The following is a 57671-nucleotide window of genomic DNA, read 5'->3' as shown; positions in this document are numbered from 1 at the left end:
CGCGACGAGAACGGGCGCCGCCAGGTGGTTCCGGTCTCCGACGAGGTCGAGGAGTTGCCCTGCGACCTCGCCCTGCTGGCGATCGGTTTCGAGGGCGTCGAGCGCATGCCGCTGCTCGACGGGCTGGGGATCGAGCTCACCAAGCGCGGCACGATCGGCTCCGGGTCCAACTGGGAGACCACCACTCCGGGCGTGTTCGTCTGCGGTGACGCCCATCGCGGCGCGTCGCTGGTCGTCTGGGCCATCGCGGAGGGCCGCTCGGTCGCGCACGCGGTGGACAGCCACCTGATGGGGGCCTCGGAGCTCCCGTCCCCGGTCCACCCCACAGCCCTGCCGCTGGCGGTGTGACTTCGCCGAGGTGAGGGGCGCTTTCGCGCGGTGTGACCGTTCCGGAGCGCTCCTCGCCTCATTCCCGCGATCTTTTTCCGCCGAACCGGCCTCGCGGCGATCCGCCGGTCCCTAAAATTCCCTCCCGGGCGTCAACGCCCCATGTCGGTCCGCAGTGGACGGGGGGAAAGTGGATTTCCACAAGAGTTCGGGCAACACGATCTTCGCCTTGGTCGTGATCGTGCTCGCGAGCATCGGGACCGTGATGCTGATCGGCGGGTTGACCGGGGATTCGGACGTCCGGATCCACTTCATCTTCTTCGCCGCGCCGATCGGGGTCGTGGCCGGGTTGGTCATGCTGATCAAGAGCCTGCGGCCGATGACGGTGCGCATCGACGAGCGCGGCATCCTGATCGAGCACAAGGTCAAGAAGGTGCGGGTCGCACTGGGCTGGCAGCACGTCGCCGCCGTCTCGGTGACCCGACTGCGCAAGCCCAAGGACGACCGGAGCACCGCCACCTACCTGACGGTGTGGCCCCAGGGCGGCTACAACCCGGGCGTCCCGCAGGAGTGGATGGTCCAGCAGGACGGCTGGACCGGCTACCGCCTGCTCGACGTCGACGACATCCGCGAGAGCGAGGACGTGCTCGCTCAGGTCCTAACCCGCTACGGCGCCCCCGTTCTCCGCTGAACGAGCCAGAACGGCCGGCAGGTCGCCGGAGTGAACGATGCCGAGGCGCTGGGTCGCCCGGGTCAGCGCCACGTAGAGGTCGTTGATCCCGCGCTCGGACGCCTCGGCCATCGCCTCCGGTTCGACCACCAGGACCGAGTCGAACTCCAGGCCCTTGGCCTGGTCGACGGTGAGCAGCACCGTCGGGGATTCCAGGTCGTCGGGCCGGGTGCCGATCACCGCGTCCGGCAGCGCCTCGGCCAGCTGCTGTCCGGACTCGGAGAGCAGCGCCGGCGGTAGCAGCACCGCCACCCGGCCGTCACCGACCTCGCGCAGCTCGTCGCCGATCAGCCCGGGCAGCGTCGTGGTCAGCTCGTCGGCCGGAACCCGCCGGGTCCACGGCTGGTGGCCGCTGGTGCGCACCGAGCGCGGCGGTTGCAGATCGGTGTCCATGGCGGCCAGCACGTCGGTCGCGATGTCCATGATCTCGGCCGGAGTGCGGTAGTTGATCGTCAGCTCGACCTGCTTCCACCGGTCCTGCACGTACGGCGAGAGGACCTGGTCCCAGGACTGGGTCCCGCCCAGCGCACCGGTCTGCGCCACGTCGCCGACCAGCGTCATCGACCGGCTCGGGCAGCGGCGCATCAACACGCGCCAGGCCATCTCCGAGAGCTCTTGCGCCTCGTCGACGATGACGTGCCCGAAGGTCCAGGTCCGGTCCTCGGCGGCGCGCTCGGCGGCGGTCAGGTCGCTGCGGGTGCGGAACCGCTCGGCCAGCAGCTCCGCGTCGAGCACGTCGGAAACCCGCAGGCGCTCCTCGTCGGCGATCTCCTCGTCCTGCTCCATGATGTGCAGAACGCCTTGCGCGTAGGCGAGTTCCTCGCGCTCCGCACGTTCGCGGTCGGCGCGCTCCTGCGCGTCGTCCTCGCCGAGCAGTTCCGCGATCTCGTCGAGCAGCGGGACGTCGGCCGGTGTCCACGGCGTGCCCGCCGGTCGCGACAGGGCGTCGCGCTCGGCGTCGCCGAGGACCTTCGCGGTGGCGGTGGCCAGGCGTTCCGGGGAGCTCAGCAGCTCGTCGAGCAGCAGCTTGGGCGTCAGCTCCGGCCACAGCTCGTCGAGCGCGCGGGCCACCTCGGGGTCGGCGCGCAGCTCCACGTTGATCTCGTCGAGGTCGCGCCGGTCCAGCAGCTCCCGGCCGAGCCGGTCGGCGACCTGCATCGTCAGCGCGCGGAACATCTCTTCGCGGAACACCCTGCGCGCCAGGTTGTGCGGACGGCGGGTGCGACGGGCGCGGGTGCGCGCAGCGGTGGCGTCCTTGCGGTGCAGGTGCAGCGGTTCGCGGTCGAAGGTGACCTCGACGTGGTCGCGCGGCACCTGCTGCCGGTCGCGGACGGCCGCGTTGAGCACGTCGGTCATGCTCAGCCGCCCCTTGATCTCGGCGACCTGCGCGGATTCGGTTCCGGTGGCGGTGATCCCGGGGTACAGGCCGCCCACAGTGGACAGCAGCACGCCGGTCTCGCCCAGCGAGGGCAGCACCTGGCCGATGTAGCGCAGGAACGTCGGGTTCGGCCCGACGACCAGCACGCCGCGCTTGGACAGCTGTTCGCGGAAGGTGTACAGCAGGTAGGCCGCGCGGTGCAGTGCGACGGCGGTCTTGCCGGTGCCCGGCCCGCCCTGCACGACCAGCACGCCGTTCATGCCCGCGCGGATCACGCGGTCCTGCTCGGCCTGGATGGTGGAGACGATGTCCTGCATCTGGCCGGTGCGCCGGGCGTCCAGCCGCGCCAGCAGGGTCGCCTCGCCGGCCAGGCCCAGATCGCTGCCCTGCTCGGCGGCGTCGAGGTCGAGGATCTCGTCCTCGTAGTCGAGCACCTTGCGCCAGCTGGTCTTGAGGTGCCTGCGGCGCTGCACGCCGTCCCGCGCCGCTGCCGTGGCCAGGTAGAACGGACGGGCGGCCGGTGCGCGCCAGTCCAGCAGCAGCGGCTCGTACTCGTCGTCCTCGTCGAACAGGCCGATCCTGCCGACGTGGAAGGTCTCGCCGCCGTCGAGATCCAACCGCCCGAAGCACATGCCGTGCTCCACCGCGCTGAGCTGGGTGAGCTTGTCGGTGTACATCCGGGTGGAGATGTCGCGTTCCGTGCGGGCCTGCGGCGGACCGCCGCTGTCGCGCAGCGTGTCCTTGAGCCGCTGGATCGTCTCCGCTCTGAGGTCGTCGAGCTTGCCGTACAGCACGTTCAGGTAGCGCTGTTCGGCTGCGATCTCTTCGGTGCGAACGGTTTCCCGATCAACTCCGGCGTCGGACAATTCGCCACCTCATGCCAGGCGCGGACAAGACAACTGGACCTCAAGGCCCGACCTGCCAATATACCGCGCCCCCATGGCGAGCATCGCGCAGCGAACCCACCTGAGAACCACGAGGACCCCAACGACCGAAGACCCGACCGCCAGGTCCTCCCACCGCAACCCACGCCCACCCCACCGATCCGGCACAACCGCCCTGCCAACCCGACCACAACGCCGACGCCCGGCCTCGGAAACCGGCCCACACCCCGACCCCAGGACACGGAAAACCGCCGCAATCCGTGACCGGACTACGGCGGTTTTCCGTGCGGGGCCGGAGCGCGGCCGTTCTCGGAACCCCGATTGCGGCGGTTCTCCGCGTTGTGAACGGGTATCCGGGGATCTGGTCACCGAGTTGTTCGGGTCCCTAGACGACGGCGGAGATGGCGAGGATGACGACGAAGGAGACGACCGACAGGAGGGTTTCCATGGCCGACCAGGTCTTGAGGGTCTGGCCGACGGTCATCCCGAAGTACTCCTTGACCAGCCAGAACCCGGCGTCGTTGACGTGCGAGAGGAACAGCGAGCCGGAGCCGATCGCCAGCGCGACCAGCGCGCCCTGCGCGGGCGGCAGGCCGATGACCAGCGGTGCGACCATGCCCGCGGCCGAGATCGTGGCGACCGTTGCCGAACCAGTCGCGACGCGGATGCCGACCGCGATCAGCCAGCCCAGCACGAGCGGCGACAGGTGCGCCCCGGTGGCCAGGTCGGTGATCGTGTTGTTCACGCCGGAGTCGACCAGCGTCTGCTTGAAACCACCACCGGCACCGACGATCAGGATGATCCCGGCGATGGCGGGCAGCGAACCGCCGACGACGTCGGACAGCTGGGAGCGGGAGAACCGGGCGCCGCGGCCGAGCACCACGATCGCGATCAGGACGGTCAGCATCATCGCCACGACCGGCGTGCCGATGGTGTCGAGGATCGTGTAGCCGAGCGTGTCCTCGGCCAGCGTCAGGTCGGCGACCGACTTGCACAGCATCAGCACGACCGGCAGCAGCAGCATCGCCACGGCGGCGAAGAAGCTCGGCCGGTGCGGGTGCTCCTCTTGCTCGGGTGCCTTGCCCAGCAGCTGGGTGGCCGGCGGCAGGTCGACGCGCTTGGCGATGTAGGAGCCGAACAGCGGACCGGCGACGATCGCTGTCGGGATGGCCACCACGATGCCCAAGGCCAGCGTCAGACCGAGGTCGACGTGCAGCGCGTCGACGGCGGCGAGCGGACCGGGGTGCGGCGGGACGAGACCGTGCAGGATCGACAGACCGGCAAGCGCCGGGATGCCGATCCGCAGCATCGGCTGCTCGGTCCGGGCGGCGACCATGACCACGACCGGGACCAGCAGCACGACGCCGACCTCGAAGAACATCGGCAGGCCGAGCAGCGCGGCGATGAACACCATCGCCCACGGCAGCGTCTTGCTGGTGGTGCGGCGCATGACCGTCTCGACGACCTGATCGGCGCCACCGCTGTCGGTGAGCAGCTTGCCGAGCATGGCGCCGAGCGCGACGAGCAGGCCGACGTCGCCGACGGTCTTGCCGAGGCCCTCGGTGAAGGTGTCCACGAGGTCCCCGAAGGGCATGCCGGCCACCACGCCGAGCGTGGTCGCGCCGAGCGCCAGGGAGAGGAAGGGGTGGAGCTTGGCCCAGCTGATCAGCAGCACGATCACCGCGATGCCGGCGACCGCGGCGCTCAGCAGACGGGTGTCGTGCGCCGTCCAGGACGCTGCCTGGGCGAGCGGGGCGGAAAGGCTGGAAAGCATGGAGGGCTCCTCGTTGAGCAGCTGGTGCGCGCCACAGCCTAAGCATTAAGTATGACTTTTAGTTCTTCATTACCGATTAAGTATTACTGTTATGCCGGTCACTCGGCGTTCGCCGCCTACGCTCGGGCACTGGTCGAACGCGTTTTTCACCGGCGAAGGGGCGTGGCGGATGAGCGGCGGGCTGCACGGCAAGGTGCTGGAAGTCCTCGGTGGGGAGATCGCCGCGGGCACCCACCCTCCCGGCAGCGTGCTGCGCATCGAGCAGCTGGAGGAGCGGTTCGGCATCTCTCGCAGCGTCGCTCGCGAGGTCGTGCGCACCCTCGCCTCCATCCGGCTGGTCCTGGGCCGCAAGCGGGTGGGAATCGTGGTGCGCCCGCGCGAGGAGTGGAACAGCTTCGACCCGATGCTCATCCGCTGGCGGCTGGCCGCCGACCGCTCGGCGGAGCTCAAGACCCTCGCCGAGCTGCGCACCGCCGTCGAACCCGTCGCCGCCGCGGCGGCCGCCGACCGCGCGAAGGACGACCACACGGCCCGGCTGGTCGCGCTCTCAGAGCGGATGGTGGCCACCTCGCGCGCCGGTGATCTGGAGGCGTTCATGGACGCCGACGTCGAGTTCCACCGGCTGATCCTCACCGCCTCCGGCAACGAGATGTTCGCCCAGCTCCACGAGGTCGTCGAGGAGCTGCTGCGGTGGCGCGCGGGCCACGGCCTGATGCCGGTGCGCCCGCGTCCGGTCGCGGTCCGCTTGCACTGCGAGATCGCCGAGTGCATCCGGGCGGGCGACCGGGTCCGAGCCGAGTGGGCCATGCGGGAGCTGGTGGCCGAAGCCCTCGAAGGAACCCTCGAAGGCTTGGAGTCCTGAGCGCGGCAGCGGCGGTCCAGGTCCGAGCCGACCCGCGATCGAATCCGTCCTGCCCAGCAGCTCGGACCGGAACCGCCCCCGGACGCACGAATCCCCCGCGACCTCGGGGTGGTGGTCGCGGGGGGTTCGGCAGGGATCAGTAACCCTGGTAGCTGCCGCCGGAACGCAGGCCCGACACGCCCGGAACGTCGGCGACGGAGCCGTAGCGCTCGATCGAGTAGCGGGTGGCGGCGATGATGTTGTCGACGGGGTCGTAGACGTTCTCGTGGCCGGGCAGCGCGAACGACTCGAAGGTCGGCGCGATGGTCTGCATCAGACCGATCGACGGGGTGCCGGCCGCGGCGTTGGAGTCCCAGTTGTTCGTGGCGCTCGGGTCACCGTTGGACTCGTGCATGATGATCGTCCGGATGGCCTCGGCATCGATCTGGTCGCGCGGGATGCCGTTCTTCTCCATGATCTGGATGGCCTCGTGGATCCAGGCGTCGACCTGGTCCTTCGGCTTCGGCGCTTCCTTGTTAGCCGGTGCCGCCTCGGGTGCGTCTTGGGCTGCCGGAGCGGGCTGCGCGACGGGGGCGGGCGCGGCCTGGGGCTCGACGACCGGCTGAACCGGGGCGGGAACCGGCGCGGGGACGGCGAGCGGGGCGGCCTCGGCCGCCTGGTGCACCGGAGCGGACTCGGTGCGGGTTTCGGCGTTGTCGCCACCTGCGGCGGCGGTGAAGACGCCGAGCACGCCGAACGCCGCGACCGCGGCGCCGACCTGCAGCGACCGCACCCTGGGGGCGACGCGGTGGGCGCGGTCGGCGGCATCGCCGAGGAAGCTCGCGGGCAGTCGGCTCCCGTAGGGCGCCGTCCTCTCCCAACGGCGCCGGCCGGTCGTGCGATCCTGCGGGGTGCCGGGGGTGATCTGGTCGGGGGTATTCGTCTCGTCGGGGGTCACGAGGACCCAGAATCCGCAACGGAGAGTCACCCTGCATGGTGGTTTCTACGGGGTCGACTACCTATTTTGAGCCATTCGGGCCGTTCGGTGAACGTTTCTGGCTACCCGTTGTGGTAGTGAGCAAGAACGTTTACCGGGCTTCGGTGTCGGCTGTGCCACCCGTTCGCTGCCCCGCGACCCATCCCGCGATCTGCGCGCGGGAGGTGAAGTCGAGCTTGGTCAAGATGTTCTGCACGTGCCCCTCGACCGTGCGCTGGGCGATCACCAAGCTCTCCGCGATGTCCTTGTTGGTGCGTCCCTGAGCGACCAGATCGGCGATCTGCCGCTCGCGGCGGGTCAGCGGCATCGGGTGCACGTTGTCCTCGGACTCCGAGCCGGACGACGACCGCCTGGTGGTGCGCTTGAGCTCCAGCGCGTAGTCCAGGGCGTGCGGCAGCGACATCGCCCGCCCGCGCTCGTACTGCTCGTCGAACACTTCCGGCCCCAGCGCCGTCCGGATCTGCATCAGGTGCTGGTCGTGGTCGCCTGCGAACCGCGCCCAGAACCCCGGGGCCGAGCGGACCGCGTCCCACAGCGCCGAGGAGGCGCCCAGCAGCCGGGCCGCGCGCTCGAAGCGCTGCTGCCGGTGCGCGATCCAAGCGAGCGTGTCCATGCTGAAGGCGATGCCCAGACGGTTGTCGAGCTCGCGCTGCAACCGAAGCGCCTCCTTCACCGAGTTCTCCGCCCGGTCAGGTCGGTCCCGGCGCATCTGGACCTGGGCGGTCGCCCACTGCGCGTAGGAGCGCCAGTACAGCTCGCTGTGCTCGGTGGACAGCTGGATGCACTCGGCGAGCATCCGCAGCCCGGCGTCGGGGTCGTCGCCCATGCCCTTGATCAGGCCCAGCGCGTGCAGCGACCACAGCTCACCGGCGAGCTCCCGGTGCTTGCGGAACTGCTCCAGCGCCCCGTCCGCCAGTTCGGTCCCGCGCTGCTGCTCGTCTTTGAAGAACGCGATCAGCCCGTGCAGGAGCGCCAGGTAGGCGCGCTCGATCTCGTCGCCGCGCTGGGTGGCCAGCACGGTGGCGCGTTCGAGGAGCGGCTGCACCCGGTCCAGGTCGCCCTGCAACAGCGCGAACCAGGCGCTGACCCGCAGTGCTTTGGAGCGTTCGGGCAGGTCGCGCGGGGTGTTGTCGAGGACCTCGTCCAGCCAGTGGCGCGCTTCGGCGTTCAGACCGCGGATTCCCCAGTACGGCCACAGGTCGGTGACCAGCCGCAACGCGGTCCCGCCGGTCTCGGAGCCCTCGGCGGCGTGCCGCAGCGCCATGCGCAGGTTGTCCTGCTCGTTCCGCAGGCGCTGCACCCACGTGGCCTGGCCGGGACCGATCCACTCCGCGGCGAACCGCGCGCTGAGCTCGGCGAAGAAGGTGCAGTGCCGGTCGCGCACCAGGTTCGTCTCGCCGTACTCACCGAGCTTGTCCAGGCCGTACTCGCGCAGCGTGTGCGGCAGCCGGTAGCGGAGCTCGCCGCCGTCCTCCTCGCGCATCAGCACGGACTTGTCGACCAGCGAGTGCACCGCGGTGAGGATGTCCACGCCCTTGCCGTCGCCGGCGACGTGCTCGGCGGCGGAGAGGTCGAAACTCCCGGAGAAGGCCGACATCCGCGCCCACGCCCGCCGGTCGCGCTCGTCGAGGAGTTCGTAGCTCCAGTCGATCAGCGCGCGCAGCGTCTGCTGGCGGGGTGGTGCGCCGCGGCGGCCCTCGGTGAGCAGGTCGTAGCGCTCGGCGAGGCGCTCTTCGAGCTGTTGCAGGGACAGCGACCGGAGCCGGACAGCCGCGAGCTCTATGGCCAGCGGGTTCCCGTCGAGGTGGTGGCACAGGCGCATCAGCGCCTCAGCGTTGTCGGTGGTGACCTCGAACTCCGGGACCGCGGCCTTGGCGCGATCGACGAACAGCCGGACCGAGGGGAACTGCTCGTAGGCCTCGGCGGGCGGCAGGTGTCCGGGATCGGGCACCTGCATCGGCGGCACGACGACGGTGGATTCGCCGGCCACGCCGAGCGACTGCCTGCTGGTGGCCAGCACGCGCACGCCCGGGCACCAGCGCATGAGCGCGTCGACGAGCATGGCGACGTCTTCGATCACGTGCTCGCAGTTGTCCAGGACCAGCAGCATCTCGTGGTTCTTGAGCTGGTCGACGATCGTCTCCAGGCCCGCGGCCGAGGACGGTCCGCCGAGGCCGAGCTGCTCGATGACGGCGTCGAGCACCAGCGCGCCGTCGTCGAGGTTCTCCAGTTCGACGAACCAGGCCTTGTCGCGGAAGGAGCGGCGCATGTTGGAGGCCACGCGCACGGCCAGCCGCGTCTTGCCGACGCCGCCCGGGCCGGTGAGGGTGACCACGCGAGCCTCGGAGAAGAGGCGTTTGGTCAGGGTGATCTCACGACGACGGCCGACGAAGCTCGTCACGTCGGCCGGTAGGTTGCCCGCTGATTCGCGCATGCGGGCGTTAGCAGTGGAGACCACCATTCGAGCTTAGCTCGCGAAACGGCCGCTGACCTGGGATCTTGATCCGCGCAGCCGCTGTGATCCCTCAGGGGGAACTCGTGAGATCAGCCGACCCGCAGTAGTCGCGGGATCCACCCGGCCGGGGGTCTCGCGGCTCCTCCGCCACCTCTTCCACCAGGGCGTCAGCCGCCGGGTCCGCCTCACCCGCTCGCCCCTCCTAGAGTCGAGGTGTGAGGTTCGAAGGTTTCGGTGACGGGGTCGTGGAGTTCTACGAAGGGCTCCTGGCGGACAACTCGAAGGCCTACTGGGCGGACAACCAGCGGCTCTACGCCGAGCACGTCCGGGCGCCGATGGAGGCGTTGCTGGCCGAGCTGGAACCCGAGTTCGCGTCCGGGTTCGGCAGGGGCAAGGTGTTCAGGCCCTACCGCGACGTGCGGTTCAGCCGCGACAAGTCGCCGTACAAGACGCACTGCGGAGCCGTCATCGAGCTGGGGCGTGGCAGCGGCGCCTACTACGTCGAGGTCGGCCCCGAGGGGATGGTGGTGGCGGGCGGCTGCTACCACACCGAATCCGACCAGCTGGCCCGATACCGCACGGCCGTGGACACCGAGGTCCACGGCGAGGAGCTGCGGAGACTGCTCGACGTGCTCGCCGAGCAGGGCTGGGAGATCGCTGGGACCACGCTGCAGACGCGTCCGCGCGGTTTCGCCCCCGACCACCCGAGGCTGGATCTCCTGCGGCACAAGACGCTCTACGCGGCGCGCAGCTGGGAACCCGACGACGTGCTGCACGAGCGCGGATGCCTCCAGAGGGTGCGCGAGTCGTGGGAGGCCGTGCGCGAGCTCAACCAGTGGTGCGCCGACCACATCGGCGTCACCGAGAAGAAGCGGCGCTAGACCGCGACCGCAGGGCGAACACCGCCCAGCCGATCAGCGCGCCCGCGACGTCCACGACGCCGTCGAGGAGGTCGCAGCTGCGCCCCAGCGGCAGCACGCCCTGCAGCACTTCCGAGAGCGCGGCGTAGGCGACGAGCGCGGGCAGCAGTGACGAGGGTCGCCATCCGGAGATGCGACCGGTGATCGCCAGCGCGGCGAAAAGGGTGAAGTGCACCACCTTGTCGGTCCCCGGCGGTGCGGTGGGCACGCCCGATTCCGGGGTGAACAGCACGATCACGCTGACCAGGAACGCGATCAGGAGCGGGAGCCGCGCGAGCTGGTTCCTGTAATGATCCAGCAAGGAAATCACCGATCAGCTCCTTGGGGCGTGGCTGAGTGCTGCACCCGGGCGGCGAGAGACTACGCTGACGTGATGTGAGTCGACGAGCCAAGATCGTTTGTACCATGGGCCCCGCCACCGCCAACCCGGAGAAGGTGGCCGAGCTCGTCAGCAGCGGAATGGACGTCGCCCGGCTGAACTTCAGCCACGGCAGCCACGCCGACCACCAGCAGGTCTACGACATGGTCCGGGCCGCGGCGAAGGAATCCGGCCGCGCCGTGGGCATCCTAGGAGACCTGCAGGGACCGAAGATCCGGCTCGGGAAGTTCGCAGCCGGACCGGTCGAGTGGCGAACCGGCGACGTCGTGCGCATCACGGTCGATGACGTGCAGGGCACGCACGACCGGGTGTCCACCACCTACAAAGGCCTGGCCGAGGACGCCAAGAAGGGCGACCGGCTCCTGGTCGACGACGGCAAGGTCGCGATGGTCGTGACCTCCGTCGAGGACAACGATGTCGTGTGCGAGGTGACCGAGGGCGGCCTCGTCTCCGACAACAAGGGGATTTCCCTGCCGGGCATGGACGTCTCCGTGCCCGCCCTGTCCGAGAAGGACATCGAGGACCTGGAATTCGCCCTCGAACTGGGCGTGGACTTCATCGCGCTGTCGTTCGTGCGCAGCCCCGCCGACATCGACCTGGTCCACCAGGTCATGGACCGCGTCGGCCGCCGCGCACCGGTCATCGCGAAGCTGGAGAAGCCGGAGGCGGTGGACAACCTCGAAGCCATCGTGCTGGCCTTCGACGGTGTCATGGTCGCCCGCGGTGACCTCGGCGTGGAGCTCCCGCTCGAACACGTCCCGCTGGTCCAGAAGAAGGCGATCCGCATCGCGCGGGAGAACGCCAAGCCGGTCATCGTGGCCACCCAGATGCTGGACTCGATGATCCAGAACTCGCGCCCGACCCGGGCCGAGACCTCCGATGTCGCCAACGCGGTCCTCGACGGCGCCGACGCGGTGATGCTGTCCGGCGAGACCAGCGTCGGCCGCTACCCGATCGAGACCGTGCAGACCATGGCCCGCATCGTCGAGGCCGTGGAATCCGGTTCGCCCACGCCGCCGCCGCTGAGCCACGTCCCGCGCACCAAGCGCGGCGTGATCTCCTACGCGGCGCGCGACATCGGCGAGCGCCTCAACGCCAAGGCTCTGGTGGCCTTCACCCAGTCCGGCGACACCGTGCGCCGGCTGGCGCGGCTGCACACCCGCCTGCCGCTGCTGGCGTTCACCCCCGAGGAGTCCGTGCGGAGTCAGCTCGCTCTCACTTGGGGGACGGAAACGTTCTTGGTGCCTAAGGTGGACACAACGGACCAGATGGTGCGGCAGGTCGACCAGGCGATGTTGTCCCTGGGCCGGTCGCAGCGCGGCGACATGGTCGTGGTCGTCGCCGGTTCACCGCCGGGCACGGTCGGTTCGACCAACCTCATCCGCGTGCACCGGCTGGGCGAAGAAGACCACGTCTGATCGGCCTTCGGACGGGAGCACCTGCTCCCGTCCGGCCGGTCGGGCGCACTAACGAGGAGCACTGCAGTGACCGAAGCGGCCAGGGCCGCAGCAGCCGACCCGACCGGGACCCACCTGCAGGGCGAGGTTCCGGTGGACGTCAACGGCGTGCCGCACGGCCAACCCGTGCTGGACAGCCTGGTGGCGCTGCTGGACCTGGAGCGCATCGAGGAGAACATCTTCCGCGGTGTGAGCCCCGCTTCCTCGACCATTCGCGTCTTCGGCGGCCAGGTCGCCGGGCAGGCGCTGGTCGCCGCCGGTCGCACGGTGCCGGAGGAGCGACGGGTGCACTCGTTGCACGCGTACTTCATCCGGCCCGGCGACCCGAGCATCCCGATCGTCTACGAGGTCGATCGCACCCGTGATGGTCGTTCGTTCACCACCCGCCGCGTGGTCGCGGTCCAGCGCGGCAAGACGATCTTCTCGCTGTCGGCGTCGTTCCAGATCGACGAGGACGGCATCGATCACGCCGAGCCGATGCCCGAGGTCCCCGCGCCGGAGTCGCTGCCGACGTTCGGCGAGAGGCTCGGCGAGTCGCTGTCGAAGCTCGGCCCGACGCAGCCCCGCCCGATCGACGTCCGCTACGTCACCGAGCCGCCGTGGGTGAGCCGCGAGAACGGCCCGCGCGAGGCCCGCAACCAGGTGTGGATGCGCGCCGACGGCGCGCTGGCCGTGCCGGACGACCACCTGCTGCACGTGTGCATCGCCGCCTTCGCCTCCGACATGACGCTGCTGGACGCGCCTCTCGCGCGGCACGGCGTCTACTGGGGCCTGGACGACGTGGTCGGCGCGAGCCTGGACCACGCCATGTGGTTCCACCGCCGCTTCCGCGCTGACGAGTGGTTCCTCTACGACTGCGCCTCGCCGAGCGCCTCGGGCGGCCGCGGTCTGGCCACCGGCCGCTTCTTCTCCCAGGACGGCCAACTCGTCGCCACGGTCGTCCAAGAGGGACTCCTCCGCGTCAACGGCTGACCTCCCCGCACGGCCCCGCCGTTGCGTCCACTTCCGGCCAGACCCCGATTTCAATGGAAATCCGGTACCCGACTCCCATTGAGATCGGATACGGGGGATTTCCATTGAAACCCGGTCGACCACCTGCGGCGGTGCCGTGCCGTGGTGCACGGGTGAGCCGCACGCCGAGCGGCGGCTGCCGCGCAGCCGGGGTCAGGTTCGATTGCGACGTTTCGGGCGCAGGTGCTTGGGCGCCGTGAGGGCTCTGGTGCGGAGCTGTTCCAGGACGATCGAGCTGGTGAAGTTCCGGACCTCCGTTCGCGACGCGAGCTTGTCGACGAGGAACTCCTGCAGGTGCTTGGTGTCGGCCACCGCGACGTGCAGCAGGAAGTCGGCTTGGCCGCTCACGTGCAGGAGCGAGCGGGTCTCCGGCTGGGCCATGACGAATTCGCGGAACTGATCCACGACCTGTCGGGTGTGCGGGCGGACGTTGACCGCCACCACCGCCTCCAGCGCCAGTCCGGTGGCGGCCGGGTCGACGTCGATGTGCGACCCGGTGATCACTCCCCGTTCTCGCAGCCTGCGGACGCGTTGCAGGCAGCTGGAGGGTGCTAGCCCGATCCGTTCGGCGAGGGTGCGGTTCGGCAGGGTCGCGTCGTTCTGCAACTCCTCCAGAATCCACCAGTCAACCGAATCCAGTTCTACGGATTCGCTCATGACCGAACATCCTACGCAGCTCCTCGAAACCAGGCGAACCATCGACGGAGAATTCGCGCACCTGCTTCCCCGAAGTTCTTCGAAGGAGTTCGTCGTGCACATCGCCTGGGGGTCGTTCCTGCTGGCGTTGCTGGTGATCGTGCTGGTCCCCGGTCCCGACTTCGTCCTGGTGACCCGCAACGCGGCCAGCGGTCGCAGGTACGGATGGCTGGCCGCTGCGGGCGTGACCTGCGGGCTGCTGCTGCACGCCACCGCCGCCACCCTCGGCCTGTCGGCGCTGGTCGCGGCGCTGCCGGCGGCGCTGTTCGTGGTCAAGGGGCTGGGCGTGGCCTACCTGGCGTGGATGGCGCTGCAGATGCTGCGCCACGCCGGTTCCACTCCGGCCGAGGCCGTCGGCGAGCAGCCGCGTTCCGGTCGCGCGGTGTTCCTGCGCGGGCTGCTCACCGACGTGCTCAACCCGAAGGTGATGCTGACGTTCCTGACACTGCTGCCGCAGGCGATGGACCCGAGCGCGGCGCCGATGCCGCAGGCGGCGCTGCTCAGCGGTGTCGCGGTGATGGCCTTCGCCGCGTGGTGGCTGGTCGTGGTCCCGTCCGTCGGCCGGCTGGCCGCGCTCCTGGCGAGCCCCAAGCGCCGCGCGGTCTTCGAACGCTGCTGCGGCGGCGCCCTCCTGGCCATGGCCACCTCGATCGCAGTCGGCTGACTCCAGCTCCCCACCTACCCGGGTACCGCCGCGATCAGGTCGGCGGACCACTGCGGTGTTCGGGTGCTGGACTCCCGCTGCACTCGGGGACCTGTTCCGGGGGTGTTCCGGGTTCTGGTGGTCGGGTTGGGGTTGGTCCTCGTTCGCGGCTCCTGGGTGGAGTTCGTTGACCTCCCACAGCTGAGCTGCCTAGTCTCCGTGATCACGGAGAGGAGCGGGCATGCGCAGGCGGTGGGCGTTCGTGGTCGGGTTGGCGGTGGCGTTCCCGCTGGTGGCGGTGCCCTCGACGGGCGCGGCGCCGACCGGGGTGGATGCGCTCGAGGTCGACCTCGACGACATCCTGGCCGATCCCAGGCTCGGCGGAGCGCAGGCCGGGGTCGTGGTGCGCGATCCGGCCACCGACGAGGTCCTCTACAGCAGGCAGGCCACCGACCGCGCCACGCCGGCTTCCAACGCGAAGCTGTTCACCGCGGCTGCGGCGCTGGAGTCCCTCGGGCCCGACTACCGGTTCCGCACCCAGGTGCTCAGCGACGCCGCGCAGCAGGGCCCGGCGCTGCTGGGCGATCTCCACCTGCGCGGAACGGGTGATCCGACGGTGCTGGCCGCCGATTACGACCGGCTCGCCGCCCAGATCGCCGAGCAGGGCGTTCGCGAGGTGCGCGGTCGGCTGCTGGCCGACGACACGTGGTTCGACGACGTTCCGCTGGGCACCGGATGGGCTTGGGACGACGAGCCCTACTACTACTCGGCGCCGGTCTCGGCGCTGAGCGCGGCGCCGGACACCGACTTCGACGCCGGGAGCGCGATCGTGCGGGTCACGCCCACGACGTCGGGCCAGGCGCCGGAGGTCGCGCTCGACCCGGTAACCGATGCGCTGAGCATCGACAACCGCGCCACCACCGGTGCCGAGGGCGAACCGGACATCACCGTCACCCGCGACCACCACAGCGGCCGGGTCGTGGTGACCGGGACCGTCCCGGCCGGTGCCGAGCCGGTCGAGGAGTGGGTGGCCGTGCCCGACGCGACCGCCTACGCCACCGACGTCTTCGCCCGCGCCCTGGCCGCGCACGGCATCACGGTCACCGGGACCGGGAGGGCCGCCGCTCCGCGAGGTGCGCGTGAACTGGCCGCGCGCGAGTCGATGCCGCTTCGCGAGTTGCTGGTGCCGTTGCTCAAGCTCAGCAACAACGGCCACGCCGAGGTCTTGGTCAAGGCCATGGGACGCGAGCAGGCCGGCGAGGGGAGCTGGGCGGCCGGGACTGGCGTGCTCGCCGAGAAGCTGCGCGGGCTCGGCGTCGACGCCGACTCGCTGCGCTTGGTGGACGGATCAGGGCTGTCCCGGATGGACGGCGTCACCCCGGATCAGCTCGCCCTGCTGCTGGACAACGCCTCGCAACGCCCGTGGGCGCAGACCTTCTACGACGCCCTGCCGGTCGCCGGAGCGCCGGACAGGCTGGTCGGCGGCACCCTGCGCAACCGGATGGCCGGCACCGCCGCGGCCGACAACGTGCACGCCAAAACGGGTTCGCTGACGGGCGTCACCTCGCTGTCGGGTTACGTCACCGCTGCAGACGGCCGCAGGCTGGTGTTCTCGGTGGTGTTCAACGACTACCTCTCCGATGGCCCGCAGGACCTGGAGGACGCGATCGCGATCCGGCTCGCCGAGCACAACGGCGCGGCCGACCGACCGCGCGGGCGCCCGCGGGTGCCGCAGCCGCGCACGCCGCGCGACGACCCGAGCACCCCGCGCGACGAGCGTGCCCTGGAGTGCTCCTGGACCAAGTCCTGCTGATCCGGTTCCCTTAGGGCAAGGGTTTCGGGTTCGGTGCCGTATCGGTGCCATACCTGAGAGCAGCTCATCTGCTCCCCGGTAGCGTGACCGCCGTCAGAGCTGCCGCAGCCGAGGAGCCCGTTCCCGTGACGTTCATCAGCGACGCCCTGGCCATGATCGCCGGTCTTCCCCGGCCGCTGCTCGTGCTGGCCACCGGAGCTCTTGTGCTCGGCGAGTGCACCATCGGCCTGGGGTTCTTGGTCCCCGGCGAGGCGGGTCTGCTGGTGGCCTCGGCTGCGGTGAACGACCTCGGCTTCTTCCTGACGCTGACCGGAACCGTGGCGGTGTGCGCGGCCGTCGGTGACAACATCGGGTTCTGGCTCGGTCGCCGGTACCGGCTGAAGATGCGCGAGACGAAGGTGGTGCGCAAGCTCGGCCAGCACCACTGGGATCGCGCGGGCAGGCTGCTGCGGCGCTGGGGGATCGGCGCGGTGCTCGTGGGGAGGTTCCTGCCGGTGGTGCGGACGCTGCTGCCCGCCGCTGCGGGCGCCAGCGGCATGTCCTACCCGCGGTTCTTCGTCTCCTCGGTGATCGGCGCCGTGGCCTGGTCGGCCACCCACGTCGGGATCGGCTGGGCGGCGGGAGCGTCGGCGAAGTACGTCGAGTCGATGCTCGGCCGGGCGAGTTGGGTGCTGGTGATCGCGGTCGTGCTGGTCGGTGTGGCTGTTTGGGCTTGGAAGCGCCGTCGCCCGCGCGGCCAGGTCGTGGCCGACAGGCAGGTCGAGGATGTCGAGACCGCGGCCTAGTGGGTCGGGCGGTGTGCCGAAATGCGGACGCCGCGGCCGAGAGCCTGGTGCTTCGACGGTGTGACGCACACGTGAGTCTCATCCATGTGTCTGGACTCTAATGCACGCGTCAACGCGAAACCAGTGGTGGAAGCGCTGGCGGTTCATAGCAGGTGCGCGCATCCACCCGTTGAGCGGAGTGCGGTGAGTCGCACGGGCGGGACTAAACTCGAATGCATGGCACACGCTGGCGCGAGCGACGTGACCGCGACTGCGGGGGACAGCGACTTCGTCGAATACCTCGAACGGCACCTGGCCGAACGCGGATGGACCGTTCATGACTTCTGCGAGCACAGCGGACTGAGACCGAGCGTCGTCTTCCGCTGGCGCAAGGGCTACCGGCCCGACATCGGCAATGCGCGGATCATGGCCCGCGCCCTCGGCGTCCCGCTGCTGGAAGTGCTGGTCAAGGCCGGTCGGCTGAGCGCGGACGAGGCCGGTGCCGAGGTCCGCATCGCTCCCGAGCTCGACTCGGTGCCCACCCAGGTCCTGCTGCGCGAGGTCAGCGCGCGCGTGGAGGAGCTGGAACGCTCCGCCGCCGACCACGCGGACGCCGGTGTGTAGGTGCCGGTCCTCGTGGGATTTCCGAAGCGGTTGGCGCTCCGCGAACGTTCACGGGGTGACATCCGGCGGGAAGCGGAGTGGACTGCTGCCTGAGAATGGATGAGAGGTGACAGCATGAGCCACACCGGCACCGTGAGCGCTCCGGCCACAGCGGCCGCCATCCCGGCTCCTCGCACGGGCGAGCGGCTGCACGTGGCCGTCGAGACCTCGGTCGGGGAGACCTACCTGATCGCGTTCGTCGACAGCGCTCGCGACGGCGGCTGCGAGCCCTGCGAGCTGTCCCCGGACGAGGCGCGCGAACTGGCGCGAGCGGTGCTCGGCCTGCTCGACGCCGAGGCCGGGCAGATCGCCTTCGACATGTCGCGCACCGGTCAGCGGCTCAACCTCGCGATCGAGGCCGACGGCGCGGAGACCTACCTGGTCACCTGGCTCGGCCGCACCGCCTGCGAGGCCGGCTACGAGCCCAGCGAGCTCAGCACCTCCGAAGCCCGCCAACTAGCCCGGGCCCTCCAAGACCTCGCTGACACCGCCGAGGGCGCATGAGAACGGGCCCCGGCCCGGGGTCCCTTCTCCGCCTCGGCGCTCGAACTCGGGTGGGTTGGCTCTTTCGGCTCGCCAGGTAGCCGGCGATGAGCGCGATCGCCAGCACCGGCGTGATGTGGAGGGCGATGCGGGTTTCGGCGTCGAAGGCCGGCAGCACCACGACGAACGCCAGGAACGCCAGCACCGCGTAGTCGAGTACGGCGCCAGCGGCATTCCGGACCGGCCCTCGAGCGTCTCACCTCGCGGTGGTGACCAGGTGCGCGCTGAGGGTCATCCCCAGGTGAAGCTGGCGTTCGGTCCACATCGGAGCGCGACGTGGAACGCCGCATCCCGGAGCGAAGTCCGGAATGCGGCGTGTTCTCAAGACGGTCAGAGGTTCGGGTAGAGCGGGTGCTTGGCGGCCAGGGCCTCCACGCGGGTGCGCAGCTCGGCGCTGATCGACTCGTCGAAGTCCGGCTTGAGGGCCTGCGCGATCACCTCGGCGACCTCGGTGAACTCCTCCTTGCCGAAACCGCGGGTGGCCAGCGCCGGCGTACCGATCCGCAGACCCGAGGTGACCATCGGCGGGCGGGGGTCGTTCGGGACGGCGTTGCGGTTGACGGTGATGCCGATCTCGTGGAGCCGGTCCTCGGCCTGCTTGCCGTCCAACTCGGAGTTGCGCAGGTCCACCAGCACCAGGTGCACATCGGTTCCGCCGGAGACCAGCGAGACACCGGCCTCGGTGGTGTCGGAGGCCAGCAGGCGCTCGGCCAGGATCCGGGCGCCCTCGACCGTGCGGCGCTGGCGGTCCTTGAACTCCTCGCCGGCGGCGATCTTGAAGGCCACCGCCTTGCCCGCGATCACGTGCTCCAGCGGGCCGCCCTGCTGACCAGGGAAGACCGCGGAGTTGAACTTCTTGGTGAACTCCTCGTCGTTGGACAGGATCACACCACCGCGCGGGCCGCCCAGCGTCTTGTGCGTGGTCGTGGTGACCACGTGCGCGTGCGGCACCGGCGACGGGTGCAGCCCCGCGGCCACCAGGCCGGCGAAGTGCGCCATGTCGACCATCAGGTAGGCACCGACCTCGTCGGCGATCTCCCGGAACCGCTGGAAGTCCAGCTGACGCGGGTAGGCCGACCAGCCCGCGACGATCAGCTGCGGCTTGGTCTCCCGCGCCAGGCGCGCGACCTCCTCCATGTCGACCCGGTGGTCGGACTCGGAGACGTGGTACGGCACGACGTTGTAGAGCTTGCCGGAGAAGTTGATCCGCATGCCGTGGGTGAGGTGACCCCCGTGGGCGAGGTCCAGGCCCATGATGGTGTCGCCCGGCTTGAGCAGCGCGAACATCGCCGCCGCGTTGGCCTGCGCGCCCGAGTGCGGCTGCACGTTGGCGTAGCTGGCGCCGAAGAGGTCCTTGATGCGGTCGATGGCCAGCTGCTCGACGACGTCGACGTGCTCACAACCGCCGTAGTAGCGCTTGCCCGGGTAGCCCTCGGCGTACTTGTTGGTCAGCACCGAGCCCTGTGCCTGCAGCACGGCCTGCGGCGCGAAGTTCTCCGAGGCGATCATCTCGAGGGTGTTCTGCTGGCGACCCAGCTCGGCGCCGACCGCCGCTGCCACCTCCGGGTCAACCGCTGCCAGGGCATCGTTGAACAGATCCGGGTTCGACATCAGTGTGTGCCTCCTGTTTCTTTCTTTCAGTCAGGCGTTGCGGCGGTAGAACGGCAGCTCGACGACCTGGACCGCGACGTTGCGGCCTCGGATGTCGACCTGCAGGGCCGTGCCGGGTTCGCTGTGCTCCCGGTCGACGTAGGCCATCCCGATCGGATGACCGAGGGTCGGGGACGGTGCGCCGCTGGTGACCTCGCCGATCTCGGCGCCGTGGGCGTCGAGGACGCGGTAACCGTGGCGCGGCGCCCGCCGCTGCTCGGTGGTCAGCCCCACCAGGGTGCGCTCGGTGGGCTTCTCGGCAACTGCGGCCAGCGCGGACTTGCCGACGAAGTCGGCGTCCTTGTCCAGCTTGACCACTCGGCCGAGGTTCGCGTGGAAGGGCGTCAGCTCCGCCGACAGCTCGTTGCCGTACAGCGGCATGCCCGCTTCCAGGCGCAGCGTGTCGCGGCAGGACAGCCCGGCCGGCTTCAGGTCGTGCTCGGCGCCGGAGGTGGCCAGCGCCTGCCACACGGCCTCGGCGTCGCCGGGGGCGGTGAACAGCTCGAAGCCGTCCTCGCCGGTGTAGCCGGTGCGAGCCAGCAGCACTTCCTTGCCGGCGACCGTCGAGGGGTAGCCCGCGTAGTACTTGACGCTGCTCAGGTCGGTGTCGGTCAGCGGCGCCAGGATCGCCACCGCGCTCGGGCCCTGCACCGCGATCAGCGCGTGGTCGTCGGAGACGTCGGAGTGCGCGGCGTCGAAACCGGAGACCCGCTCGGCCAGCTCGGCGGAGACCACCGCCGCGTTCGCGGCGTTGGCCACGACCAGGAATTCCTGCTCGGCGAGCCGGTAGATGATCAGGTCGTCGAGCACGCCACCGGTCTCGTTGCAGATCATGGTGTAGCGGGCGCGACCGGGGGTGATGGCGGAGGCGTTGGCGACCAGCGCGTAGTCCAGCGCCTCGGCGGCCTGCGGGCCGCTGATCAGGATCTCGCCCATGTGCGTGAGGTCGAACAGACCGGCGCCCGTGCGGACCGCGTTGTGCTCGGCGGTGTCGCTGCTGTAGCGGACCGGCATCTGCCAGCCGGCGAACTCGGTGAAGGTGGCGCCGAGGGATTCGTGCACCGCGTGCAGCGGTGTCTGTCGGGGCGACGACATGGTGAAACTCCTCCTGGGTGGGCGTGCCGGTCGGCAGTCGAGGGCCGGTCACCTCACGCGCCCAACCTTATCCGGGGCGCCTCGACCCCCGACCGGCGCGGGCTGCGCTGGTCGGGCGGGTCTCCCCGGAGTCATTGGCCTGAGAGTTTCACCACCCGGCGGGGTGGTTTGCACCGTGGGCGAGAAGCGCGATGCTCCTGCTTTTCTCCGTGATTAGCCTGGTGTCCTGCGGTAACGGTGCCTGAGAGTTTACTGGGGAGTATTGCTCCTTCGGCGCCTCGTCCGGCGAGGACGAGGTCTCTCCCGCGAGACGTCATCGGCGCGGTATTCGGTTGTGCCGCTCACAGACGCTACGAACCGCCCCACCCGCAGTCAACAGGGAGACCGAGTGATCTCAACCCGACCTCGGTTCTCGCGGGAAGGTGGAGAGGAGCATCGATGCCACCACGCATCGCCCGCGCGTCGCGTCGCACGGCGTTGATCTCGGCGAGGTCGTCGGAGGAGGGGCCAGCGCGCAGCGGATCGCGCGGGGCGCTGCCTTCCGCCCGGGAGGGCGGTCTGCTTCCGCTCCGCGTGTCGTCGAGTCGGGGCGTGGTGCCAGGCGACGAACCACCGGAATAACTACCCGGTCAGCTGGATGATGTCGCGTCCGGGGTGCTCTTGAGGTCTTCGAGTTGGGTCCTGAGGCCGTCGATGAGGGCGGTGAGGGCGAGTTCGAAGCTGGCGGCGTCGATCTCCGCTGCCTTCTGGTGGAGCAGGTGGGCCCTGCTGAGGTGCGGGAAGCGGTTGGCGTAGACCGTGGCGTCGGCGGGGAAGCCGTGGCTGAACGAGCCCATGGCCGAGCCGATGACCAGGTACTTCGTCGAGGCGCCGATCATCGTGGCGTAGCGCTGCGGCCAGCCGGCTCTGGTGAGGCCGCCGTGGACGGCGTCGGCGGCGCGCAGGGCCGAATCGCGCCGGGCGGGGCCGTAGGCGATGAACGGGACCAGGTTCGGGTGGTCGACCAGGGCGGCGCGGTAGGAGCGGGCCCAGGTGCGCAGGCCGGTGACCCAGTCCCGGTCGAAGTCGGAGACGTCGACCGCGCTCATCACCTCGTCGGCGATCTCGTGCAGCAGGTCCTCCTTGGTGGCCACGTGGTTGTACAGCGACGCGGCGCGCACGTCGAGGCGTTGGGCGAGCCTGCGCATCGAGAGCGCCTCCAGGCCCTCGGTGTCGATGATCTCCAGCCCGGACCTTCGGATGCGTTCCGGGGAGAGTCGGGGTGTGCTGGGTCTGGGCAACGTCTGTCTCCTCACCGGAATCCCTTGCGGCGTGCGCCAGGACGGTTCTAGGCTGCCATAAAACTAACGGTGTTAGTTACCGGCCTGCACGGAAAGGAACCACTCGATGGTCGACTTCTCGCTCTCCGACACCGAGCGCGACATCCGCGACTGGGTGCGCAACTTCGTCCAGCGGGAGCTCATGCCGCTGGAACCGGAGGTGCTGCGCAGGGAGCGGGCGGGTCAGCGCGGTCTCACCAAGGAAGAGCTGCTCGAACTGCAGGACAAGGCCAAGGAGGCCGGGTTCTGGGGTGTCCAGACGCCGGAGGAGTACGGCGGCATGGACCTCTCGGCGGTCATGACGGCGCTGATCGAGGTCGAGCTCGGCCGCACCTACGTGCCGTTCCGCTTCGGCGGCTACGCCGACAACATCCTCTACTACGCCAACGAGGAGCAGAAGCAGCGCTACCTGCTGCCCACCATCGAGGGCACCCGCAAGTCCTGCTTCGCCATCACCGAGCCCGGCGCGGGATCGGACGCCAAGAACCTGCGCACCACCGCCGTTCGGGACGGCGACGACTGGGTCATCAACGGCGAGAAGACCTTCATCACCGGTGGCATCGACGCCGACTTCGTGATGGTCTTCGCCGTCACCGACCGCGAGAAGGGCGCCAACGGCGGCGTCACCTGCTTCCTCGTCGACCGCGACATGGGTTGGAAGTCCGAGCCGATCGACATCATGGGCCCCGACGAGCGCCAGCCGGCCGCGCTGGTGTTCGACAACGTCCGGGTGCCCGCCGAGAACGTGCTCGGCGAGGTCGGCAACGGCTTCGGGCTGGCCATGCAGTGGATCGGCCGGGGTCGCTACCTGCTGCCCGCTCGCGCGCTGGGCGCGTGCGAGCGCCTGGTGGAGATGGGTTCCGAGTACGCCCAGAACCGCGAGACCTTCGGCGCTCCGATCGCCGACCGGCAGGCCATCCAGTGGATGATCGCCGACTCGGCGGTGGAGATCGAGGCGCTGCGCTGGCTGATCCTGCAGGCCGCCTGGCAGGTCGACCGGGGCATGGACTCCCGGCACGCGCAGTCCATCGCCAAGCTGTTCGGCGCCACGCACGCCAACCAGATCGTCGACCGGGTCCTGCAGATCCACGGCGGCATGGGCTACACCAAGGAGCTCCCGGTCGAGCGCTGGTACCGCGACCTGCGGCTGCTGCGGATCTTCGAGGGCACCGACGAGATCCAGCGCCGCACCATCGCCCGCAACGTGCTCAAGGGCCATGCCAGCATCAGCGGCGTCTTGGGCTGACTCGTCCTCGAAGCGGGGCGGGTGGCGGCACTGAGCGGCTCCGCGGTTCCCGCACGCCACTCCTTCGATGCATGCCATGCACGGCTTCGCGGCGTGCTCGCCCGAAGCCGCTCAGAACCCGCGGCGGTGCGAGTTGCTCAGGTGGGGTGAACAGGGTGCGGCTCCGCCGATGCCAACCGGAACGTCACCACTCCGTTCGACGCGGTGAGGCGTGAGTCGCGGGTGAAATGTCGGTACCCTGGACAAACACGGCCTCGATGCATCGGGAGTGATGATGTCGCTGTTCAAGAAGGTCACCGACTTCGCGAAGAGCCCGCAGGGCAAGAAGGTGGTGGACCAGGCCAAGAAGTACGCCTCCGACCCGAAGAACAAGGAAAAGATCGACCAGGTCAAGAACAAGTTCATGGGCAAGGGCGGATCCGGCTCCCAGGGTGGTTCCCAGGGCGGACACCACTGAGCGGAAGCTCCAGGTAGCGGCCCCCGGCGCGAAGCCGGGGGCCGCTCTTCTGTTGCCCGCCGGGTGATCGACAGTAGAGTCCGGTCCCGGGTCGTTCTCCACGGCGAGCAGCACGGAGGTCTCGATGGGCAGCGCGTACGTCGCTGGCACGTTCGACACCAAGGGCGCGGAACTGGACTACGTCGCCGAGCTCATCGCCCGCGGGCATCCCGTCGTCACCGTCGACCTGTCGACCACCGGCGAAGGCTCGTCCAGCGCCGTCGTCCAGGCGGCCGAGGTCGCCGCGCACCACCCGGACGGCGCGGATGCGGTGTTCACCGGTGACCGGGGCACGGCCGTCAGCGCGATGGCCACGGCGTTCGCGCACTTCCTGCGGGAGCGCGACGTCGACGGTGTCATCGGGCTCGGCGGTTCCGGCGGAACCGCGCTGGTCACCCCCGGGATGCGGGAACTGCCGGTGGGCGTGCCGAAGGTGGTGGTGTCCACTGTGGCCTCCGGTGACGTGTCCGGCTACGTCGACGCCACCGACATCGCGATGTTCCCGTCGGTCACCGACGTCGCCGGGCTGAACCGGATCTCCCGCCGCGTCCTCGCCAACGCCGCGCACGCGCTGCTCGGCGCGATCAGCCGCCCGGTGCCGCACGTCGAGGACAAGCCCGCGGTGGCGCTGTCGATGTTCGGCGTCACCACGCCCTGCGTGACCGCCACCGCCGACGCGCTCACCGCCGAGTTCGACCCGCTGGTCTTCCACGCGACCGGAACGGGCGGCCGGGCCATGGAGAAGCTCGTCGACGACGGCCTGGTGCGCGCGGTCCTGGACATCACCACCACCGAGGTGTGCGACCTCATCGCCGGTGGCGTGATGAGCGCGGGCGAGCAGCGGCTCGACGCCATCGCGCGCACCCGGGTCCCCTACGTCGGCTCGTGCGGTGCGCTGGACATGGTGAACTTCGGTGCGCTGGAATCGGTTCCGCAGCGCTACCGCGACCGCGTCCTCTACGTGCACAACCCGCAGGTCACCCTGATGCGCACCACTGCGCAGGAGTGCCGGGAGATCGGCTCGTTCATCGCGCGCAAGCTCAACGCCTGCCACGGCCCGGTCCGCTTCCTGCTGCCGACCGGCGGAGTGTCCATGTTGGACGCGCCGGGCCAGCCGTTCCACGACCCCGAAGCCGACACCGCGCTCTTCGACACCATCGAGCGCGAGGTCGAGCAGACCGAGAACCGCCGAGTGCTGCGAGTGGGCCACAACGTCAACGACGAGGAGTTCGTCACGGCGCTGCTGACCGCGTTCCGTGAAATCCTGGAGGAGCAGGGAAACCACGGGACCCGAAAGGCGTCCCGGCACTGACACTGGAGGGGCGATGAACGGATTCGACCGCGCGGAGCTGCTCCGCGAGCTCCACGCCAAGGCCCAGCGCGGCGAACCGATCGTCGGCGGAGGCGCCGGCACCGGGCTGTCCGCCAAGTGCGAGGAAGCCGGCGGCATCGACCTGATCGTCATCTACAACTCCGGGCGCTACCGGATGGCCGGACGCGGTTCGCTGGCCGGACTGCTGGCGTACGGCAACGCCAACGACATCGTGGTCGAGATGGCCCGCGAGGTGCTGCCGGTCGTGCAGCGCACGCCCGTGCTGGCCGGGGTCAACGGAACCGACCCGTTCATGCTGCGCGAGCACTTCCTGCGCGAACTGCGCGATCTCGGCTTCGCGGGCATCCAGAACTTCCCGACCGTGGGCCTGATCGATGGCACCTTCCGGACCAACCTGGAGGAGACGGGGATGGGCTACGGCCTGGAGGTCGAGCTCGTCGCCGCTGCCCGCGAGGCCGACCTGCTCACCACGCCCTACGTGTTCTCCGCCGACGACGCGCGGGTGATGACCGAGGCGGGCGCCGACATCATCGTCTGCCACATGGGGCTGACCACCGGTGGCGCGATCGGCGCGGGAACCGCCAAGGACCTCGACGACTGCGTGCGGCTCATCGACGAGTGGTCGCAGGCTGCCGCCGAGGTCCGCGAGGACGTGCTGGTGCTGTGCCACGGCGGGCCGATCGCTACGCCCTCCGACGCCTCCTACGTGCTGTCGAAAACCCATCGCTGCCACGGCTTCTACGGCGCCAGCAGCATGGAACGGCTCCCTACAGAAGAAGCCGTGACCGAGCAGACCAAGGCGTTCACCAGCATCAAGTTCTAGGAGGGGGAGTGGCTCGGCCACTTCGAAGCGGATACGAGGAGGAGCCATGCGCAGTTTCGCCAGCGCGGTCATCGAAGCCCCCGTCGAGGAGGTGTGGGAGGCGGTGCGCGACTTCGACGCGCTGCCGGTGTGGCACCCGGCGATCACCTCCAGCGAGATCGAGGACGGCCGCGACTCCGCGAGCGTCGGCTGCGTGCGGCGCCTGGAGCTGGGTGACGGGGGTGAGGTGCGCGAGCGCCTGGTGGCCCTCGACGACGTCGCTCGCAGCTGCACCTACGAATTCGTGACGAGCCCGTTCCCGGTGCGCAGCTACCGCTCGACGATCCACGTCCTGCCCGTCACGGCCTCCGGGCACAGCTTCGTCGAGTGGTTCGCCGACTTCGACTCCGACGCCGACGTCGAAGCCGAGATGGACGAGACCTTCGCCCAGGGCGTCTACGCCACCGGCCTGAAGGGCCTCGCTGCGCACGTCGAGGGGTGAGCGCCGGTGGTGGCGGTTCCACCGAAACCGCCACCCCGGGCGCGGAAGTTGCGCTGGAACGCCACCACGGGCGAGGTTGGCTCCCGGTGCTGGGGCGATGGCAGAACCGAAGGGCTCGGGGATCGTGATGGGGCGCTCCGGTTAGAGTCGGGCGCGTGCCAAGCCCTACCCCCGCAGACATCGCCCACTCCGACCGGGTCGTGGTGACCGGCGGCTCCGGCTTCGTCGGCCGGGCCGTCGTCCGAGCGTTCATCGAGCGCGGCACCCCGGTCACGATCGTCGACCTCCAGGCCCCGCCAGAGTCCCTGCGGGACCCGCTGGTGAGCTTCGTGGAGGGCGACCTGCGCGACGCCGACGTGCGGGACCGCGCCGTCGCGCCCGGCAGCGCCGGCATCGTCCACCTGGCCGCGATCACCTCGGTGCTCAAGTCGGTCGAGCAGCCCGCCGCCACCTATGCCAACAACGTGGAGGTCACCCAGCACCTGCTGGAATTGGCCCGCGAGCGCGAGGTCGGGCAGTTCATCCTCGCCTCCACCAACGCGGTGGTCGGCGACATCGGGCACGGCACGATCTCCGAGGCGCTGCCGGTCCGCCCGCTCACGCCCTACGGCGCCACCAAGGCCGCCTGCGAGATGCTGCTGTCCGGGTACGCGGGCGCCTACGGGATGTCGACCTGCGCGCTGCGGTTCACCAACATCTACGGCCCCGGCATGGGCCACAAGGACAGCTTCGTGCCGCGCCTGATGCGCGCCGCGCTGGCCGGTGGGGGCGTCGAGGTCTACGGCGACGGCGCGCAGCAGCGCGACTTCGTGCACCTCGACGACGTGGTGCAGGGCGTGCTGGCCGCGTGGGACAAGCAGTACACCGGCACCGCGGTGATCGGCTCCGGCGACTCGATCACCGTCCTGGAGCTCATCGACGCCGTCCGCACCGCCACCGAGATCGACATCCCGGTCACCCACGTGCCCGCCAAGAACGGCGAGATGCCCGCGGTGATCGTCGACGTCTCGAAGGCGCAGCGCGAGCTCGGCTACCAGCCGGGGGTGGAGCTGACCGACGGTCTGCGCACCGTCTGGGCGGACTTCACCAGCGGAGCGCGGTGACGGCCGCGCTCACTGGCGCACTGCGCCGGCACTGGCTGCTGGCGCTGCTGGTGCTCGCTGGACTGGTGCTGCGGATCATCACGCAGCTCGCCTACCGGCCCGCACTGCTCTACATCGACTCGTTCCGCTACCTCGACGACGTCGGCGTGTTCCACCCCGGCGGCATCAACCCGGTCGGATACGAGTGGTTCCTGTGGCCGCTGCTGGGCATCGGTGGACTGGCCGGGGTCGCGGTCGTGCAGCACCTGCTCGGCATCGGCCTGGGCATCGGCGTCTACGTGCTGCTGCGCCGCTTCGGCGTCCGCGAGTGGCTGGCTGCGCTTGCCGCCGCGCCGGTGCTGTTGGACGCCTACCAGCTGCAGATCGAGCAGCTGATCATGTCCGACCTGCTGTTCCAGGTGCTGCTGCTGGTCGCCGTGTACCTGCTGTGCTGGTGGGGCCCACCGACGCCGAAGGTCGCCGCTGCGGCCGGTGGCGTGCTGGCGCTGTCGGTGATGGTGCGCTCGGTGGGCTTGACGCTGGTGCTGCCCGCTGCGGTGTTCGTGCTGCTGGCCGCTGGTTTGCGCCCGCGCGAGGGCTGGCGGCCCCGGCTGGTGGCCGCCGGTGCGCTCGTCGCCGGGTTCGGCGCGCTGGTCCTGGTCTACGCGCTCTACGGCGCGCTGGTCGCGGGGAAGTTCGGCGTCGGCGGATCCGGAGGCGGGGGAGTGCTGTTCGGGCGCGCGGCGGTCGTGGCGAACTGCGATGAGCTCGACCTGACGCGCGAAGAGCAGCTGCTGTGCCCCGACGAGCCGCGCGAGCGCCGCGAGAAGATCGGCATCGACTTCTACCTGCACCTCTGGGACGTCCAGGCCAACGTCGACAAGCTGCTGCCCGAGGGCATGGACGTCAACGCGGCGCAGCGGTCGCTGACCCGGGAGGTCGTGCTCAACCAGCCGCTGGACATCGCTGTGGGCGTCGTCGGCGACTTCCTCAAGGGCTTCGCCCCCACCCGCACCCAGGCGGTCGGCGACGTGCCGCTGGACCGCTGGCAGTTCCAGCTCGACCACCCGATGTACGCGCCCGACTGGTACGCGCAGGAGTGGGCCGAGCTCTACGACGGCGTCGGGTTGCGCGCGGATCCGGAACTCACCTCGTTCCTGCGCGGCTACCAGCTCGGCGGCGGCTACACCCCTGGCCTGCTGCTCGGCGGCGCGCTGCTGCTCGCGACCGCGGCGGTGCTGGGCGCGGGACGGGCCAGGCGCAGCGGGCTGCGCGCGGTGACGCTGCTGCCCGCCGGTCTGGTGACGACCTCGCTGCTGACCGCTTCGGTCATGGAATTCTCCTGGCGCTACCAGTTGCCCGGACTCGTGCTCATCCCGCTCGCCGGCGCGCTGGGCGCTACCGCGATCTTCGGCCGTCCTGAGGCCGTCCGCTCCACACCCCGATCCACGCCCTCCGAGGAGTGCCAGATGTTGACGACCTTCCCCGACGAGGTGGACCGGGACGCGCTGGAGGAGTACGCGTCCCGCTACAGCGAGCACCGGTTCGCGCCGGTGGTCGTGCTGATCGCCGCCTACAACGAGGAGGAGTCGATCGGCGAGGTGATCGACGCCATCCCGGACCGCAGCTGCGGCCTGGACGTCGACACCCTCGTGGTCGTCGACGGCGCCAAGGACCGCACCGCCGAGGTGTCGCTGGAGCACGGCGCCCACACCTGCGTGGCGCCGAACAACCGGGGCCAGGGCGCGGCGCTGCGGCTGGGCTACCGGCTGGCCGCGCAGCGCGGCGCGCGCTACGTGATCACCACCGACGCCGACGGCCAGTACGACATCTCCGAGCTGCCGAAGCTGCTGGAACCGCTGATCGAGGGCCGCGCGGACTTCGTCAGCGGCTCGCGGCGGCTGGGCAGCAACGAGCGCCCGGCGCTGATCCGCCGCATCGGCACCTACGTGTTCGCGTGGGTGGTCAGCGCCCTGACCCGGCAGCGGATCACCGACACCTCCTTCGGCTTCCGCGGCATGCGGGTGGAGGTGCCGAACTCGGTGACCTTGCGGCAGCCGCAGTACCAGTCCTCCGAGCTGCTGGTGGGCCTGCTCAGCCACGGCTACCGCGCGCTGGAGCAGCCGATGCGGATGTTGCAGCGCACAGCGGGCAAGAGCAAGAAGGGCTCCAGCTTCAGCTACGGCTACCGCTACGCCGAGGTCGTGCTCGGAACGTGGTGGCGCGAGCGCCGCAGCACCGGTCGCGCGGGCGCCCCGGCGGTGGAGCGGGTCAGCGAGCGTCCTGCCGCGGTCGGCGATTGAACACGAACTTGTCGATCAGCACGAACTTGATCACGAACATCACCGCGTAGGTCCCGATGAAGGCACCCCACACCACGGCCACCTGAGCGGGCCGGGTGCCGGGGAACGCCGAGATCGCCGCGCTCTCGGCGAGGTGGGTGGCGCCCGCGGCCAGCAGCGCCGTTCCGACCGAGATCGCGCCGTAGCGCAGGAGCTCACCGCGCAGCGCATCGCGCCCACCGCCGCCCCAGGTGCGACGGTTGAGGGTGAAGTTCGGGATCGCGCCGGCCAACCAGGCCAGCACGGTCGAGACGACCGGTGTGGCTCCGAGCGAGTAGGACAGCAGGAACACGAGCTGGCTCATGCCGGTGGCCACGACCGATGCCGCTGCGAACCGGCTGATCAACCGCCAGTAGCGAGCACGGCCGGTGATCATCGGCTGCGCCACGTGTCCTCCACAGGAATTCATGCGCAAGTGTGCTGTGCGGAACGATACCGCTCGCTGTGCGTGGTCTTCTTGGAGTGTTGAAGAGATGAGAGCATGCGTGATGTTCATGCTGCACTACCGGCTGGAAAGAGGGAGACAGGCGTGCGAATCCTCGTCCTCGGAGGGGACGGCTACCTCGGTTGGCCGACCGCTCTGCACTTGTCCGACCGCGGTCACGAAGTCGCCGTGGCGGACAACTACGCCCGTCGGGGCTATGACCACGAGATGGGCGTTGAGAGCCTCGTGCCGATCGAGCCCATGCAGGTCCGCCTGGGTGCCTGGCGCGAGGTTTCCGGGAAGACCATCAAGCACTACTACGGCGACCTCGTCGACGGTGACTTCTCGACCGAGATGATCGCCGACTTCCGGCCGGACACCATCGTGCACTTCGCCGAGCAGCGTGCGGCGCCGTACTCGATGATCGACCGCAAGCACGCGGTCTACACCCAGCAGAACAACGTGGTCGGCAACCTCAACGTGCTGTTCGCGATCCAGGAGGTCGACCCGGAGATCCACCTGGTCAAGCTGGGCACGATGGGCGAGTACGGGACGCCGAACATCGACATCGAGGAAGGCTGGCTGGAGGTCACCCACAACGGGCGGACCGACCGGATGCTCTACCCGAAGAAGCCGGGTTCCTTCTACCACCTGAGCAAGGTGCACGACAGCCACAACATCGAGTTCGCGTGCCGCATCTGGGGTTTGCGGGCCACCGATCTCAACCAGGGCGTGGTCTACGGGCAGGAGACCCCGCAGACGGTGCGGGACCCGAGGCTTGCGACCCGGTTCGACTACGACGCCATCTTCGGCACGGTCCTCAACCGGTTCGTCATCCAGGCCGTGCTGGGGCACCCGCTGACGGTGTACACGCCGGGCGGGCAGACCCGGGGCATGATCGACATCCGGGACACCGTGGAGTGCATCCGGCTGGCCGCCGAGAACCCGGCCGACCGCGGCGAGTTCCGCGTGTTCAACCAGATCACCGAGAGCTACTCGGTCGGTGAGATCGCCAAGACCATCGCCAACAACTTCGACGGCCAGGTCGAGGTCGAGCACGTCGACAACCCGCGGGTCGAGCAGGGCGAGCACTACTACAACGTCAAGCACACCGGTCTGGTGGAGCTGGGCCTGGAGCCGCACCTGCTGTCGAACACCCTCATCGAGTCGCTGTTCGAGGTGGCGGAGAAGCACAAGCACCGGGTCGACCTCGCCGCGATGCGGCCGACGGTCAACTGGCGCAAGGCCAGCAACCCGATGCGCGACGAGGAGTAGCGAGGAGCGGATCCAGAAGGGGTGCCCCGGGCTGTTCGGCCCGGGGCTCCTTACCGCGTGTCGGGGGGCTTCCACGCGGCAGCTCCGAACACTAGCCCTCGCGGATGATCCCGACGATACGGCACGTGGGTAGATCTCGAACCCGCTGTGAACGTTGGTTAACGATCACCCCCGCGTGCTCGGATCCGGGCAAGCGGACGGTTTCCCTCCCAAACCCGACGGAACGCCGCGTCCCCCGTGCGAGTCGAATAAGGGGGCGGCGACCGTCCCGTGCCTGCTCAGCCCTGGGCCGTGGCCGGGGCCTCTTCCTCGAAGTCGTCGATCTCGCGGCGCTCGTTGACGATCACCCGAATGGTGTAGGCAAGCGCGGCGACCCAGGTCACGACGATCGCTCCGTAGATCACCGCGGGCGCCGGGGCGGGCAGGTCGAACGCCTTGATCAACGTGCGCGCGTTGGTCAGCACGATGAGCCCGCCGGCGCCGACGCCGATCAGCCGCATCGGCACGACCCGGACCAGGTAGGCGGCCAGCGGCGCGGCGAGCACGCCGCCCAGCAGCAGCCCGCCCACGGTCATCCAGGACAGCTCCTGGTCGGCCAGCGAGAACAGGAAGCCCAGGCTCGCCGCCACCGCGATCAGGAACTCGCTGGTGTCGACCGAACCGACGACCTTGCGCGGCTCGACCTTGCCGGTGCTCAGCAGCGTGGGCGTCGCGACCGGGCCCCAGCCGCCACCGCCGGTGGCGTCCACGAACCCGGCGACCAGGCCCAGCGGAGCCAGCAGCTTGGAGCTGACACCGGTGAGCTGGCGGCGGCGCAGCGGCCGGATGGCGAAGCGCAGCAGCACGTAGACGCCCAGCGCGAGCAGGATGGTCGACATCCAGGGCTCGGCGGCTTCGGTGGAGACGTTGCTCAGCGCGGTCGCGCCGAGGAAGGCGCCGACCGCGCCCGGCACGCCCAGTGTGAGCACGATCTTCCAGTCGACGTTGCCGAACCTCCAGTGCGAGAGGCCGGAGGCGACCGAGGTTCCGATCTCGGCGAGGTGCACCGAGGCGGAGGCCAGCGCAGGCGTGAGCCCGGCGGTCAGCAGGATGGTCGTCGAGGTGACGCCGTAGGCCATGCCGAGCGAGCCGTCGACCAGCTGCGCGATGAAACCGCCGATCGCGAAGATCAGGAATGCTTGCACGATGTCTCCGTACGGGAAGATCCGAGACGCGACGAGTTCGCGGCGCGAGGGCTCGTGGCGGGGATGGTGCTTCGAACAGGTGGGCGCGACTAGGGACTAGCGCGAGCGCCGACACCGTGCTGAGGTGACGCGGCGCAGGTCGACGTGGAGGCGCTGCGACAGCAGCCGCCACTGATCACCGGGCGTCATGGGGGACAGTCAAACAGATCCCGCGCTCGAGTGGCAGCGCCTCCCAGAGTGCGGGAGGGATCTCTGGGCCGATCGAGGGTGGCCTGTGTCGAAGGCCACCATTCGGCCGAGTTGGCCTCGGTCGGGCTCCGGGCCAGTGCTGTCCATTGTGGATGATCCACCTGCTGGTAGTTGGCCTGACGGCCGTTGCGCGCCTTGGTGATCTACCCTTGATCAACCTTTTGACCTGCGCGGATCGTTCGAATCACGGAGTTGCCGGCGGCGTGATCCGGTTGCCGAAAACGGCTCCTCCGCAAGTTGGTTCCGGCTGTTGATGTTATCGAACGCCGATCTCAGTCAGTCACGGAAAGTCACGGGCCGTGCGGCGCAGATGGGTGAACCATCTGCTGGGCGAGTCATCAGTTGCAGCCTGCCGTGACTGTCAGCTACGTTCTGATCTGCACGTCACGGCTCGATCACGACAAGATCTCTTTCCCCGAGGAGCTCGTGCCCGCACCCCGAACGCGGGAGTGGCCGGACCGACACCCGACGGAAGGCAGTGATGGGCAAGCATCGCAAGGAAGACCGGCTCCCCCCGACAGCCGGCCTTCCGCTCCGCAGCAAGGTCGTGGCTGCGGTGGTGGCCGGAGGCGCGTTCGCGGCAGTGGGTCAGCCCCTGGCCGCGAACGCGGGCTCCGACCAGCAGCGCGACGTCCGGCCCCTGGCCGGGAAGAAGAACCTGAGCACCGCGATCACCGGCACTCAGAACAGCCCCGCAGCAGTCCGGCTGCTCAAGGCCCAAGTGCCCGAACAGCAGCCCGAAGCGCAGGAGCTCGCCAAGGCCAAGGCCATCGAAGCCGAACGCATCGTCCGCGAGGAGGCCGCCCGCCAAGCGGCCGCCCAGGCCGCGCAAGCCGAGGCCGAGGCGAAGCGTGCGGCTGAGGAGGAGGCGCGCAAGGCCGCCGGCTACCACAGCCCTGCCGAAGGCCGGTACACCTCCGGCTTCGGCTCCCGCTGGGGCAGCAGCCACATGGGCATCGACATCGCCAACAGCATCGGCACGCCGATCTACTCGGTGGCACCTGGCGAGGTCGTCGACGCGGGCCCGGCCAGCGGCTTCGGCATGTGGGTCCGGGTGCAGCACGACGACGGCACGATCACCGTCTACGGTCACGTCAACACGATCGTGGCCGACGAAGGGCAGCGCGTCGGAGCCGGCGAGCAGATCGCCACCATGGGCAACCGCGGCCAGTCGACCGGTCCTCACCTGCACTTCGAGGTCCACGAGGACGGGACGAAGATCAACCCGGTGCCCTGGCTCAGAGAACGAGGCATCGACATCGCTTGATGTTCGTGGTCGCTCTGCTCAGCTGCGGGTGGCGGACCCTGAGCGGCGCTGTGGCCTCCGTGCACCACTCCTGATGTGAGCAACACGGCGTCGCGGCGTACTCGCCACAGCGCCGCTCAGAACCCGCGGCGGTGCGGGCTGAGTCCCTACACCTGGAGCAGAGCGGCTACGCCGCCCCATCGAAGGCACGGGACCGAGCTGCGGCGCACCCCAAGAACGGCCGCCCGGGGTCCGCAATCCCCCGACAGACCCCGGGCGGCCCACCAAGTCAGGACGCTGTCGTCCTGGTCGTGGGTTCGGGCCTGCGCCGCAGGAGGCGCGGCAGGGGCTGCAGGCGGCGCCGGGTCTCCGGTTCGCCGGTCGATCGGTCCGGGTGGTCCGTGGTTCCCGCGAGCTTTGCCATGTCGATCCGCACACCCATGTGTCCTCCCTCGGCTGCTCTGCCTCGATCAAGAACAACGCTAGCCGACGGGACGGGGCGCGAACTCCGCTCTTCTACTCAATTCCTCACGGCTCTGTCGGCTGCGGGGTAGGCGCGTCGTCCTCCAGGCGCTGGCGCAGCCACACCAGGGTTCGCGACAGCAGGCGCGAGACGTGCATCTGCGAGATGCCGACCTGCTCGGCGATCTGCGTCTGCGTCATGCCGCGGAAGAAGCGCATCACCAGGATGCGGCGCTCCCGCTCGGGCAGCTCCTCCAGCAGCGGCCGGACCATCTCGCGGTTCTCCACCTCGGCCAGCTCGGCGTCGTCCGAGCCGATCGCGTCACCGAGCGGGATCTCGTCGGTGTCGGTCAGCAGCTCGTCCAGCGAGGCGCTGCGGTAGGCGTTGCCCGCCTCCAGACCGTGGTAGACGTCATCGGTGCTGATGCCTAGGTCCTTCGCCAGCTCGCTGGGGGTGGGGGCGCGGCCCAGCTCCTGCGAGAGCCGTGCGATCGCCGACGAGACCGACAGGTGGAGCTCCTGCAGGCGGCGCGGCATCCGCACCGCCCACCCGGTGTCGCGGAAGTGCCTGCGGACTTCGCCCATGATCGTCGGTACCGCGTAGGACAGGAAGTCGACCCCGCGCTCGGGATCGAAGCGGTCGACCGCGTTGATCAAGCCCAGCACCGCGACCTGCGTGAGGTCCTCCTGAGACTCGCCTCGGTGGCTGAAGCGCCGGGCGATGTGCTCGGCGACCGGCATGTGCTCGGTGACCAGCTGGTCGCGGAGTTCGGAGCGTCGTGGATCCTTCTCGTCCAGCTTTGCGAGCTCGCCGAACAGCGGCACCAGCCTGTCGTAGCGCTCGTTGCGCGACTGAGTGGAATCCGCTCGTTTCACACCTGAGCCGTCCGTCCCTTGGTCAATTCGATTCGCACCAGGTGGCTGCCGTTGGCAGCGGGACCCGACTCGACCGAGGTTGACACAGCGTCGGCCAACGCGCTGAGCACGCGCCAGCTGAAAGTGTCCTTGCGGGGCCCGAAATCGTTCTTGCTGAGCACCTCCGCGGTGATCGACAGCTGCTCACCGGTCAACTGGAACCGGCAGACGAGGGTGGCTTCCGGTGCGGCCAGCCGGACCAGCGTCGAGCACGCCTCATCAACGGCCAGCCGCAGGTCCGCGATCGAGTCGACGTCGTGGTCGGCGCGCATGGCCAGGTCGCCCACGACGGCCCGCATCACCGACAGCTGGTCGGGCTCAGCCCGTACCCGCACTTCGACTTGGTTCGGAGCGGAAGTCGCAGGATCCACCTGCGCGACCTCGCGTTCCACGCTCATTTCGACGACCACCTCGGCTCGGAGCGGCGTTCACTCACGGTGACCTACCCTTGCGGCTTCCTGGTACCCGTGACCCCGGTCGTGCAAACTCTACGTCGATCAACGACCCGTCCAGTAATCCCAGAAGGCTTGCAGGATCAGAGCCACGATCACGACGTACCACACTACGACCACGAGGCTGTGGAACCGGCTCAGCGCCACGCCGAATGACCGGCCGCCGCCCAAGTGGCCCTCGCGCAGGTTGTGCAAGGTCGTGTACCAGAACAGCGGGATCGTGACGACCCAGACGACCATGCAGTACGGGCACAGCGCCCCGATGGAGTACAGGCTCTGCACGATCAGCCAGTGGATGAACACCACGGCCAGCGTGGTCCCGGCCTGCATGCCCAGCCAGAACCAGCGCGGCGGGCGGAACCCGGTCAGCACCGCGACGCCTGCGGTGACCACGACCGGGAACGCCGCGACGCCGATCAGCGGGTTCGGGAAGCCCAGCAGCGCGGCCTGCGCGCTGTCCATCACAGAACCGCAGGACACGATCGGGTTAAGACTGCACGAGGGCACGTAGCCCCGGTTCGACAGCTTGGCCAGCTTCTCGACGATCAGCGCGAACGAGGCGATGAGCCCGATCGCGCCGCCCACGACGTAGAGCCAGGCCAGGCCGCGCGGCCCGGCGGCGGGCCGCTGCGCGCCGGGTGCGGCCGGTTCGACGGCGTGGGCGGTGGTCACTTCGCCAGCTCCTGGTCCAGCTGCTTGCGGAACGCCTGGTCGACTTCGGCCATGCTCTGCGCGCTGCCCTGCTCGAACTTCTGGCCGTTGATGAAGATCGACGGTGTGCCCGAGACCCCGGCGGCATCGCCGTCGGCCACGTCGCGGTCGATCTTGGCCTGGACGTTGGGTGAAACCATGTCCTGCTTGAACCGGTTGACGTCCAAACCGATCTGCTGCGCGTACTTCTCGAACTCCGCGTTGGCCTTGGCCTCGTCGCTGTTGAGCTCGTCCGCGCTCGCGGTCGCCCAGGCGGTCCAGTTGTCGAACAGGGCGTGGTACATCTCCTTGTACTTGCCCTGCAGCGCGGCGGCCTCGGCGGCGCGCGCGGCGTGCTGCCCCAGCGGGTGCATCTGCAGCGGGTAGTTGCGCGTCACGAACGTGATCCGGCCCGCGTAGTCGTTCTCGATCTTCTTGGTCATCTGCGAGTAGTACGCGTAGCACGACGAGCACTGGTAATCGAGGAACTCGGTGACCGTCACCTTGCCGTCGGGCGCCTCGGTGAGAACGTTGCTGTCGGGTTTGCGCAGCACCTCGGCCGCGACCGGGGGTTGGCCGCTGCCTGCGCCGCCACCGCTGTCGCCGGAGCGGTTGAACAGCAGCACACCACCGATCACCAGCACTGCGACGACCACCACCGCGACGGTGAGGATGATGTTCGTGGAGACCCCGCTGTTCTGGGTCACCGGGTTCTGGTTCTTCGACATCGTGCGCATTCACCTTCGGCGGTTGTGAGGGGAACCGACCAAAACAGTCTCGCGCATTCACCCGGTCGAGAGATTCTGCGGGGGTGCTCTCACAGCACCTTCACAGCGAGCTCTCAGCTTGTCGGTGGTTCGACCAGGGGAGATGCTGACGTGCATGACCGACCTGGCGGGCCTGCTCGACGACGAATCGCGCGCCGCGCTGCGGGCCTGGCCAGGTGGGACGTGGTACCCGCCCGCGCTGGCCACCCTCACCCGGCACGAGTTCTCCGACGAGAGATGGATCTACGAGCGCAAGCTCGACGGTGTCCGGCTGATAGCCGGGGCTGACGGCGGTGAGCCGCAGCTGTGGTCGCGCAACCGCAAGCGGGTCGACACCTCCTACCCGGAGATCGCCGAAGCGCTCGAGGCCCAGGGAGCGCCGAGCTTCGTCGTGGACGGGGAGGTCGTGGCCTTCGAAGGCGACCATACGAGCTTCGCCCGGCTGCAGAAGCGGATGCACCTCACCGACGCCGCGACCGCTCGGCGCACCGGCGTCGCGATCCACTACTACGTCTTCGACCTGATCGCCTTCGGCGGCGTGGACCTGACCCGGCTGCCGCTGCGGACCCGCAAGCGGTTGCTGCGCGAGTGCTTCGAGTTCGCCGATCCGCTGCGGTTCAGCCAGCACCGCAGCGGCGATGGCGAAGAGTTCTTCGCGCAGGCGTGCGCGCGCGGGTGGGAAGGGCTGATCGCCAAGCGCGCCGATCGGCCCTACCGGTCCGGGCGCGGCCGGGACTGGCTGAAGTTCAAATGCGTCTCCGGCCAGGAGTTCGTGATCGGCGGCTACACCGAGCCCAAGGGGTCCCGGTCCGGTTTCGGCGCGTTGCTGGTCGGCTACTACGACTCCGACGGCCTGCGCTATGCGGGCAAGGTCGGCACCGGGTACGACGAGCGGACGCTGCGCGAGCTGTCCGCGAAGCTGGACGAGCTCGCCCGCGCGGACTCACCGTTCCACGACCCGATCCGGGAACCGGGGACGCACTGGGTGAGGCCGGAGCTGGTCGCCGAGGTCGGCTTCAGCGAGTGGACCGGCGACGGGAAGCTCCGGCACCCCACTTTTTCGGGTCTGCGCAACGACAAACGGGCCGCGGAGGTCCGCCGCGAGTGACGCGCGTCAGCGATCGGAGCTGATCGGTGCCTGGTTGGCGGCCGGCTCGACCTGCTTTCCCGTATGGGTCGGAGGACTGAACACCGCGAGCAGAACGGTCAGGACGACCATCGAAACCGTCGCTACAACCGACACGATCGTGCGGCTGTTGATCTGCATCGCGCTGCTCTCCTTGGAAATGTCGTGCGCAGTGGTGGTGTCAGGGACTTCGGCGAGTGCCGGAGAAGTCGTCCCACACCAGGTGTCGGCGCGAGTCGCTGCGACGTTAACGCCTTCGTCACAACTCCTGGTGTGATGCGGAACATACTGGCGGCGACCGGATTTCGGGTTCACCGGAGCTGAAGTCCGCTCGCTCTGGGTGGTGGATCAGTGACGCTGCGGGGTCGTGCCGCCGGTGGTGGATCGGCGTTCGCGGCCTCGCCGCGTCGCCGCGACCGGTATCGTCGCAGGGCGTGGTAGCCGATCCTGCCGATCTCCCGAAAGTGACCCGCGCGCTGGCCAAAGCCGGGCTGGACGACGTCCCGGCGCTGACCGAGCGACTGATGTCCGCGATCTTCACCGACAACCCCGAGTGGACCGACTACCGGCCGGTGCCCAAGGAAGACCTGTGGGAGGGCTGTCGGCAGTACCTGGAGCGGATCCTGCAGATCCTCAGCGGCGAGGTCGACATCTCCGATCGGGACGACGACGTCGCCGCGGCCATCGGCCGCCGCCGCGCCGAGCAGGGCGTGCCGCTGGAGGTCATGCTGCGGACGTTCCGCCTCGGCGGGCGCGTCGTGTGGGAGGCGCTGGTCGACCAGGCGCACCGCGACGGCGCCGACCCGGACGCGGTGCTGGGCGTGGCCACCTCGATCTGGCGGGTGATCGACGGCCTGTCCTCGACGCTGTCGACGTTCTACCGCAACACCGAGCTGGAACGGCTGCGCCGCGACGACCAGCGCAGGCACGCGCTGGTGGAGGACCTGCTGGCCGGCCGCGCGCGCGATGTCGCATTCGCCCAGCGCACCGCCAAGGAGCTCGACCTGCCCACCGGCGGTGCGTACCTGGTGGTGGTCGCCGAGATGACCGACGACGGTGGTTTCGCGCTGCGCGGGCATTCCGAGGCGCTGGCCGCGTTGCACTTGCGCTCGGTCTGGCAGGTCCGCGCGGACTCCCTCGTCGGCCTGGTCGCCCTGGAGCAGCACCCGGCGGCGCTGGCCCTCGACGCGCTGCGCCCGCTGGCCCGCGCCCGGGTCGCGGTCTCGCCGAAGGTGCAGGGGCTCGCCGAGATCGGTCTCGCCCACCAGCTGGCCCTGACCACGCTGGGCACCTCGGCGCACGGCACCACCGAACTGGTCACCCTGGAGGAGCGCTTCCCCGAAGCCTTGCTGGTGCAGTCACCGGACTTGGCCCAACGCCTGCTGGAAACGCAGCTCGGTCCGGTCCTGGAGCTGCCACCCAAGGAGCGCGACATGCTCCTGGACACCCTCACCGCCTGGCTGGAGGAGAACTGCTCCACCGCCAACGCCGCGGTCCGCCTGCACTGCCACCGCAACACGGTCCTGAACCGCCTGCACCGGATCACCACCCTCATCGGCCAACCCCTCCACGGCCGCACGGCCTACGTCTCCCTCTCCCTCGCCCTGTCCACCCTCAACCTCCGGGACAACCCGCAGAGCTGATGCCCGGGGCGGCGACGGATCCGCTGGAGGAAGCGTCGAGGTGGCAGCCTGGCATCGGTGGCGCGATCGAGGAGTTGCCGCTCACCTCGAAGGCGATGCATCGAAACGATTCGCGCGGCCCAGGCCCAAGCCGCTCAGGCAGCCCAGGAGAGCATGCGTCCGATGCTCGGCGATGGGGAAGCCATGAACTTCTCGAGCGAGCAGATCGATCCGGATTCGCGAAGGCCGACGCAGCCGGGACGCCTCAGGAGCAATCCCGGCGTCCAGCGGCGCCGAGCATCGAGCTGGACGAGTACGACGAGTTCGACGACTGGGATTGGTTCGGGGGAAGCCGGTCGTGCCGGCCGCGTGGTCGCCGTTGATCACGGCGCGCGTACCCGAGCCGGTCTTCGAAGGTCGAGCCGCTGGGGCTCGTGCTCCGCTCCGCCGGGTGCCCAAGACCATGAGGCGACGATTGTGCAGTGGGCATAGTTGGAAAAATTTGGGTTCTTTTCGCAGGTAGCGGGCGTAACCGCAGGCGCTGGGGTTTTGTGCCTGACGACGTTCCGTTTGTGACGGGGATCGCGGCTGCCTTCTGTAACTGCGGCGACACGTGTTGTGCCCATCACGGCATGTACTGTGCGATGTGCACATTCGGTCGTCCTAAAGTCTGGGCGGCTGGGCATAGCGCGGAAGTGGTCGTGCTCACGACACTCTGGGTGAGGATGGCCCGCTCACGAAGACGGGTCGTCGGTAACCGGCGCGTGCGTTCAAAGGAGCACAGCGAAGTGCAGGAGTTCGACCTTCTGGTGGTGGGCGGCGGCCCCGGTGGCTACGTCGCCGCGATCCGGGCCGCGCAGCGCGGCCTCTCGGTGGCCGTGGTGGAGAAGGAGCGGCCCGGGGGTGTGTGCCTGAACTGGGGCTGCATCCCGACCAAGGCCATGCTGCGGTCCGCCGAGGTCTACGAAACCGTGCTGCACGCCGCCGATTTCGGCGTCAACGTCGAAGGCGTCAGCGTCGACTACGATGCGATCACCCGCCGCAAGGCCAGCATCGTCAAGGGCCTGACCGACGGCGTCGCGGGCCTGCTCAAGGGCAACGGCGTCACCGTCATCAACGGCCACGCCCGCTTCACCGGCCCGACCACCGTGGACGTCTACGCCACCGGTGAGTCCCCGCTGGGAGCCGACGGCCCCCGCTACGCCGCCGAGCCGACCGGCGCGAAGCCGATCGAGCAGGTCAAGGCCACCGACGTCATCATCGCCACCGGCTCGGTCCCCGTGCAGCTGCCGCTGCCCGGCGCGGACCTGCCCGGCGTGATCACCTCCGACGGCGCCTTCGGCCTCACCGAGGTCCCCAACCGCATCGCCATCATCGGCGGTAGCGCGGTCGGTGCCGAGTGGGCGTCGCTGTTCTCCACCCTGGGCAGCGAGGTCAGCATCATCGAGATGCAGAAGACCCTCGTCCCGGCCGAGGACGCCGAGGTCGGCAAGGCGCTGGGCCGCTCCTTCACCAAGCGCGGCATCAAGGTCCTCACCGAGGCCACCGTTTCCCGCGTCGACCAGGCCGACGGCGGCCTCAAGGTCACCGTGGACGGCGCCAAGCCGCAGCAGATCGACGCCGACATCGTCCTGGTGGGCGTGGGCCGCAAGCCCAACACAGCCAACCTCGACCTCGACAAGACCGGGATCGCCACCAGCGAGCGCGGTTTCATCACCGTCGACGACAAGCTGCGCACCAACGTCGAGCACGTCCACGCCATCGGTGACGTGACCGGCAAGGCGTTGCTCGCGCACGTCGCCTCGCACCAGGGCGTCGTGGCCGCCGAAACCATCGCCGGGCACCACGCCGCGATCGACTACAACGTCATCCCGGCCGCCACCTTCACCCACCCGGAGGTCGCCTCCGTCGGTCTGACCGAGGCGCAGGCCAAGGACGCCGGGCACGACGTCATCGCCGCGAAGTTCCCCTTCGCCGCGCTCGGCCGCGCGCAGAGCTACGGCGACACCGAGGGCTTCATGAAGATCGTCGCCGGCAAGAAGTACGGCGAGGTCCTGGGCGTGCACATCATCGGCCACGCCGCCAGTGACCTGATCACCGAAGGCGCGCTGGCCATGGCTCTGGAGGCCACCCTCGACGAGCTGGCCGAGACCATCCACGCGCACCCGACCCTCGGCGAGGTCGGCATGGAGGCCGCGATGAACGCCCTCGGCCTGCCGGTCCACGTAGCACCGCCCAAGAAGCGCTAGAGGCAAGAGAAAAGGGGATCCGCGATGGCACAGACAGCCACCCGAAGCAAGCCGTCCACGCGCACCGGCGCGACCAAGGCGCGGCGCTCCACCTCGGCGCGGGCCGCTGAGCGTGGCCGCTTCACGGGAGAGTCGCCGGAGCTGCTGCGCGACTACTTCTACGAGATGACCCTGATCCGCCGCTTCGAGGAGCGCGCCGCGCAGGGCTATACGCAGGCCAAGATCGGCGGCTACTGCCACCTCAACCTCGGCGAGGAGGCCTCGGTCGTCGGCCTGATGCGCTCGCTGCGCAAGACCGACCTGCTGTTCACCAACTACCGCGAGCACGGCTACGCCATCGCCAAGGGCATCGAGCCCGGCCGCGTGATGGCCGAGCTCTACGGTCGCACCACCGGCACCTCCAAGGGTTGGGGCGGCTCGATGCACATGTTCGACGTCGAAGCCGGTCTGCTCGGCGGCTACGGCATCGTCGGCGGCCAGATCCCGCTGGCCACCGGTGCCGCGCTGGCCATCGACTACCGCTCCGGCGACCAGGTCGTCATGTGCCAGATGGGCGACGGCACCACCAACATCGGTGCCTTCCACGAGGCGCTGAACATCGCCGCGCTGTGGAACCTGCCGGTGATCTTCGTGGTGATCAACAACCAGCTCGGCATGGGCACCACCGTGGAGAAGTCCTCGGCGGAGTCGGAGCTGCACAAGCGGGCGTCCGCCTACCGGATGCACGGCGAGCGCGTGGACGGCAACGACGTCCTCGCGGTCCGCGACGCGGCTTCCCGGCTGGTCGAGCAGGCCCGCGAGACCGGCCGTCCGGCGCTGCTGGAGCTGGTCAGCGAGCGGCTCAAGGGCCACTCCGTGGTCGACCCGGGCAAGTACCGCGACGAGGAGTCGGTGGAGAAGGCCAAGCAGGCCGACCCCGTCGCCAACTTCCGCGCGGAGCTGATCAACGCCGGCGTCCTCGACGAGGACGCCGCGGTCGAGATCGAGACCAAGGCGCAGGCCGAGGCAGACGCCGCCGTGGCCTTCGCCGACGACAGCCCGCACCCCGACGTCGAGACGCTGTTCGACTACACCTACGCCACGCCGGTCGCCAACGACTCGCGACGGTTGCCCGCCGACCCGCTGTTCGTGCACAACTGACGGGTCGAACACTCAAGTCCCCTTGCGGTTCTTGCGACACCCCGCCACACGTTTCGCAACCCGGTGACCGGGGTTTCCCGACGCCAGACGAGGAACCCCGGCCCCAGGCCGCTCTTGACCGCTGTCCAGGAGAAATCCCTTGGCCCTCATGACCTATCGCCAAGCGCTGCACGACACCCTCCAAGAGGAGATGCGGCGCGACGAGGACGTGCTCCTCATCGGCGAAGAGATCGGAGTCTTCGAAGGCTCCTACAAGATCACCGCCGGCCTGCTCAAGGAGTTCGGCGAGAAGCGCGTGCGCGACACCCCGATCGCCGAAGAGGGCTTCGTCGGTGCGGCAGTCGGCGCCGCGATGCTGGGCCTGCGCCCGGTGGTCGAGCTGATGACGATCAACTTCTCGCTGGTCGCGCTCGACCAGATCGTCAACCACGCCGCCAAGATCTACGGCATGTTCGGCGGCCAGACCAGCGTCCCGATGGTGCTGCGCACCCCCGGTGGCGGCGGTCAGCAGCTGGGCGCCACCCACTCGCAGAACATCGAGCTGTACTACGCGTTCGTGCCGGGCCTGAAGGTCGTCGCGCCGAGCACGCCCGCCGACGCCAAGGCGCTGCTGCTGGCCTCGATCCGGGACGACGACCCGGTGCTGTTCCTGGAGAACCTCGCGCTCTACAACACCAAGGGCGAGGTCCCGGACGTGGCGGAGACCGCCGAGATCGGCAAGGCGAAGGTGACCCGCGAGGGCACCGACATCACGATCATCGGCTACTCGCGGATGGCCGTGGTCGCGCAGCAGGTCGCCGAGGTGCTGCACGACGAGAAGGGCATCAACGCCGAGGTCATCGACCTGCGAAGCCTGCGCCCGCTGGACCGCGACACCGTGGTGCAGTCCGTGCGCAAGACCGGCTGCGCCGTGGTCGCCGAGGACGACTGGCTGACCTACGGCATCGGCGCGGAGATCGCGGCCTCGATCTCCGACGGTGCCTTCGACTACCTCGACGCCCCGGTGCGGCGGGTCGCGGCGGCCGAGGTGCCGCTGCCCTACGCCAAGCCGCTGGAACGTGCCGCCCTGCCGTCCGCGGAGTCGCTGACCACCGCCGTTCACCAGACCCTGGACGCGGTGGGCCGCCGCCGCTGAGTCCCGTGCTCACCCGAGGAAGACGATGACTGACATTCAGATGCCGAGGCTCTCCGACACCATGGAGGAGGGCGTGATCGCGAACTGGCACAAGCAGGTCGGTGACAAGGTCGCGCGCGGCGAAGTGGTGGCCGAGATCGAGACCGACAAGGCCCTCATGGAGCTGGAGGCCTACGACGACGGGGTGCTGGAGAAGATCCTGGTCGAGGCCGGCACGACCGTTCCGATCGGGGAGCCGATCGCGGTCCTCGGCGACGGTTCCGGTTCCGCCGCCGAGGCGGCTCCGGCGTCCGCCACTCCCGCTCCGGCCGCCGCCGAACCCGCGGCCGAGGAAGCGCCCGCGGCTCCGGCCCCGGCCGCTGCTGCGGTCGAGGCCGCGGCTCCGTCCGGGAGCAAGCCGAAGGCTTCGCCGCTGGCCAAGGCCGTCGCCAAGGAGAAGGGCGTGGACCTGGGCACCGTGCAGGGCTCCGGTCCCGGTGGGCGCATCATCCGCGCCGACATCGAGGCCGCGGCCTCGGCGGCTCCCGCCGAGCCCACCCCGGCTCCCGCCGCGCAGGCCAGCGCTCCGGCCGTCGTCAACGACGACGTCGAGGAGATCCCGCTGTCCAACATCCGGAAGGTGACTGCCAAGCGCCTGACGGAGAGCAAGCAGAACGCGCCGCACTTCTACCTGACCAGTGCCATCGACGTCACCGAACTGCTGGAGTTCCGGGCGAGCCTCAACGAGCGCCTGCAGTCGGCCGGTGGCCCGAAGATCAGCGTCAACGACCTGATCGTCAAGGCCGTGGCGACTTCGCTGCGCGCCAACCCGGCGGTCAACGTCTCCTTCGCGGGCGACAAGATGCTGCAGCACAAGCGCATCAACCTCGGCGTCGCCGTGGCGATCGAGGGCGGCCTGGTGGTGCCGGTGGTCAAGGACGCCGACCACAAGAGCGTCTCACAGATCGCCACCGAGAGCCGCGAGCTGGCAGGCCGGGCGCGCGAGGGCAAGCTGAAGCTCGACGAGATGTCCGGTGGCACCTTCTCCATCTCCAACCTGGGCATGTTCGGCATCGAGCAGTTCAGCGCGGTGATCAACCCGCCGGAGGCGGCGATCCTGGCGGTCGGCGCGGCCCGCGACGAGGTCCAGGTCCGCGACGGGGAGTTCGTGGCCCGCAAGATCCTGCGCGTGACGCTCTCGGCGGACCACCGCGCCGTCGACGGCGCGGTCGGTGCCGCGTTCCTGCAGCAGTTCACGTCGCTGCTGGAGGACCCGATCCGCATCATCGCCTGATCCTCCCCACAACCGAAACGGCCGTTGCCGACCTCCGTGGTCGGCAACGGCCGTTTTCGCATTCCGAAACAGCATGTGGTGCATAGGAATGCTCATTCCGCGCCCAGGTAACAATCGTCCGCGAAATGGAGGTACCGCCGATCGGGGTGCGTTGCTGGCCATTCATCGCCACCACCTCGGCTGATTCGGTTGATGTCGACGCCGTTCTTCGGATCGTGCGTGATGTCCACCGCTGTCACGATTCCCGGCCCGACCCACGGATTGTGGTCGCTGTCCCGAGATTGGTGCGACGCATCACCGATGGTGCCGTCGCTGGCCTTGTTCCGCTGCGGGAACGCCGCGTCGAACTGAGCGAGCAGTGTTTCCGAGCCTTAGTGATCTCACTATCGTTCTCACGGAAATGGCCCTGGAGAACATCACTCGCTTGGACAACTCCCGCCCCGGATTCCGGCCGAACGCTCGGCCGATGCGCGACAAGGGGAGGGCAGTCCGCGACCCGGTCGCCATCAGCCGCCCGGACGGCGCCTGCACGCTGTTCGCGATCGGCCGGGACGGTGACATGGTCACCGCTCACCAGCCCGAACCGGACTCCCCGTGGGAGCCCTGGACGGACCGGTCGACTCGCTCAAGGCGTGACGATCGGCTCGCGCGCGATGCCCTCAGCCGTCGATGAAGCCCATCGCGCACGTTGGGCGAGTCAGGACAGGGCTTCGAGCAGTTTCGGGGTGAGGTGGTCGAGGGCGTGGGGGATGCTGGAGACGGTTGCCGAACCCAGCGCCATGGTGAGGTCGTAGTCGTCGAGCAGTACCAGCGAACCCCGCTTGGCGGACGGGAGGTTGTTCAGCAGCGGGTCCTCGCGGACCGCTTCGACGTCGGTGGCCTTGGCCGTGGTCACGATGACGACGTCGGCGTCGAGCAGCGAGACCTGCTCCTTGCTGACCTTGACGTTGAACTTGCCGCCGCTGCTCATGCCCTCGATCGCCGGCGACAGGCGCAGCCCGAGCTGCTCCAGCAGCGCGGTGCGGGCGTCCTGCTTGGTGTAGGCCGCGTAGGTGCCCGCCGCGTCGGTGCGGACCACGACGTGGGTCTTGCCCTCGAAGACCGGGTTGGCCTCGCGGGTGTCGTCGATGCGGGCCTGCGTCCTGCCGAGGAGGTCGGCGACCTCGGCCTGCTTGCCCAGGGCCTGACCGATGGTCTCGGCCTGCACCCGCCAGTCGACGCCGTAGTCGATGGAGTTCGGCGGCTGAGCCACGACCGGGGCGAAGCTGCTCAGCCGGTTGTACTGCTCCTGCGTCAGCGCGCTCTGCAGCGCGATGGTTGCCTCGGGTGCCAGGGCGATGACCCCCTCGACGTCGACCTCGCTGCCGAAGACCTTCGGGCGCTGACCGCCCAGCATGGGCTCCACCCACGGGCCGACGCCGCTCTCCCACGGGCCCCACTTGGTCAGGCCGGCCGGAATCACGCCCAGCGGCAGCAGCACGTCGTGGTCGGTGATGCCCAGGGTGACCACGCGCTGCGGTGCTGCCTGGATGTCGGCCGCGCCGTAGCGGTTGGGGATGCGGACCGGGAAACCTGGGCCGGAAGGCGCGTTCCCGCTCGGGTTCGCGCCGCCGCTGCTGCCGCACGCGGCCAGGCCCGCCGCAACGAGTCCGGTCGCGCCCATCAGGAAGCCCCGACGGCCGATCACGCTGGGGGGAGGAGTCATAGCCGAGTCCTTGTTCGTTCGTCTTCGGGCACGCCCGAAGCAGCATTTGAAGAGAGGCTAACCTAACTCGGGCGTCGATCGGCCGGTGGTCGATCGGTGAACCTGCTCACCGGCCACGCAGTACGGTGGTTCGAGATCGCCGATCACGGGAGTCTTCGACATGAGTTCGTTCGCCGCCGGATTCCGCGCCCTGGGATCCGGAACGGGCATCATCCTGCGCAGTCCGAAACTGCTCCTGCTCGGCGCGATCCCCGCTCTGATCAGCGCGTTGCTGCTGCTCGCAAGCCTGGGAACGCTGATCTACTTCAGCGGTGACCTGACCAGCTGGATGACCCCGTTCGCCGACGGCTGGGCCGACTTCGCCCGCAAGGGGCTGCGCGTCCTGCTCGGCGTCGCGCTGGTGGGCGCGGCGGCCGTGCTGGGATCGATCTCGTTCATCGCGCTCACCCTGCTCATCGGCGGACCGTTCTACGAGCACATCGCCGAACAGGCCGAGGAGCAGCTCGGGCTGGACACCTCCGACGATGGCGCCGGATTCGCCCGCCAGCTCGGCAGGGGAGTGCGGGACTCGCTCAAGCTCGTCCTGGTCGCGCTGATCGGGGCCGTGGTGCTGCTGGTCATCGGATTCGTCCCGGTCGCGGGGCAGATCGCGGGCGTGGTGCTGGGCGCGCTGTTCGGCGCGTGGGTGATCAGCCTGGAGATGGTGGGCCTGGTGTTCCAGCGGCGCGGACTCGCCTTCGGCGAGCGCCACCGCAGCCTGCGCGAGCACAAGGCGATGACGCTCGGTTTCGGCCTGCCCGCCTACCTGCTGTGCCTGGTGCCGGTGCTGCAGCTGGTGGTCATCCCGGCCGCCGTGGTCGGCGGCACGATCCTGGCCCACCGCGTTCTCGACGCACGTCCGGGTGCCGTCACGCCGAGATGACCCCCGGCGCGGGACCGGCCCACCAGATCGGGGCCGGTCCGAGCGCGTTCCCGCCGGTCAGCTGGCATCGGGGAGCAGTTGCGGGGCCGGGGACGGGTGGGCGACGAAGTGCGCCGTCTCCTCGTGGTCGGTGGAGCGGACCAGCTCGGCGAAGCCGTGCTTGTAGAGCAGGCGGAAGCGGTGCTCGCCGACGTCCGGCTCTGGCACCTCGCCGTACTGTCGGGCCGCGTGCGCCAGCGCGGGGACGTCGAGCCGGTAGCCGCGGTTCACCGCCCAGTGCTCCTCCCCGGCAATGCTGATCAGCTCCGCCTCTGCTCCCGGCCGGTCTGGCGTACGTGTGCTGTGAGGTTCGGACCTCCAGCACTTACCGAGCGGTTGCTCCGGGGTGATGTGGGGGTTCATCCGGCGGCTTAGAGTCGGTGCCGTGACACAGCCGGTTCACCCTGATGATGCCTACCTGCGCGCGGTCGCCGCAGCCACTGAGAGGGCCGTGGCCTCGGCCGAGCCCCTGCGGTCCGCGCACGCCGGTGCCGATGAGGCGCTGCTCGCCGAGGTCGAGCGGTGGGTCACCGAGCACGGTGGCGACCTGCTCGGGCTGAGCCACGACCTGCACGCCGATCCGGAGGAGGCCTACGCCGAGCACCGGTCGGTCGCGCGGGCCGCCGAGCTGCTGCGGAACTTCGGCCACGACGTCGAGGTCGGCGTGGGCGGGCTGAGCACCGCCCTGCGCACCGGTGTCGGCGCGGACGGGCCGCACGTGGCGGTGCTCGCCGAGTACGACGCGCTCCCCGGCATCGGGCACGGCTGCGGGCACAACATCATCTGCTCGGCCGGTGTCGGTGGATTCCTCGCCGCGGCCACCGCCGTGGGGCGAACCGGCGGCCGGGTCAGCCTGTTCGGCACGCCCGCCGAAGAAGGCGGCGGCGGCAAGGAGCACCTGGCCAGGGCAGGGGTTTTCGACGACGTCGACGCCGTGGTGATGCTGCACCCGTTCTCGCACGACATCGCGACCCATCCGTTCCTCGGGCGGAGGCAGGTCGAGGTCGTCTTCCACGGCGTGGCCGCGCACGCCTCCGCGCAGCCGTTCATGGGTCGCAACGCGTTGGACGCGGTGGTGGCCACCTACCAGGGCGTGGCGGCGATGCGTCAGCACATGCCCTCCACCGATCGCATCCACGGCGTGATCACCGACGGCGGCAAGCGCCCCAACGTCGTCCCGGACCGGGCCGCGGCGCTGTTCTACGTGCGCTCCGCCGAGCCGGGCTCGCTGCAGGACCTCGCGCAGCGGGTGGAGTCGATCGCGCACGGCGCTGCGGCGATGACCGGCTGCGGTGTCGAGCTGCACTGGGACCGCAACCCCGCCTACCTGCCGATCCGGCACAACGACGCGCTCGCCGCCCGATGGGCGAGGCACCAGGCCAGGCGCGGTCGCACCTCGCTGCCTCGCGGCATCGTCCCGGACTACCTGACCGGTTCCACCGACCTGGGCAACCTCAGCTTCCGGATGCCCGCCATCCACCCGATGATCGGCCTGGGTGATGCGAACCTGTCGCTGCACACCGAAGGCTTCGCCGCGGCAGCCGGTTCCGCCGCCGGCGACGCGGCGGTGATCGACGGTGCCATCGGGCTCGCGCTGACCACAGTGGACTACATCACCGACGGTGCGCTGCGGGACGCGGTGCGTGACGAGTTCGACGCCGCCGGCGGGCCGCTGGACGTGCCGAACTACTTCAGCTGACCCGTTAGGGTTTCGCCGTGGACGAATTAGTGCGGAACGCGACGGCGCGGCTCCTCGATTCCGGGAACGTCGCCGCGCTCATCGCCGGGGTGATCGCATTCGCCCTGGTGCTCAACCGCGGGACCTGGCTGCCGCTGCGCAACGTGGTGACCATCGCCCACGAGGGCGGGCACGCGGTGGTCGCGCTGCTCAGCGGCCGCAAGCTCAACGGCATCCGGCTGCACTCCGACACCTCCGGGCTGACCGTCTCGACCGGCCGCGCGCACGGGCCCGGGATGGTGTTCACCCTGCTCGCGGGCTATCCGGCGGTGTCGCTGCTGGGGCTCGGCGGCGCGTGGCTGGTCACCTCCGACCGGGCGCGGTGGATGCTGTGGGGTTCCATCGCGCTTCTGGTGCTGGTGCTGCTGGCCGTGCGCAACGCTTACGGCGTGCTGTCGGTGCTGGTCACCGGAGGTGCGCTCGGAGCGGTGTCGTGGTTGGCGAGCCCGCCGTGGCAGGCGCTGTGCGCGGCGCTGGTGTGCTGGTTCCTGCTCGTCGGCGGACTGCGGCCGATCAGCGAACTGGGGCGGAAGCGGCGACGCGGACGCGCCGGGGATTCCGACGCCGACCAGCTGGCGCGGCTCACCGGGATCGGCGGGGGAGCCTGGATGTTCCTGTGGTTCCTCATCGGATTCGCTTCGCTGCTGGTCGGGGGGTTCTGGCTGCTGCTGATGCCGCAGGTGTGACGGCTCGTCCGAAGAGATGGCTCGAAGCCGTTCCCACGTGTGCGTCAGCACGATTCGGTTGCCCAGGCGCGGGTCGTCCAGCAGCATCGCAGCGTGACGACTGCGGAAGCTTTAGGTGGCGAGTTCGAGCTGGGCGGCGGCCTGGCGCTCAACCGCGTCGGGTTCGGCGCGATGCAGCTGGCGGGACCGGGCGTGTTCGGCCCGCCGAAGGACCGGGACGTGGCGATCGCGGTCCTCCGGCGCGCCGTCGAGCTCGGCATCGACCACATCGACACCAGTGACTTCTACGGGCCGTGGGTGGTCAACGAGCTCATCGCCGAAGCTCTGCACCCTTACTCCTCGAACCTGGTGCTGGCGACCAAGATCGGCGCCTACCGCGACGACAAGGCGAACTGGCTGCCGCTGAACCACCCGGCCGCGCTGCGGTCCCAGGTGCACGACAACCTGCGCCGGTTGCGGGTCGAGGCCCTCGACCTGGTCTACCTGCGCGACATGGGCCCGCAGGACGGCATCGCCTTCGCCGACCAGGTCGGCGCGCTGCACGAGCTCAAGCAGCAGGGCCTGATCCGCACCATCGGTTTGTCCAACGTGGCACTGGATCACTTCGAGCAAGCGCGGGCGATCACCCCGATCGCTTCGGTGCAGAACCTCTACAACGCGGTCAACAGGACCTCCGCCGCCCTGCTGCGCGCCACCGCCGAGGCGGGCGTTGCGTTCGTGCCGTTCTTCCCGCTGGGCTCCGGTTTCGCCGACAGCCGGGCGCGCGGCGACGATGCGCTGAAGTCCATCGCGGGCAAGCACGGCGTCACCCAGGCGCAGGTGTCGCTGGCGTGGCTGCTGAACCGCTCCCGCAACGTCCTGCTGATCCCCGGCACCTCGTCTGTCGAGCACCTGGAGGAGAACGCCGCTGCCGGTGCGCTGACCCTCGACGAGAACGACACGACGCAGATCGACGCGCTGGTCGCCGACGGGGAAACGCTGGAAGGAGCGCACTGATCAATGGCCGTCGATCGATTCTGATGGACGGCCTTGACGTCCTGGTGGTGCTCGCCCGGTATCCTGCACGGGTGCGCGCCACCGGGTGCGCGAGCAGATCGATTTCGCTTCGCCAGGTAGACGCTGACGGACGGGTGAGATGAGCGAGGGAGATCCGGTCGGACCACCGCCGGAGTCCGAGTGGCGGGCCGATGTCGCGCGCCGCTGGACCGCCGAACTCCGAGCCACTTCCTACCTCCCCCTCCCCCCTGAAGAGGTCGAGGCGTCCCTCGCGGAACTGCTGGACATGGTCGTGCTCGCGCTGGGCGACAGCTCCCAGGTCGTCGAGACCGGTCGTGCCGTGGGTGCCCGGCTCGTCGAAATCCGCGCCACCGGCGAGGAAAGCCTCTCGGTGACCCTGAGGGTTCTCCAGGACGCGCTGCTTTCGGACGGCACGAAGGTCGACGCGCTGCTGTCGGTGCTCACCGAGATCGCCGCCGGGTACGCCGCGGCCGACCGCGAGAGCACCTTCGCCCAGCAGGAGACGCTGAACAAGGCCCTGCTGACCTCCAAGCTCAAGACCGACCGCGAGCTCAAGGCCAGCGAAGCGCGCTTCAGCGAGGTGTTCACCTCCACCCCGATCGGCGTCGCCATCAGCGACCTCGAAGGCCGCTTCGTGCAGGTCAACCCCGCTTTCGAGCAGGTGCTCGGGTACCACGCCGACGACCTGGTGCCGATGACCATCGACCGGCTCTTCCACCCCGAGGACGCCGAGTACCTCCGGGCCTCCTACCGCGAGCTGATCGACGGCGCGAACTCCAAGCGGATCAGCGACCGCAAGCGCCTGGTGCGCGCCGACGGCCAGGCCGCGTGGTGCTACCTGGGTGTCTCCGCGCTGCGCGGGGCCGATGGGGCGCCGAGCGGTGTGGTCACCATGGTCGAGGACATCACCGAGCTGCACCTGCTGCAGGACCGCTTCCAGCACCAAGCGCTGCACGACGCGCTGACCGGGCTGCCCAACCGCGGGTTCTTCCACACCCGCTTGGAAGCGGCTCTGGTCAACCTGCCCCAGGACGCCCGGCTCGCGCTCTACCAGCTGGCGCTGGACGGCTTCGAGCTGATCAACGACGGGCTCGGCTACCCGGTCGGCGACCAGCTGATCAGGACCGTCGCGCGCCGGCTGGAGAACCTCGTCGAGGACGAGGAGGCGCTGGTCGCGCGCTTCGGCGGCACCGAGTTCGCACTGCTGGTCTGGGAGCAGGCCGAAACGCCTCCGGTCCCGGTGATGGCACAGCTGATCAACGAGATGCTCGCCGAACCCGTCTACGTCGCCGGACGCGGCATTGCGGCCTCCGCCAGCGTTGGCGTGGTGCAGCGGGTCGTGGAGGATGCCGACGCGGCGAACATGCTGTGGGCGGCGGACGTCGCGCTGCGGCGCGCGGAAGCCGCGGGCAAGCGGCAGTGGGCGCTGTTCGACCCCGACCTGGCCCCGGAGGAGCGCGAGGAGAGCCAGCTCGCGGCGATCATGCCCGGCGGGCTGGAGATGGGTGAGTTCGACGTCGTCTACCGCCCGCAGGTCCTGGTCCCCGGTGGTGAACTCTGCACCTTGGAAGCCGAGTACCGTTGGGACACGGATGATTTCGGCATCATCGAGCACGGCGACTGCCTGCGCCTGGCGGAGCGCTCCGGTGTGACGCTGTCGATGCGCGACTGGATGCTGCAGACCGCTTGGCAGCACCTGGGGGAGTGGCACGATGCCGGCCACGAGGTGCGGTTGTCGGTGTCGTTGAGCCCCGACCAAGGCCGCGACCCCGACCTGGCGGCCGTGGTGCACCGGGTGCTCGACGGATCAGAACTCGATCCGTGCTGGCTGCGGCTGTGCATGCCGATCGCCGCGATCAGCGGGAACGAGGAGGCGCGGGACAACCTGCGGCACCTGAGCTCTCGCGGCGTCAAGGCGTCGTTGCACGAGTTCACCGGCTCGCCCGGCGAACTCCGGTTGCTGCGCGAGATGCCGGTGGACTCGGTGCGGTTGTCGCGCGACCTCGTCCGCCTGGTGCACGAGGCCGAAAGTCCGGACGTGCCCGAGATCCAAGCCCTCCGCGCCCTGATCTCGCTGATGAACGGCGTGTGGTTGTGCGTCGACAACGTCGAGACGCAGGAGCAGCTCGCCCTCTGGCGCGAGATCGGCTGCTCCGTCGTCGCGGGCCCGCACATCGGAGAACCTCTCCTGTCCTTCGACGTCCCGGACAGCCTCAACCGCGCTTGACCAGGCCGCGAACGGCGAAGGCTCCCACCGCGCTTCCTGCGGTGGGAGCCTTCGCGTCAGGGGTCAGTTCTGGTAGATGGGCTGGGTCTGGGGGTTGAACTCCTCGTAGCGGACCTTCTTGGCGGAGTCGGTCCGCTCGTCCCGCAGGTCGAGGACGTCCAGGCCCTCCTGGATGCCGCTGGAGTAGATGTGGCCGTTGTAGTAGTACGCCGACCACGAACCCGCCACCTGCAGTTCGTTCGGGTTGAACGCTGAGCGGTCGAAGTAGGCGATCTCCTGCGGCTTGGTGGAGTCGGTGAAGTCGAACACCGAGATGCCGCCCTGGTACCACGCCTGGACCATGAAGTCGCCGCCCGCGACCGGGATCAGCGATCCGTTGTGCGCCACGCAGTTCTCGGTGTCGGCCTGGTGGCGCGGGATCTTGTAGTAGCTCTTGAACGCCAGCTTCGAGTCGGCGCCGGAGCCGGTGATGTCGTAGATCCCGTTGGCACCGCGCGTCGGTCCGGTGGCCTCGTTGCAGGTCGCGGCACCGCCACCGCCGAGCTCGTCGGTGAAGATGACCTTGGTGCCCTCGTTGTTGAACGTGGCGCTGTGCCAGAACGCGAAGTTCGTGTCGTCGCGGACCTGGTTGATCACGCGCGGGTTCTCCCGGTCGGAGATGTCGAACAGCACGCCGTCACCCATGCACGCGCCCGCCGCGAGGTCCTTGGACGGGAACACCGTGATGTCGTGGCAACCGCTGGTCTCGCGAATGCCGTCCGGCTGACCGGGGTTGCCGCCGTCCGGGAACAGCACGGGAGCGTTGACCAGCTCGGGAGCGGCCGGGGTGGCCAGCGGCACCTTGATGATGGAGATCTTGTCGTGCGGCGGCTGGCAGTTCGGGAACTCCGCCCTCGGGCCGTAGGACGAGACGTAGAGGTACACGGCCTCGCCAGCCTCGTCCGGCACGAGGGTGTGGGTGTGCGAGCCGCAGTCGGTGGCGATCGCCGAGACGTAGCGCGGCTTGGCCGGGTCGCTGACGTCGAAGACCTTCATGCCTTCCCACCCGTTGGGGTCGGCGGAGTCGGTCTCCTCGCTGGTGCAGGTGTTGTTGCTGCGCGGGTAGTCCGTCGAGACGAACAGCAGGTTGCCCGAGATGGACATGTCGCCCTGCCCGCCGGGGCACTGCACCTGCGTGATGATGCGCGGCTTCTTCGGGTTCGCGATGTCGTAGACGACGAAACCGTCGTAGTTGCCAACGTAGGCGATGTTCTGCTTGAAAGCGATGTCGGTGCCGTAGGCGTCCAAGGTGTTGAAGGGCGCCTGCTTGGGCAGGTTCGCCACGTGATCGATGTTCTCGCTCTTGTCGATCTCGGAGTTCGGTGCCGCGACCTGCTGAGCGGAGTACTGCTCGGGACCGTCGCTCGGCGGTGTCGCGGCCGTCGCGGGTGCGAGCGATAAGCCCAGCACCAGCGCTCCGATGGCCGCGCCCAGCGCGCGCCTCCGGCCGGTGGACTGAGGGATCAAGACCGATCAACCCCCTGGTTCGACGAAGTCGCCGCCGCCCCCTGGGCAGCCGTCGACAGCGGTTTCGGACAACCGCACCTGCCCAGTATCGTGTTGCCAGATTCTAGTCGGAATAGGCTTTTTCGGCAGTTTTTTCACGGTTTTCCCAGAAGGGACGACGATGTTGCGGATGTCGCTAGGCGGAATTGCGCTGGCAGCGGGCGTGCTGGCGGGGTGCGCGGCGGAGCCGCCCGCGCCGTCCGGTCCGCCGGTCGTGCTGCCCGGCGCCCCGGGCGACCAGCCGCAGGTCGTGGCCAGCGCGGCCCCGGATCGCGGTGGGGCGAGCCAGACCGAGGTCGACTACCTGCGCAACATGATCGCCCACCACCAGCAGGCGTTGGAGATGACCGCGCTGACCGCCGAGCGCGCGCAGAACCCGAAGCTGCGGGCCCTGTCCGACCGCATCAGCGGCGCGCAGGGCCCGGAGATCGGGATGATGCAGGGCTGGCTCAACACCCACGGTGCCGAGCACGCCGGGCACCACGGCCACGACCACGCGATGATGCCGGGCATGGCCGCGCCGGAGCAGCTGGCCCAGCTGGGGGCTTCGCGCGGCGCCGACTACGACCGGCTGTTCCTGGAGTTGATGATCGCTCACCACGAGGGCGCGGTGACGATGGCGACGCAGCTGCTGTCCACCGGCCGCGACGAGCAGGTCCACGAGATGGCCCAGGACGGCCTGGTCACCCAGCAGGACGAGATCGCGACGATGCGAGGTCTGCAGGCCGAGGTCGGGTAGCCGCTGTTCGAGAGCGGGCTCAGCCGACGCTGCTCCTCCGGTGAGGGCAGCCGCGGGGCCGTGGGATGGCGTGCACCGTGGGGTCCACCGCTCTTCCCGTGCGCTACCGGCAGTGCCGAGCGAATCCCCGGGCAGTCCTCAGGCCTTCAGCGCGGCCTGCACGATCGCGAGGGCATCGGTCTTCGGGATGCCCAGCGCTTGGGTGATCTGCGCGTACGTCGCCGCCGCTTCGGCCGCGCGCGCGGCGGCCTGGTCGCCCGCATCGCTGACGAAAGTGCCTGCCCGGCCGCGAGTTTCGATCAACCCGGTCTGCTCGAGCTCGCGGTAAGCCTTCGCGGCGGTGTTCGCCGCGATCCCGAGCTCGGCGGCCAGCGCTCGCACGGTCGGCAGCTTCGCCCCGACCGCCAGATCACCGCTGGTGATCTGCTCGGCGATGCTCGACCGCACCTGTTCGAAGGGCGGCACATCGGAGTCCGGATCCACGCTGATCCGCATGCGTTCACCATCCCGATTCGTACGACATGACGCCATGGCCGCCCTCAGTATCGGCCCCGACCCATCCGAACCTCCTCCGGGGCCCACGCGACACCCGAACTCCAGTGGAAATCAGGACCCGGATCCCAGTGGGAATCGGGAACACCACCTCGGGACGTGACCTTCGGAGGTGGTGTCCCCGATTCCCACTGGGATCCGGGTCCTGAT

General features: G+C 69.5%; 52 protein-coding genes and 2 riboswitches (1 of these 54 running past the window's edge). Of the genes, 32 read left to right on the top strand and 20 right to left on the bottom strand.

Features of this window, described 5'->3' with window-relative positions; genetic code table 11:
• Both E1161_RS21030 and E1161_RS21025 read left to right on the top strand, forming a co-directional pair.
• Nucleotides 1-348: the end of a glutamate synthase subunit beta gene (locus E1161_RS21030; RefSeq protein WP_132625933.1), read on the top strand. 1155 nt of this gene lie to the left of the window's left edge; the window shows 348 of its 1503 coding nt (coding positions 1156-1503); the start codon falls outside the window, past its left edge; it ends in the stop codon at nt 346-348.
• Between the two features lie 169 nt (nt 349-517).
• Entirely contained in the window at nt 518-1018 is a 501-nt protein-coding gene (locus E1161_RS21025; RefSeq protein WP_132625931.1) for a hypothetical protein, read from the top strand.
• Here E1161_RS21025 and E1161_RS21020 read toward each other — a convergent pair.
• Nucleotides 986-3301, bottom strand: coding sequence for a HelD family protein (locus E1161_RS21020; RefSeq protein WP_132625929.1), 2316 nt, complete (start codon nt 3299-3301; stop codon nt 986-988). The genes E1161_RS21025 and E1161_RS21020 overlap by 33 nt on opposite strands.
• A gap of 403 nt (nt 3302-3704) precedes the next feature.
• On the bottom strand, nt 3705-5093 hold the full coding sequence (locus E1161_RS21015; protein WP_132625927.1) for a GntT/GntP/DsdX family permease: 1389 nt from the start codon (nt 5091-5093) through the stop codon (nt 3705-3707).
• Nucleotides 5094-5262: 169 nt separating this feature from the next.
• Between E1161_RS21015 and E1161_RS21010 the strand changes: the two genes are divergently transcribed.
• Nucleotides 5263-5955, top strand: coding sequence for a FadR/GntR family transcriptional regulator (locus E1161_RS21010; protein WP_132625925.1), 693 nt, complete (start codon nt 5263-5265; stop codon nt 5953-5955).
• 136 nt (nt 5956-6091) lie between these two features.
• On the opposite strand, the gene E1161_RS21005 is transcribed toward E1161_RS21010, so the two are convergent.
• Entirely contained in the window at nt 6092-6892 is an 801-nt protein-coding gene (locus E1161_RS21005) for a lytic transglycosylase domain-containing protein (RefSeq protein WP_235875183.1), read from the bottom strand.
• 130 nt (nt 6893-7022) lie between these two features.
• On the bottom strand, nt 7023-9389 hold the full coding sequence (locus E1161_RS21000; RefSeq protein ID WP_132625923.1) for an ATP-binding protein: 2367 nt from the start codon (nt 9387-9389) through the stop codon (nt 7023-7025).
• A gap of 212 nt (nt 9390-9601) precedes the next feature.
• Here E1161_RS21000 and E1161_RS20995 point away from each other — a divergent pair, with 212 nt between their 5' ends.
• Entirely contained in the window at nt 9602-10267 is a 666-nt protein-coding gene (locus E1161_RS20995) for a DUF2461 domain-containing protein (protein ID WP_132625921.1), read from the top strand.
• On the opposite strand, the gene E1161_RS20990 is transcribed toward E1161_RS20995, so the two are convergent.
• On the bottom strand, nt 10245-10616 hold the full coding sequence (locus E1161_RS20990) for a VanZ family protein (RefSeq protein WP_235875182.1): 372 nt from the start codon (nt 10614-10616) through the stop codon (nt 10245-10247). The genes E1161_RS20995 and E1161_RS20990 overlap by 23 nt on opposite strands.
• Before the next feature lie 65 nt (nt 10617-10681).
• On the opposite strand from E1161_RS20990, the gene pyk reads away from it, so the two are divergent.
• Both pyk and E1161_RS20980 read left to right on the top strand, forming a co-directional pair.
• Complete coding sequence (gene pyk, locus E1161_RS20985; RefSeq protein ID WP_132625919.1) at nt 10682-12103, top strand: pyruvate kinase; 1422 nt, start codon at nt 10682-10684, stop codon at nt 12101-12103.
• Nucleotides 12104-12169: 66 nt separating this feature from the next.
• A complete protein-coding gene (locus E1161_RS20980) occupies nt 12170-13114 on the top strand; it encodes an acyl-CoA thioesterase (RefSeq protein ID WP_165939894.1) in 945 nt (314 codons plus the stop codon).
• A gap of 192 nt (nt 13115-13306) precedes the next feature.
• On the opposite strand, the gene E1161_RS20975 is transcribed toward E1161_RS20980, so the two are convergent.
• On the bottom strand, nt 13307-13810 hold the full coding sequence (locus tag E1161_RS20975) for an Lrp/AsnC family transcriptional regulator (RefSeq protein WP_132625917.1): 504 nt from the start codon (nt 13808-13810) through the stop codon (nt 13307-13309).
• Between E1161_RS20975 and E1161_RS20970 the strand changes: the two genes are divergently transcribed.
• The 5 genes from E1161_RS20970 to E1161_RS20950 all read left to right on the top strand — a co-directional run bounded on the left by E1161_RS20970 (nt 13809) and on the right by E1161_RS20950 (nt 18236).
• Nucleotides 13809-14513 carry a LysE family translocator gene (locus tag E1161_RS20970; RefSeq protein WP_235875181.1) on the top strand — a complete coding sequence of 235 codons (705 nt, stop codon included), beginning with the start codon at nt 13809-13811 and terminating at the stop codon, nt 14511-14513. The two genes, E1161_RS20975 and E1161_RS20970, sit on opposite strands and share 2 nt — an antisense overlap.
• 220 nt (nt 14514-14733) lie before the next feature.
• Entirely contained in the window at nt 14734-16305 is a 1572-nt protein-coding gene (gene dacB / locus E1161_RS20965; RefSeq protein WP_132625915.1) for a D-alanyl-D-alanine carboxypeptidase/D-alanyl-D-alanine endopeptidase, read from the top strand.
• Nucleotides 16306-16430: 125 nt separating this feature from the next.
• Nucleotides 16431-17090, top strand: a complete 660-nt coding sequence (locus E1161_RS20960) for a DedA family protein (RefSeq protein ID WP_132625913.1) — start codon at nt 16431-16433, stop codon at nt 17088-17090.
• A gap of 216 nt (nt 17091-17306) precedes the next feature.
• Complete coding sequence (locus E1161_RS20955; protein WP_165939893.1) at nt 17307-17693, top strand: helix-turn-helix domain-containing protein; 387 nt, start codon at nt 17307-17309, stop codon at nt 17691-17693.
• Nucleotides 17694-17807: 114 nt separating this feature from the next.
• Nucleotides 17808-18236, top strand: coding sequence for a hypothetical protein (locus tag E1161_RS20950; protein WP_132625909.1), 429 nt, complete (start codon nt 17808-17810; stop codon nt 18234-18236).
• A 369-nt stretch (nt 18237-18605) separates the two neighbouring features.
• On the opposite strand, the gene glyA is transcribed toward E1161_RS20950, so the two are convergent.
• From glyA to E1161_RS20930, 3 genes are all read right to left on the bottom strand, one after another.
• Nucleotides 18606-19886, bottom strand: coding sequence for a serine hydroxymethyltransferase (gene glyA / locus E1161_RS20940; protein WP_132625907.1), 1281 nt, complete (start codon nt 19884-19886; stop codon nt 18606-18608).
• Between the two features lie 30 nt (nt 19887-19916).
• A complete protein-coding gene (gcvT, locus tag E1161_RS20935; RefSeq protein WP_132625905.1) occupies nt 19917-21020 on the bottom strand; it encodes a glycine cleavage system aminomethyltransferase GcvT in 1104 nt (367 codons plus the stop codon).
• Nucleotides 21021-21138: 118 nt separating this feature from the next.
• Nucleotides 21139-21238: riboswitch (glycine riboswitch) on the bottom strand.
• 1 nt (nt 21239) lies between these two features.
• A riboswitch (glycine riboswitch) is annotated at nt 21240-21336 on the bottom strand.
• Between the two features lie 313 nt (nt 21337-21649).
• Nucleotides 21650-22300: a TetR/AcrR family transcriptional regulator gene (locus E1161_RS20930; protein WP_132625903.1), complete on the bottom strand. Its 651-nt coding sequence runs from the start codon at nt 22298-22300 to the stop codon at nt 21650-21652.
• Nucleotides 22301-22406: 106 nt separating this feature from the next.
• Between E1161_RS20930 and E1161_RS20925 the strand changes: the two genes are divergently transcribed.
• The 7 genes from E1161_RS20925 (at nt 22407) to E1161_RS20895 (ending at nt 30103) form a co-directional block, all read left to right on the top strand.
• Nucleotides 22407-23585: an acyl-CoA dehydrogenase family protein gene (locus E1161_RS20925; RefSeq protein WP_132625901.1), complete on the top strand. Its 1179-nt coding sequence runs from the start codon at nt 22407-22409 to the stop codon at nt 23583-23585.
• 274 nt (nt 23586-23859) lie between these two features.
• Nucleotides 23860-24042: a hypothetical protein gene (locus E1161_RS20920; protein WP_132625899.1), complete on the top strand. Its 183-nt coding sequence runs from the start codon at nt 23860-23862 to the stop codon at nt 24040-24042.
• A 124-nt stretch (nt 24043-24166) separates the two neighbouring features.
• Nucleotides 24167-25393, top strand: coding sequence for a Tm-1-like ATP-binding domain-containing protein (locus E1161_RS20915; protein WP_132625897.1), 1227 nt, complete (start codon nt 24167-24169; stop codon nt 25391-25393).
• 13 nt (nt 25394-25406) lie between these two features.
• The gene (locus E1161_RS20910) at nt 25407-26237 is read left to right on the top strand and encodes a phosphoenolpyruvate hydrolase family protein (RefSeq protein ID WP_132625895.1); all 831 of its coding nucleotides are present in this window, start codon (nt 25407-25409) and stop codon (nt 26235-26237) included.
• Nucleotides 26238-26283: 46 nt separating this feature from the next.
• Nucleotides 26284-26718, top strand: coding sequence for an SRPBCC family protein (locus tag E1161_RS20905; RefSeq protein WP_132625893.1), 435 nt, complete (start codon nt 26284-26286; stop codon nt 26716-26718).
• A 155-nt stretch (nt 26719-26873) separates the two neighbouring features.
• Nucleotides 26874-27821 (top strand): NAD-dependent epimerase/dehydratase family protein, encoded by a 948-nt coding sequence (locus E1161_RS20900; protein ID WP_165939892.1) that lies wholly within the window; start codon nt 26874-26876, stop codon nt 27819-27821.
• Nucleotides 27818-30103: a glycosyltransferase family 2 protein gene (locus E1161_RS20895; RefSeq protein ID WP_165939891.1), complete on the top strand. Its 2286-nt coding sequence runs from the start codon at nt 27818-27820 to the stop codon at nt 30101-30103. Before E1161_RS20900 ends, E1161_RS20895 begins: the two co-directional genes overlap by 4 nt.
• On the opposite strand, the gene E1161_RS20890 is transcribed toward E1161_RS20895, so the two are convergent.
• The gene (locus tag E1161_RS20890; RefSeq protein WP_235875180.1) at nt 30072-30530 is read right to left on the bottom strand and encodes a GtrA family protein; all 459 of its coding nucleotides are present in this window, start codon (nt 30528-30530) and stop codon (nt 30072-30074) included. The two genes, E1161_RS20895 and E1161_RS20890, sit on opposite strands and share 32 nt — an antisense overlap.
• Nucleotides 30531-30671: 141 nt before the next feature.
• On the opposite strand from E1161_RS20890, the gene E1161_RS20885 reads away from it, so the two are divergent.
• Complete coding sequence (locus tag E1161_RS20885; RefSeq protein ID WP_132625891.1) at nt 30672-31841, top strand: NAD-dependent epimerase/dehydratase family protein; 1170 nt, start codon at nt 30672-30674, stop codon at nt 31839-31841.
• A 278-nt stretch (nt 31842-32119) separates the two neighbouring features.
• Here E1161_RS20885 and E1161_RS20880 read toward each other — a convergent pair whose 3' ends face one another.
• Complete coding sequence (locus tag E1161_RS20880; protein WP_132625889.1) at nt 32120-33025, bottom strand: sulfite exporter TauE/SafE family protein; 906 nt, start codon at nt 33023-33025, stop codon at nt 32120-32122.
• 730 nt (nt 33026-33755) lie between these two features.
• On the opposite strand from E1161_RS20880, the gene E1161_RS20875 reads away from it, so the two are divergent.
• Complete coding sequence (locus tag E1161_RS20875; RefSeq protein ID WP_132625887.1) at nt 33756-34541, top strand: M23 family metallopeptidase; 786 nt, start codon at nt 33756-33758, stop codon at nt 34539-34541.
• Nucleotides 34542-35048: 507 nt separating this feature from the next.
• Here E1161_RS20875 and E1161_RS20870 read toward each other — a convergent pair.
• From E1161_RS20870 to E1161_RS20855, 4 genes are all read right to left on the bottom strand, one after another.
• The gene (locus tag E1161_RS20870) at nt 35049-35858 is read right to left on the bottom strand and encodes a SigB/SigF/SigG family RNA polymerase sigma factor (protein WP_132625885.1); all 810 of its coding nucleotides are present in this window, start codon (nt 35856-35858) and stop codon (nt 35049-35051) included.
• The gene (locus E1161_RS20865; protein WP_132625883.1) at nt 35855-36295 is read right to left on the bottom strand and encodes an ATP-binding protein; all 441 of its coding nucleotides are present in this window, start codon (nt 36293-36295) and stop codon (nt 35855-35857) included. The genes E1161_RS20870 and E1161_RS20865 overlap by 4 nt, the downstream gene beginning before the upstream one ends.
• 99 nt (nt 36296-36394) lie before the next feature.
• Entirely contained in the window at nt 36395-37021 is a 627-nt protein-coding gene (locus E1161_RS20860) for a vitamin K epoxide reductase family protein (RefSeq protein ID WP_132625881.1), read from the bottom strand.
• Nucleotides 37018-37767 carry a DsbA family protein gene (locus E1161_RS20855; RefSeq protein ID WP_132625879.1) on the bottom strand — a complete coding sequence of 250 codons (750 nt, stop codon included), beginning with the start codon at nt 37765-37767 and terminating at the stop codon, nt 37018-37020. Before E1161_RS20855 ends, E1161_RS20860 begins: the two co-directional genes overlap by 4 nt.
• A 154-nt stretch (nt 37768-37921) precedes the next feature.
• Between E1161_RS20855 and ligD the strand changes: the two genes are divergently transcribed.
• On the top strand, nt 37922-38914 hold the full coding sequence (ligD, locus tag E1161_RS20850) for a non-homologous end-joining DNA ligase (RefSeq protein WP_132625877.1): 993 nt from the start codon (nt 37922-37924) through the stop codon (nt 38912-38914).
• A gap of 6 nt (nt 38915-38920) precedes the next feature.
• On the opposite strand, the gene E1161_RS27325 is transcribed toward ligD, so the two are convergent.
• Nucleotides 38921-39073 carry a hypothetical protein gene (locus E1161_RS27325; protein ID WP_165939890.1) on the bottom strand — a complete coding sequence of 51 codons (153 nt, stop codon included), beginning with the start codon at nt 39071-39073 and terminating at the stop codon, nt 38921-38923.
• Between the two features lie 293 nt (nt 39074-39366).
• On the opposite strand from E1161_RS27325, the gene E1161_RS20845 reads away from it, so the two are divergent.
• The 5 genes from E1161_RS20845 to E1161_RS20825 all read left to right on the top strand — a co-directional run bounded on the left by E1161_RS20845 (nt 39367) and on the right by E1161_RS20825 (nt 46351).
• Entirely contained in the window at nt 39367-40575 is a 1209-nt protein-coding gene (locus tag E1161_RS20845; protein WP_132625875.1) for a PucR family transcriptional regulator, read from the top strand.
• Nucleotides 40576-41342: 767 nt separating this feature from the next.
• Nucleotides 41343-42803 carry a dihydrolipoyl dehydrogenase gene (gene lpdA / locus E1161_RS20840; protein WP_132625873.1) on the top strand — a complete coding sequence of 487 codons (1461 nt, stop codon included), beginning with the start codon at nt 41343-41345 and terminating at the stop codon, nt 42801-42803.
• Between the two features lie 24 nt (nt 42804-42827).
• Nucleotides 42828-43943, top strand: a complete 1116-nt coding sequence (pdhA, locus tag E1161_RS20835; protein ID WP_132625871.1) for a pyruvate dehydrogenase (acetyl-transferring) E1 component subunit alpha — start codon at nt 42828-42830, stop codon at nt 43941-43943.
• Between the two features lie 148 nt (nt 43944-44091).
• Nucleotides 44092-45078, top strand: coding sequence for an alpha-ketoacid dehydrogenase subunit beta (locus E1161_RS20830; RefSeq protein WP_408012005.1), 987 nt, complete (start codon nt 44092-44094; stop codon nt 45076-45078).
• A gap of 25 nt (nt 45079-45103) precedes the next feature.
• On the top strand, nt 45104-46351 hold the full coding sequence (locus E1161_RS20825; protein ID WP_235875179.1) for a pyruvate dehydrogenase complex dihydrolipoamide acetyltransferase: 1248 nt from the start codon (nt 45104-45106) through the stop codon (nt 46349-46351).
• 697 nt (nt 46352-47048) lie between these two features.
• Here E1161_RS20825 and E1161_RS20820 read toward each other — a convergent pair.
• Nucleotides 47049-48056: an iron-siderophore ABC transporter substrate-binding protein gene (locus E1161_RS20820; RefSeq protein ID WP_132625867.1), complete on the bottom strand. Its 1008-nt coding sequence runs from the start codon at nt 48054-48056 to the stop codon at nt 47049-47051.
• 160 nt (nt 48057-48216) lie between these two features.
• On the opposite strand from E1161_RS20820, the gene E1161_RS20815 reads away from it, so the two are divergent.
• Nucleotides 48217-48978: an EI24 domain-containing protein gene (locus E1161_RS20815; RefSeq protein ID WP_132625865.1), complete on the top strand. Its 762-nt coding sequence runs from the start codon at nt 48217-48219 to the stop codon at nt 48976-48978.
• Nucleotides 48979-49035: 57 nt separating this feature from the next.
• Here E1161_RS20815 and E1161_RS20810 read toward each other — a convergent pair whose 3' ends face one another.
• The gene (locus E1161_RS20810) at nt 49036-49248 is read right to left on the bottom strand and encodes a hypothetical protein (RefSeq protein ID WP_207920327.1); all 213 of its coding nucleotides are present in this window, start codon (nt 49246-49248) and stop codon (nt 49036-49038) included.
• A gap of 154 nt (nt 49249-49402) precedes the next feature.
• Here E1161_RS20810 and E1161_RS20805 point away from each other — a divergent pair, with 154 nt between their 5' ends.
• The 4 genes from E1161_RS20805 to E1161_RS20790 all read left to right on the top strand — a co-directional run bounded on the left by E1161_RS20805 (nt 49403) and on the right by E1161_RS20790 (nt 54685).
• A complete protein-coding gene (locus E1161_RS20805) occupies nt 49403-50716 on the top strand; it encodes a M20 family metallopeptidase (protein WP_408012004.1) in 1314 nt (437 codons plus the stop codon).
• A 17-nt stretch (nt 50717-50733) separates the two neighbouring features.
• Nucleotides 50734-51441, top strand: coding sequence for a M50 family metallopeptidase (locus E1161_RS20800; protein WP_132625861.1), 708 nt, complete (start codon nt 50734-50736; stop codon nt 51439-51441).
• Between the two features lie 93 nt (nt 51442-51534).
• A complete protein-coding gene (locus E1161_RS20795) occupies nt 51535-52437 on the top strand; it encodes an oxidoreductase (RefSeq protein ID WP_132625859.1) in 903 nt (300 codons plus the stop codon).
• Between the two features lie 139 nt (nt 52438-52576).
• Nucleotides 52577-54685 carry a putative bifunctional diguanylate cyclase/phosphodiesterase gene (locus tag E1161_RS20790; RefSeq protein ID WP_132625857.1) on the top strand — a complete coding sequence of 703 codons (2109 nt, stop codon included), beginning with the start codon at nt 52577-52579 and terminating at the stop codon, nt 54683-54685.
• 63 nt (nt 54686-54748) lie between these two features.
• Here the strand turns inward: E1161_RS20790 and E1161_RS20785 are convergent, their stop codons facing one another.
• Entirely contained in the window at nt 54749-56188 is a 1440-nt protein-coding gene (locus E1161_RS20785; protein WP_132625941.1) for an LVIVD repeat-containing protein, read from the bottom strand.
• Nucleotides 56189-56360: 172 nt separating this feature from the next.
• Here E1161_RS20785 and E1161_RS20780 point away from each other — a divergent pair, with 172 nt between their 5' ends.
• Nucleotides 56361-56969, top strand: coding sequence for a DUF305 domain-containing protein (locus E1161_RS20780; RefSeq protein WP_207920326.1), 609 nt, complete (start codon nt 56361-56363; stop codon nt 56967-56969).
• 138 nt (nt 56970-57107) lie between these two features.
• Here the strand turns inward: E1161_RS20780 and E1161_RS20775 are convergent, their stop codons facing one another.
• Nucleotides 57108-57464 carry a GntR family transcriptional regulator gene (locus E1161_RS20775; protein WP_132625853.1) on the bottom strand — a complete coding sequence of 119 codons (357 nt, stop codon included), beginning with the start codon at nt 57462-57464 and terminating at the stop codon, nt 57108-57110.
• Between the last annotated feature and the right edge of the window lie 207 nt (nt 57465-57671).

Source organism: Saccharopolyspora aridisoli, from assembly GCF_004348445.1.
GTDB lineage: Bacteria > Actinomycetota > Actinomycetes > Mycobacteriales > Pseudonocardiaceae > Saccharopolyspora > Saccharopolyspora aridisoli.
The sequence above is the reverse complement of the archived record's forward strand: the minus strand, read 5'-3'. Positions and strand labels throughout refer to the sequence as shown.

What these genes read in the sequence shown, in the direction of transcription:
- E1161_RS21015 (WP_132625927.1), bottom strand. Translation starts at nt 5,093, where the DNA reads ATGCTTTCCAGCCTTTCCGCCCCGCTCGCCCAGGCAGCGTCCTGGACG.
- E1161_RS21010 (WP_132625925.1), top strand. Translation starts at nt 5,263, where the DNA reads ATGAGCGGCGGGCTGCACGGCAAGGTGCTGGAAGTCCTCGGTGGGGAG.
- E1161_RS20970 (WP_235875181.1), top strand. Translation starts at nt 13,809, where the DNA reads ATGACCGAACATCCTACGCAGCTCCTCGAAACCAGGCGAACCATCGAC.
- E1161_RS20975 (WP_132625917.1), bottom strand. Translation starts at nt 13,810, where the DNA reads ATGAGCGAATCCGTAGAACTGGATTCGGTTGACTGGTGGATTCTGGAG.
- dacB (WP_132625915.1), top strand. Translation starts at nt 14,734, where the DNA reads ATGCGCAGGCGGTGGGCGTTCGTGGTCGGGTTGGCGGTGGCGTTCCCG.
- E1161_RS20955 (WP_165939893.1), top strand. Translation starts at nt 17,307, where the DNA reads ATGGCACACGCTGGCGCGAGCGACGTGACCGCGACTGCGGGGGACAGC.
- E1161_RS20950 (WP_132625909.1), top strand. Translation starts at nt 17,808, where the DNA reads ATGAGCCACACCGGCACCGTGAGCGCTCCGGCCACAGCGGCCGCCATC.
- glyA (WP_132625907.1), bottom strand. Translation starts at nt 19,886, where the DNA reads ATGTCGAACCCGGATCTGTTCAACGATGCCCTGGCAGCGGTTGACCCG.
- gcvT (WP_132625905.1), bottom strand. Translation starts at nt 21,020, where the DNA reads ATGTCGTCGCCCCGACAGACACCGCTGCACGCGGTGCACGAATCCCTC.
- E1161_RS20925 (WP_132625901.1), top strand. Translation starts at nt 22,407, where the DNA reads ATGGTCGACTTCTCGCTCTCCGACACCGAGCGCGACATCCGCGACTGG.
- E1161_RS20920 (WP_132625899.1), top strand. Translation starts at nt 23,860, where the DNA reads ATGTCGCTGTTCAAGAAGGTCACCGACTTCGCGAAGAGCCCGCAGGGC.
- E1161_RS20915 (WP_132625897.1), top strand. Translation starts at nt 24,167, where the DNA reads ATGGGCAGCGCGTACGTCGCTGGCACGTTCGACACCAAGGGCGCGGAA.
- E1161_RS20910 (WP_132625895.1), top strand. Translation starts at nt 25,407, where the DNA reads ATGAACGGATTCGACCGCGCGGAGCTGCTCCGCGAGCTCCACGCCAAG.
- E1161_RS20905 (WP_132625893.1), top strand. Translation starts at nt 26,284, where the DNA reads ATGCGCAGTTTCGCCAGCGCGGTCATCGAAGCCCCCGTCGAGGAGGTG.
- E1161_RS20875 (WP_132625887.1), top strand. Translation starts at nt 33,756, where the DNA reads ATGGGCAAGCATCGCAAGGAAGACCGGCTCCCCCCGACAGCCGGCCTT.
- E1161_RS20865 (WP_132625883.1), bottom strand. Translation starts at nt 36,295, where the DNA reads ATGAGCGTGGAACGCGAGGTCGCGCAGGTGGATCCTGCGACTTCCGCT.
- E1161_RS20855 (WP_132625879.1), bottom strand. Translation starts at nt 37,767, where the DNA reads ATGTCGAAGAACCAGAACCCGGTGACCCAGAACAGCGGGGTCTCCACG.
- ligD (WP_132625877.1), top strand. Translation starts at nt 37,922, where the DNA reads ATGACCGACCTGGCGGGCCTGCTCGACGACGAATCGCGCGCCGCGCTG.
- E1161_RS27325 (WP_165939890.1), bottom strand. Translation starts at nt 39,073, where the DNA reads ATGCAGATCAACAGCCGCACGATCGTGTCGGTTGTAGCGACGGTTTCG.
- pdhA (WP_132625871.1), top strand. Translation starts at nt 42,828, where the DNA reads ATGGCACAGACAGCCACCCGAAGCAAGCCGTCCACGCGCACCGGCGCG.
- E1161_RS20830 (WP_408012005.1), top strand. Translation starts at nt 44,092, where the DNA reads ATGACCTATCGCCAAGCGCTGCACGACACCCTCCAAGAGGAGATGCGG.
- E1161_RS20825 (WP_235875179.1), top strand. Translation starts at nt 45,104, where the DNA reads ATGACTGACATTCAGATGCCGAGGCTCTCCGACACCATGGAGGAGGGC.
- E1161_RS20820 (WP_132625867.1), bottom strand. Translation starts at nt 48,056, where the DNA reads ATGACTCCTCCCCCCAGCGTGATCGGCCGTCGGGGCTTCCTGATGGGC.
- E1161_RS20815 (WP_132625865.1), top strand. Translation starts at nt 48,217, where the DNA reads ATGAGTTCGTTCGCCGCCGGATTCCGCGCCCTGGGATCCGGAACGGGC.
- E1161_RS20790 (WP_132625857.1), top strand. Translation starts at nt 52,577, where the DNA reads ATGAGCGAGGGAGATCCGGTCGGACCACCGCCGGAGTCCGAGTGGCGG.
- E1161_RS20780 (WP_207920326.1), top strand. Translation starts at nt 56,361, where the DNA reads ATGTCGCTAGGCGGAATTGCGCTGGCAGCGGGCGTGCTGGCGGGGTGC.
- E1161_RS20775 (WP_132625853.1), bottom strand. Translation starts at nt 57,464, where the DNA reads ATGCGGATCAGCGTGGATCCGGACTCCGATGTGCCGCCCTTCGAACAG.